Here is a 57,671-nt window from a genome sequence, read left to right as displayed (position 1 = left end):
ATTTTCAACCAGCATTTGGAAATAAAATTAATAAAAAGAATTTATTTGACTGGCGCTATGCAATTGATACTGAACGACTTAGAAAAGATCGAGTATATTCAATTTTTTCAATGTTTACTGATGTTCAAGAAAAGCAAGTTACAATTAAACGTAGAAAATATTTAGACTTCTTACTTCCTAAGAATTTAGCTAAAGAAAATCCAAATAAATTCTTATATAGAAGATCTCTTCTTAGAAATCCAGAATATTTAAACTTGCTTGTACGAATGACAGTTTTTGCGGTTTTGGTTTCTTGGCTTGTGCAAGATTGGAAGTGGGCATTAGGTTTATCTGCTTTGGTTGTCTTTTTGACAGTTTATCAATTACTTCCAATGGCAACAGAATTTGATTCAAATATTATGTATCGCGTTTATCCAATTAGTCGAGATAATCGAGGTCGTGATTTAGTACAAGTTTTAAGTTTAGCTTTGCTCTTGCAATGGCTGGTGATTAGTGTATTCTGGTTAGTTGTACTAAATATTAACTTGAATGTTTTTGAGGCAATTGCGGCATTATTTGTCTTTGTTTGGATTTTAAATGTTGGCTATTTGCCTTACAAAGTCAAGAATAAGAAGTAAAGGAATAGAAAAATGAGACTAAGAAATAAACCATGGGCTGTTAAGCTTGTAAATGATCATCCAGAAAGTGTTTTACAAAATCCAGACCCACAAGAAAAAATTGACTGGAAAAATCGTTTCAAAAATCCAGATGCTCCTCTTCAAATCGAAGTTGGTTCTGGTAAGGGAGCTTTTATTACAACTTTAGCTAAGCAAAACCCTGATAAGAATTTTGTAGCTTTAGAACTGCAAACTACAGCAGCAGGAATTATCTTAAGAACTAAGCTTGAAGAAAATTTAGATAATTTACAAATTTTGCGTGGCGATGCAGCTGATATTGATCTTTTCTTTGAAGAAAATAGTGCTGAAATTATCTACTTAAACTTTAGTGATCCGTGGCCTAAGACTCGTCATGAAAAACGCCGTTTAACTTATAAAAGTTTTTTGGCAAAATATAAAAAGGTATTAATGCCTGAAGGTCATATTGAATTTAAGACAGATAATTCTGGGCTTTTTGCTTATTCTGTTCAAAGTCTTAATAATTACGGGATGCACTTTGATTTTGTATCAGTTGACTTGCATCATGAAAAACCAGAAATCGTTGAAAAGAATGTAGAAACCGAATATGAGCATAAGTTTGCTGCAAAGGGTAATCCGATTTATGCTCTTCATGCAAATTTTAAAACAAAATAGTTGGCAAAGTTACCATTCTTGATTATAATACTTGTAAAAAGTAAGCTAACAGAAACGAGGTAACTCAAATGGAGGAAATTAAAGAATTAACCGAAGATAAGCTTAAGGAAATTACAAAAGATGGCAGAGTTGTGCTTGAATTTTCAGCAGCTTGGTGCCCAGACTGCCGCTTTTTAGATCCATTTATGCCACAGATTGAAAAAGACTTTCCAAATGCAAAGTTTTATAAAATTGACCGTGATGGATCAATTGATTTAGCTAAAAAATTAAATATTATGGGAATTCCTTCGTTTGTTGTCTACCAAGATGGTCAAGAAATTGGTAGACTAGTTAATAAGGACCGTAAGACAAAAGATGAAGTTGAAAACTTCTTGCGGTCACTTGACTAAAAGAGGAGATTTTAATAAATGATCACTAGTATTAATAAAGAAGCATATCCAAATACTTTGATCGTTATCTTAGGTGAAGACAACGGCAGAAGTGAATTTGAAGAAAAAAGCGATGTAACCCGCGTTACTGACAAAGATGGTAATTTGATTGGTTACAACTTCTTTAACGTAAATGAAGTATTGGACTATGATAAGTTGCCAAATGGTGAAGTTCGTTTAAATGATGATGAACTTAAAGCTCTTAATAAGAAGCTTGAAGAAGTTGGCTTTGAAGGTAACCTTGAATATGGTAAGCCAACTTTAGTTTATGGTTATGTTAAGACTTGTGAACCACATCCAGATAGTGACCACTTGCACGTAACTACTGTTGATGTAGGTGGAGAAGAACATCAAATTGTCTGTGGTGCGCCAAACATTGCTCAAGGACAAAAGGTAGTTGTTGCCCTTCCTGGTACTTTGATGCCAAATGGTCAACAAATTTGGCCAGGTAGTTTGCGCGGTGTTGATTCATACGGCATGATTTGTTCTGCAAGAGAACTTGGCTTATCACATGCACCACAAAAGCGTGGAATCATGGTTGTTCCAGATAACTTTGAAGTTGGAGCAGAATTTGAACCAACTAAGTGCGATGAATTAATTGCTAGTGGTGAAATCACTTTGTAATTTATATTGAAAAAGAGGCCCAGTACGCCTCTTTTTTATTTTGTTTAAAATTTTTACTAAAAAAATGGTAAAATTAAAAGCGAATAAATTGCAATTAAATGTTTGGAGACAATAATATGTTAGATAAGACAAAAGAAATTTGGTTTATTGGTATTAAAGGTACTGGTATGGCAGCCTTAGCACTTGTTTTACATGATTTAGGCTATAAAGTTGCTGGTAGTGATATTGAAAAATATACTTTTACCCAAGTTCCTTTAGAAAAGGCAGGGATTGAAGTAAAAAACTTTGATCCTAAAAATATTAAATCTGAAGGTCAAATTATCGTTAAGGGAAATGCTTTTAAAGAAGATAATCCAGAAGTTAAGTCTTGCCTTGACCAAGGTGTAGAATGGCAAAGCTATCCTGATACAGTTGAAGAAATTGTACAAATGCATACTTCAATTGGTGTATCTGGTACTCATGGTAAGACTTCAACTACTAGTCTTTTAGCGCATGTTTTAGGTGAAGTTGAACCAACTTCTTATCTTATTGGTGATGGTCGAGGAAAAGGTGTTAAAGATTCACGTTTCTTTGTTTATGAAGCAGATGAATATCGTAGACACTTTTTGGCATATCATCCAGATTACCAAATCATGACTAACATCGACTTTGACCACCCTGACTACTTCAAAGATCAAGCTGATTATACTTCAGCTTTTCAAACTGCTGCAGATCAAACTAAAAAGGCACTTTTTGTTTGGGGTGATGATAAGCGTCTTCAAAGCCTTAAAACAGAAATTCCTAAGTATACTTATGGTTTTAATGATAGTGATGATTTCCAAGCTGTTAATATTGAAAAGACAACCAAAGGCTCTAAGTTTAATGTAGTAGCTCATGGTGAAGATTTAGGACGTTTTGAAATTCCACTTTTTGGCGACCACAGTATTTTAAATGCTACAGCTGTAATTGCGGTTGCTTATACTGAAAAAGTACCAATGGAAGATATTCGTGAAGGAATGCTAACTTTTAAGGGTGCTAAGCGTCGCTTTAGTGAAAAAGACTTTGGCGATATTAGTGTAATTGATGATTATGCTCATCACCCAACAGAAATGCGTGCAACTATTCAAGCTGCTCGTCAAAAGTTCCCAGATAAGGAATTAGTGGTAGTCTTTCAACCACATACTTATTCCAGAACTAAAAAGTATCAAAAAGACTTCGAAGAAATTTTGCGTGGCGTAGATAAAGCATACGTAACTCCAATTTATGCTTCAGCTCGTGAAAATAGTGGTGATATTACTAGCGAAGACTTAACTAAGAATATTCCAGGTTCAGAAGTAATTGACTTAGATAATATTGCAGATCTCACTAAGCATAAAAACACTGTTGTAGTATTTATGGGTGCAGGCGATATTCCTAAGTATGAAGATGCTTATGAAGAGTTGTTAACTAAATAAAATGATATAGAAAACAGCATTGCTAATTTGAGGCAATGCTGTTTATTTTAAGGTGTGAAAAATAATGAAATCAAAAATTGCATTAAAAAAGGCACTTATTAAGTTATTAACGAAGCATAGTTTAATGCAAATTTCAGTTAAAAAACTTTGTCAAGAAGCTGGAATTGGTAGAAGTACTTTTTATAGTCATTATAGTAATATTGATGAATTGTTAAAAGAAATTGAAGATGATTTAGTTAAGGAATTGAGCTCACGAGATAGTGAATTGGCTGATAGAAAAAAAGTAAAACCAACAGATTTTTCTTATTTTTTGGATGTTGTTGAATTTATTAGAGAGCATAAAACTGAAATTTTAGTTTTAACTAAATTTCGTCCTGATGCAAGATTTATTGAAAAATGGAAAAATGCAATTAAAGAGAATCTTCGTAAGCGAGGATTGCCTAAGGATGATCTGGTTTATGAAATGGTAGCTTCAGAGGCAATTGCAGCTTTTGATTACTATTTAATTAATCCAGATAAATATAGTGAATTACAAATTCAAGGAATCGTAGTTCGTGCTTTAAAAATTTTTGAAAATTAGACACTTTATGTTTTTGTGTTCTGGTATATGAATATTGGACTATTTAAAATATACTTACAAAATTTAAGAAAGTAGGTATAAAAAATGTTTCAATATAAAGTTCACGTCTTACATACAGGAAAAGTTAGAATTGCACCAGAATTAGCTTTTGGAGGTGATCACTGTTCACTATGGAAAGCAGCTGGTATTTTGGATAGTGCTAAAAAAGAAATTTGGCTACCTGTTTCTGTTTTTTTAGTTGAAACTCCTAAAGGTTTAATACTTTTAGATACAGGTTGGGATCGTTCTATGAGCCCAAATGGTATCTACGATAAAAAAGCTCAAATCAATTCTCTAGGTTCTTATATTCTATATCGAGTTAATAAAGGTGTGGTCGCTAAAGGTATGACAGCTAGTGAACAACTTGCCCAAATGGGAATAAAACCGAGTGATATCGACTATGTAATTATTTCACATCTTGATTGTGATCATGCAAATGGTTTGCAGCAATTTAAAGATGCTAAACATATTATGGTATCTAAATCAGAATATGAATATGCTAAAAAGCATTCAACTTTCCGTTTCAAGAAAAAATGGTGGGATGGTCTTGATTTAGATTTATATGATTGGAATGATGATCTTGGTCCATTTAATCGTTCATATGATTTATTTGGTGATAAAACTGTAGAATTAATTAATATTCCAGGTCATACTGATGGTTTAATTGCAACTAAAATTACTGATCCTGCTACAGGAAAGTTTTTCCTTTATTATGGAGATGGAGGATATGGAGAAAAATCTTGGAAAGAGATGATTACTTCTGGAATTTCTACAGATAAAAAAGCGCAAAAGAAATCTTTAGAGTGGATTAGAAAAGAAAGTTTAGATAAAAATTGTGTTGAATCACTTGCTTGTCATGGAAAAGAAGTTCAGCCACATATAATTAAATTCTAGAGCTAAGTATTTCACTTCTTAAAGCTTTTCGCTTATAATTTTCCCTGAATAAAAGTAGAGAAGGGATTATTATGAACAAAAAAGCAGGCATAATTAGTGCATTAGCGATTATTATTGTAGGGCTTGCAGCTTGTTTAGGCTTGGTTTTAAACAAAACTTCTAAAAATTCTATGATTTCACAAGCAAAAGTTAGTCAAAAAAATAAGACTATCAAAAAGATAAAAATAGGTTTACCAACGATTTTTATTCATGGATATGGATCTAGTTATCATGCAGAAGAGCATATGGTAAATGCGGCAGTTGCAGCTGGAGTAACTAATTTTAAAAACGTAATTAGAGCTGATGTTGCCTCTAGTGGACAAGTTAAGTTGATTGGAGATTTTTCTAAAGATGTAGAAAATCCAATCGTTGAAGTAAATCTAGAACAAGGTTATGGAGATGCGCAAGATGTAAGAAATGTGCTGGAAGCTTTGCAAAATAAGTATAATTTTAAAGAGGTTAATCTTGTAGGACATTCATATGGTAATTTGATGGTTGCAAATTATATTAATGATAATTATCAAATTAAAACATTGCCCACAATTAACAAAGTGGTTTCGATTGCAGGACATTATAATGGCTGGCTTGGTGAAGAAGCTGCTTCTACTAGCTCAATTAAGAATAAAAAAACTGGAGAACCGGAAAAGTTTTCTTCAAGTTTTAAACAATTGTTGAGGCTAAGGCAGCATTATCCAAAGCAAATTCGAGTGCTTAATATGTATGGTGATTTAGAAGATGGCTCAAAGTCTGATGGTTCAGTTGCCGTAAGTTCTGCTCAAAGTTACAAATATTTAATTAATGGTCGAGCTAAAAGCTATCAAGAAATTGAATTTACTGGTAAGTCTGCTCAACATAGTCGTTTGCATCGAAATAGTCAAGTTGATAAGGCTTTGATTGAGTTTTTGTGGAATAAATAAATTAAATTGTTAAAAATATCCTCTTATTGAGGATGTTTTTTTAGTTATTTGCTATAAAAATTAGTTATCGTTATATATTAATTATAAATATTTAACATAGATATAATTTCATAATAAAATTATTATAAAGAATCTTGAAAGGAAGATTAGTATGACAATTTTTGATGAAACTTATACTTTAAATAGTGGCGTAAAAATTCCTCGTATGGCACTTGGTGTCTGGGAAATACCTGATAGTGAAACACCCAAGGCTGTTGAAGAAGCTATAAAAATTGGCTATCGCCACATTGACACAGCCCAAGCTTATGGCAATGAGCGTGGAGTTGGTGAAGGTGTACGAAATTCTGGAATTAGTCGAGATAAATTATTTATTAATTCTAAAGTTGCAGCTGAAATTAAGAATTACAAAGAAGCTAAAAAATCTATTGATGACACTTTAAATAAAATGGATATTGATTATCTCGATATGATGATTATTCATAATCCGCAACCTTGGAAAGAAGTAAATCAATCTAATGATCGTCATTTTGAAGGAAATCTTGAAACTTGGCGTGCCTTAGAAGATGCAGTTAAAGAAGGAAAGTTGCGCACAATTGGTGTATCAAGTTTTAATAAAGAAGACTTAGATAATATTATTAAAAATAGTTCTACTACTCCAGCAGTTAACCAAATTTTGTGTCATATTGCAGCGACTCCAATGGATTTAATTAATTATTCTAAAGAAAAGGGTATCGTTGTTGAAAGCTTTTCTCCAATTGCTCACGGCGCAGCTATGAAAGATAAAGATATTATTGAAATGGCTAAAAAATACAATGTATCTGTCCCACAGTTATGTATTCGTTATGATTGGCAGCTTGGTACTGTAGTATTACCAAAATCTGCAAATCCAATTCACATGAAGAGTAATAGTGAAATTGATTTTGAAATTTCTGATGAAGATATGGAAATTTTGAAGAGTGTTAAAGCCTTAGACTATGGAGATGCAGAAGTATTTCCAGTGTTTGGTGGCAAATTATAAATTTAGCAATAATAAAAAACAGGTAATTCTCGTTACATATAAGTAAGAATTACCTGTTTTTAGTTAAAAATTCAATTATTCTTGAATTTCATCAATGTTCAAAACAACTACATATGCGTTAGGAGTATCTGTACCTTCAACAACACTCTTTGCGTAGTCATCATTTTCGTGAATTTCTGGAGTTGCGATAATCTTCATTGCCTTGTGACTTGGAATGTCAGCAACCACAATAGCAGCCTTTGAACCATTCTTTAAGTTTTCGTAAGCATGTGACTTAGTCTTTTCAAGGTATTGAAGTTGACCATCGTTAAGAACCTTCATTGAAGCCTTAGGACCAACTGCTGGAACACCATTTTCATCAACAGTTGCCATGTAAGCTAAGTGGTCTGGGTTATCAAAGAATTCAATTTGTTCTTTGGTTAATTTATTTGAGTCTAATTTTTTCATGAAATCATAAGTCCTTTCTGTTTCACTAAGTTATATCTATTATACGTCATAGTTAATATTAATAAAATTGATATGCACCATTTTTTGACAAAAAGTATTATTGACTGTAACCTTGCAGTATAGTTCATAATGATTGTGGAAATGAGAAGGGTAGGGAGAAACATGAAAGAAGAATTGCCAACGCAAATTGAAGTGCGTGGAGGACGAGTACATAATTTGAAAAATGTGAATGTTGATATTCCACTTCATAAGTTTGTAGCTATTTCTGGTGTATCAGGTTCTGGAAAAAGTTCTTTAGCGATGGGAATTTTATATGAAGAAGGGTCAAGAAGATATTTAGATTCTTTGTCTACTTTTTATCGAAGAAAAATTAAACAAGGAAGACAAGCTGATGTAACTTCAATTAAACATATTCCATCTGCTATTGCTCTTAGACAGCGTCCAAGTATACCATCTGAGCGAGCAACAGTGGGAACAATGAGTGAAGTATTTAATGTTTTAAGGTTGATTTTTTCACGGTTAGGTTCTCCAGTTTGTCCTAATGGACATCAAGTTGCACCAAGTTTAGAAATTGCAGAAGCCATGAGTAAATCTGGAGAAGAAATGGGAAAAATAAGTTGCCCTACTTGTGGAGTTGAGTTTTTTGTACCAAGTGCAGAAGAATTTGCCTTTAATTCTACTGGAGCTTGCACTAATTGTGGGGGAACAGGGAAAGTTCGTCAACTTGATGAAAATAAATTGATTGCTGATGAGAATTTAAGTATTGCTGATGGTGCAATTGCTTCTTGGAGACTTCCTGGGCGTAATTTTATGCCAAATGTTGCTGAATTTGCTGGAGTAAGAATTAATATTCCATTTAAAGATTTGACTCAAAAAGAAAAAGACTTTGTATTAAATGGTCCTGAGAAAAAATATAAGATGGATTTTCTTTCAGGAACTGGACGAGTTTTTCATGATTTTGAAGCTTTATATGAAAATGCTCATCAAGCAGTTTTGCGTTCTGCTAAAACTAGCAAAAGTGAACGTGCACAAAAGAGAATTAGCGAATTTTTTACTTATGATACTTGTCCTGTGTGTCATGGAAGTCGACTAAAGCCAATTTTACTTAAGCAGCTTGCAGGTGGTTTAAACATTGCGCAAGTTACAGAACTTTCACTTGAAAAATTAAAAGATTGGCAGGAAAAAGTAGAAAAAAGTTTACCACAAGAAATGCACCAGATGGCTCATAGATTATTTACAGAATTTGATGGAAATTTGCAGCCATTATTAGATTTAGGACTAGACTATTTAACTCTATCACGCAATGGTAATACTTTATCAACTGGTGAATTACAGCGAATTCAATTAGCACGTACTCTTCGTACAGAGACTACAGGTGTGCTTTATGTATTAGATGAGCCTTCAATCGGCCTTCATCCTGCTAATGTGGATGGTCTTATTAAAATTTTGCGTAAAATTGTTGCTCAAGGAAATTCCTTGGTAGTAGTTGATCATAATGTTGATATTATTGCGGCTGCTGATTATATAATTGAAATTGGACCAAATTCTGGTGAACGGGGCGGAGAAATTATTGATCAAGGAACTATTTCTGATATTAAGAAGAGCAAAAATTCCTTGATTGCACCATATTTAAATGGGAGTGCTAAAATTTTAGCTAGAAGTTTAAATACTAAGGCAGAAGATGAGATTCAAATCGAAGTTAAAAACTACTTCAATTTAAAAGATGTTAAAGCAAAAATTCCAACAAAGAAATTAACAGCTGTAACGGGTTTTTCTGGTGCAGGAAAAACCAGCTTAATTCTTGATAGTTTAGTACCTGCAATTACTGCTACCAAAAAACATGAAAAATTGCCTAAACAAGTAGTAAAACTTGATTCTGACCTTAAGAATGTGGTTAGTGTTGATGCAACTCCAGTTGGTAAAAATACTCGTTCTACTGTAGCTACGTATACTTCAATTATGGATAATTTACGAAAGCTTTTTGCAAGTACTGAAGAAGCTAAAGCACATCACTATACAGCTAGTTACTTTTCATATAATAATAAACAAGGTGCTTGTCCTACTTGTGGCGGAGTTGGGAGTGTAACCTTAGATATTCAATATTTACCAGATATGGAGCAAGTTTGTCCAACATGCAATGGTGAACGATATAATCAAAAAATAAAACAAATTAAATGGCATGGATTAAATATTGTTGATATTTTAAATTTAGACGTTAGAAAAGCTTTATCAATTTTTGCATCAGTTCCAAAGATAAAGCGAGAATTAGAATTATTACAAGAAGTAGGATTAGATTATCTTCATTTAGGAGAAAGTACTCCAGGTCTTTCTGGAGGAGAAGCTCAGCGATTAAAATTGGTAACTCATTTAACTAAAAGTCAAAAGAATACTTTGTTTGTTTTTGATGAACCAACAATTGGTTTGCATCCTCTAGATGTTAAAGTCTTAGTAACTGTTTTACAAAAACTTCTAGATAAGGGTGCAACGATTATTACAATTACTCATGATCTTAATTTAATTGCTAATTGCGATTATATATTAAATATGGGACCTAGAGGAGGAAGTAACGGAGGTCAAATTGTTACAGAAGGTCAATTAGATGATGTATTAAAGAATGATAATACTTTAACTTTAAAATATTTAAAAAATTATCTAAATCAATTGAAGAATAACTAAACTAAAAACTACTAATTTGTATTGAAAAATATGAATTAGTAGTTTTTTGTTACTTTTTATCAACACTTTTTAGAAAGTGTTGTCTAACTTACATAGTGAAGAAAACTGTTCTTCTAATTTGAATAGTAAAAATAGTAAGATGGTATCAAATACAAATATAGTTTAATTAAAAAGGATACGTTGAGTTATGGATAACATTACAAAATTAGCAGAAAAAATAAATGATGCCGATGCAATTGTTATCGGTGCAGGAAGCGGGATGTCTAATGCAGCTGGGATGGATTTTTGGTATGAAAATAGTCCAGTCATTTTAGAAGATCCAGATTTACGATATTTATATGAAAAATACCATTTTCAAGGTTTGTTTAATGCCTTTTATACTCCATTTGAGAGTCAAGAAGAACGTTGGACATTTTTGACTAAACTTTATAAATTACTTACTACTATCCAATCTAAGAATCCAACATATGAATATTTGCAAAAGATACTTACTAATAAAACATTTCATATAGTTACTACTAATCAAGATATGCTTTTTTTAAGATATTTTGATCAAAAACAAGTCAGTGAAATTCAAGGATCATGGGCATATTTTCAGGCGAAAGATACAAATATAGATAAAAATTTATATCCAACTAAACCAATTATGGAAGATTTATTAACTAAAATCGACAATCATTTAATTCCAAGTGAATTTATACCAACTGGTGGTGATGGTCAAGAGTTAATTGGATGGGTAAGAGGGCCAGAATTTTTAGAAGACAAGAAATATTTTGAAGAACATGAAAAGCTAAATAAATTTATTGGTAAATATAAAGACTCTAAATTATTATTTATCGAAATGGGTGTTGGTAGAATGACACCAATGTTTATTCAAGAACCATTTTGGGAAATGACACAATATCTAAAAAATGCAAGTTATGTCAATATCAATCCTAAAGATGCTTTATGTAATCCAGCAATCAAAGACAAGGCATTATTAATCAATGATGATATTAATGAAGTACTTAAAGAGACTAGCGAAAAGATTGAGGAGGCCAAAAATGTCTAATAAAGATGTACAATTAGCTCATAAATGGGTAGAAGAAGCTGATGAGATTCTAGTTACTGCAAGTAATGGATTTGCAATTTCAGAAGGCTTGAATTTATTTGCAAATGATGAAAAGCTACGTGAAGTTTTAGGTGATTTAGTAGATAAATATCATCTGACAAGTATATTGATGGCATTTTCGTATAAATATCCTAACCGTTTAGATTATTGGAGAATGGCAGCACGCGTAGCTGAATATTACAGCTATAATTATCAACCAAGTAAGTATATGAAGCAATTACAAAAAATAATTGCAGATCGACCATATTTTATTTGGACATCAAATACAGATCATCATTTTGTTCAAGCTGGATTTAAAAATGTTTTTGAAATAGAAAGTAACTGGTATAAAGGATGGAATAAGCTTGATAGTAATGCAAATGTTAATTTGAAAGAAACATTGCACCAAATATTTTTAAAGGATCAAGCAGGAACATTATCAGAAAAAGACTTGCCAGATAAAAATATTGAACTTAATTTTAATCAATTTGATAAAAAACAAATTGCTGATTTTAGAGAATTTTTGGCAAATAGTGAAAATAAAAAATTATTAGTATTAGAATTAGGAATTGGACCAAATAATCAACTTATTAAAGCTCCAACTATGGAACTTATTGCTTCTGATCCTCAAAGTAAATATATTACTATTAATAAAGGTGAATTAAATATTTCACCAGAGATTGCAAATCGTTCAATTGGCTTTTCTGGTTCAATTGAAGATGCATTTGAGGAAATTATCTCTGGAAAAAGCTTAGGTACAAAAGTAATTGGTCCTAAAAAAGTAAAAAAGCTTTCTCCTTCTGAATTAAAAGAACAAGAAAAGATGTTACAGAAGTTTTTCCCAGATTATATGATTAATGCTTCATTTCATGGTACTACACCGATGTATGTTACTATTGATGATGAACATCCGTCTTTATTGCATGGTGTAGAATTTGGGCAGTCTTGGATGTATAGTATTGGGGATGCAGCAAGAGTTCATTGTTTCACTCCTGATGGAAAGTATTATCATGTAGATTTAGGCTTAGATAAGAGCAAAGATCAGCTACATGGTTTTTATGTTAACCCGGGAACTCTAGTAGGTATTGAACATTTGCCAGGTCCAACTGGATTCTCTCAATTAAGTGTTAACTTACCAATGCAAAATAATGGCAGAATTATGATGCCTAGATTAACTGAACTAAAATTACTTTTCCCTGCTCAAAAAGAAATTATAGAAAAATTGAGTGATGATTATGAAAGTGAGAAAAACTGATCGTAGAACTGTATATACTATTAATGTTATTAAAGAAGCATTTATTAAATTAATTAATAAAGAGCCATATTCTAAAATAACTGTGGCACAATTATGCAGAGAAGCGGAAATTAACCGATCAACTTTTTACTTACATTTTGATAGCATTGATGATGTCTTAGATGCAGTCTTAGATGATGCCTTATTATTGACAAAGACTTCTCCCACAGTTGATTTTGAAAATCAAAGCTTTACTTTTCATGATTTAAATGAAAATGAATCATTAGTACCAGCTTGTCAGCGAATTGGAGATGCAGATAAATACCAAAAATTGCTATTAGATCCAGATTTGAGTGAGTATATTATTGGTAGAATAATGCTTCATGAAAAAGATAAAGTTGTTCCCAATATTATAAAAAGAACGGGATTATCAGAAGAAGATGCAATGACATTATTTTCTTATGTAATTCACGGTTCTTTTGCAGTTAATCGAGCTCATGGATTCAAAAAAGATTCTAAATGGTCACATGATGTGCAATTGTTAAATCGTTTTATTCAAGCAGGTTATGAAAGTTTGCGTAAATAATTTAATAAATAGGGTCTAATGATTAAACGAAATATACCAAAAACTGTTAAAATGTATAAAGAACATTTTGACAGTTTTTTTATTTAAGGAGAAAATTATGGCACAAAAGAAATTACTTTTAATTGACGGTAACTCGGTGGCCTTTCGTGCCTTTTACGCTTTATATCGTCAGCTAGATAAGTTCACTAGTCCTGATGGTTTGCATACTAATGCAATCTATACTTTTAAGAATATGCTTGATGCAATTATGAAAAAAGTCAACCCTACTAACGTTTTGGTCGCCTTTGATGCAGGAAAAGTTACATTTAGAACCCAAATGTATAAAGACTACAAAGGTGGTCGTGATAAAACGCCTAGTGAGCTTTCAGAACAATTACCAGTAATTCGTGAAATGTTAAGTGATTTAGGAATTAAAAGCTATGAACTTAAAAATTACGAAGCAGATGACATTATTGGGACATTAGCTAATATGGCAGAAGAAGCTGGCTATCAGGTTGTAATTGTCACAGGGGATCGTGACTTAACGCAGCTTACTTCAGATAAAGTTACAGTAATGATTACTAAAAATGGTGTTGGTGATACTGAAGATTATACTCCAGAACACATGAAAGAAGTAAATGGGGTAACTCCAACTGAATTTATTGATATGAAAGCATTAATGGGAGATACTTCAGATAATTATCCAGGTGTTACAAAAATTGGTCCTAAAACAGCTTCTAAGCTTATCCAAAAATATGGTTCTATTGAAAATCTTTATGCAAATATTGATGATATGAAAAAATCTAAAATGAAGGAAAATTTAATTGCAGATAAGGATAAAGCTGTTTTGGCTAAGAAGCTTGCTACAATTGATAGAACTTCTCCAGTAGAATTAACACTTGATGATACAAAATTACAAGAAGTTGATTATGAAAAACTTCGCACTTTATATGAACGTCTTGGTTTTAGAAAGTTTTTAAGTCAGCTTGATCAAAGTGGAGATGCCCAAAGTGCGAACACGGGTGAAGAAGATTACAAGTATATTGAGTTAACGCAAGAAAATATTTCTGAGTTAGAAGATCTTAAGCAAAAAGAAGTTACTTTTTATTTAGGGATGTTAGGTGAAAACTATCACACTGCTCCTTACGTTGGTTTTGCAATTAAAGTTGGAAATAAAAATTATGTTTCAAAGGATGCTGCTCTTCTTCAAGAAATGCCTTTGAGAGGACTTTTAGAAAATCAAACAATCAAAAAGAATGTTTTTGATATTAAACGTACTTATGTAGGGCTGAATCGTCTGGAAATTAAAGCTGGGGGCTTAGATTATGACATGCTTCTTGCTAGTTATTTAGTAAATAATGAAAATAATTCCAATGATTTAGGTGAAGTGGCCCATCTTTATGATGAATATTCAATTAAGACAGATTTAGAAGTTTATGGTAAAGGTAAAAAGCAAGCAGTTCCTGATGATGATATCTTCTTCAAGCATTTAGCAGCAAAAACTTGCATAATTGAAAAATTAAAACCTGAATTATTGAAACGTCTTAAAGATCATGAACAAGATAGTTTGTATGATGAAATCGAAATTCCAGTTGCTTTTGTTTTAGCTAAAATGGAAATTGCTGGGATGAAGGTCATGCCAAGTACACTTTTAGAACTTCAAAATGAATTTGCAGTCCGTCTAAAAGATCTTGAAGAAAAAATTTATAAACAAGCTGGCGAAGAATTTAATTTGAATTCTCCTAAGCAACTAGGTCATATTTTATTTGAAAAATTAGGTTTACCAGTTATTAAGAAAACAAAAACAGGTTATTCAACTTCTGTAGATGTTTTAAATCAATTGCGCAAAGACAGTCCAATTGTTAGTGAAATTCTTGATTATCGGCAGCTCGCAAAAATTCAATCTACTTATGTAAATGGATTGCTAGATGTAATTCAACCAGATGGTCGAGTACACACTCGTTATTTACAAACTTTAACTGCAACGGGTCGTCTTTCTTCAGTTGATCCTAACTTGCAAAATATTCCAACTAGAACTGAGGAAGGAAAACAAATTAGAAAAGCTTTTGTACCAACTACGGAAGATGGGTATATTTTTTCATGTGACTATTCTCAAGTTGAACTGCGAGTATTAGCACATGTTGCAGGAGACAGTGCAATGCAAGAAGCCTTTAAAACAGGCTATGACATTCATGCCCATACTGCTATGAAAATTTTTCATTTAAATTCACCAGATGAAGTAACTCCGCTTCAACGTCGTCATGCTAAAGCTGTTAACTTTGGGATTGTTTATGGAATTTCTGATTATGGCTTATCTAAAAACTTAGATATCTCTAGAAAGCAAGCCAAAGAATTTATTGAAAACTATTTTGAACAATATCCTCAAGTTAAGGAATATATGGATAAAGCAGTTAAATTTGCACGTGAAAACGGATATGCTGAAACCATTATGCATAGAAGACGTTATTTACCAGATATTCATTCTAAGAACTTCAATGTTCGTAGTTTTGCAGAAAGAACTGCAATCAATTCTCCAATTCAAGGTTCAGCTGCAGATATTATCAAAATTGCAATGATCAATATGGAAAATAAACTTGAAGAACTCCACTTAAAAACTAAGATGGTTCTCCAAGTTCACGATGAATTAATTTTTGATGTACCAAAAGAAGAATTAGAGACTATTAAAAAAGTTGTTCCAGAAGTTATGCAATCAGCTGTTCAACTAGATGTTCCATTGGTTGCAGATTGCGGTTGGGGTCATAGTTGGTATGATGCTAAATAATTTAAGGAGATAATTATGCCAGAAATGCCAGAAGTAGAAACTGTAAGGAGAAGCTTGTTGCCTTTAGTAAAAGGTAAAACTATTAAAAAAGTAACCTTATGGTATCCCAAAATTGTTGCTAGTAATCATGATAAGTTTGTTAAAGAACTTCCTGGTAAAAAAATCCTTGATATTGATCGTTATGCAAAATACTTGCTTTTTAGACTAAGTGATAATTTAACTATTGTTTCTCATCTTCGAATGGAAGGTAAGTACCACTTAGTAGACAGTTCTTTAACTAAAGATAAACATGATCATGTTGAGATAGAGTTTACTGATAAAACTGCATTAAGATATAATGATGTGCGCAAATTTGGAAGAATGGAACTAGTTGTAACTGGAACTGAACGTGAAACTACAGGTATTGGAAAATTAGGACTGGAACCTAATAGTCCAGAATTTACTGTTTCATATTTAGTTAATAAGCTACATACTAAGCAAAAGAACATTAAAAATGCTTTACTCGATCAGACCATTGTTGCTGGATTAGGTAATATCTATGTAGATGAAGTTTTATGGCAAAGTGGTATTCATCCTTTATCTAAGTCTTGTAAAATTCCATCAAAGCAAGTGAAAATTTTACATCAAAACATTAACAGTGAAATTTCTCAAGCAATTGCATTGCGTGGAACTACTGTTCATACTTATTTAGATGCTAATGGGGATGAAGGTGGCTTTCAAAATTATTTGAAAGTCTATGGTCATAGCGGTGAAAGTTGTGCTAAATGTGGTACAAAATTAGAAAAAATCAAAGTAAATGGACGAGGGACCACCTTTTGTCCAAAATGTCAGGTGATATATAAATGACACAAGTATTAGGGTTAACTGGCGGAATCGCAACTGGAAAAAGTACAGCCGATGAATTTTTTAAAAAGCAAAATATTCCAATAATTGATAGTGATAAAATTGCCTATAAAATTATGGATATTGGTAAGCCTGCTTATCAAAAAGTTAAGCTTATATTTGGTGATGAGTTCTTGAATGAAGATAAATCAATAAATCGTAAAAAATTGGGTCATTTAGTCTTTTCAGATTCAAAAGAATTAAAAAAGCTAAATGATATTACTCATCCCTTGATTTATCAAGAAATCCAAGAGAAAATACAAGTAGAGAAAAATAAAAAGACGCCACTTGTAATAGTGGATGCACCAGTGCTTTTTGAAAGTGGCGGTCAAAAATATTGTGATGCTACTTTAGTAATTACTTTGTCATTAGATGTGCAGCTTAAGAGATTAATGGTGCGCAATAATTTAACTAAAAATGAAGCAATGAATCGAATTAATTCACAGATGCCTCTTGCTCAAAAAGAAAAATTAGCTACTTATGTAGTTGACAATACTGGTACAATAAAAGAATTAGAAAATAATTTAGCAAAAATTTTGAAAAAGATGTGCGAGGTTTAATTATGGAATGTCCAAATTGTCACCAAAATTCCTCTCGCGTTATTGATTCGCGTCCTAGCGATGAAAATCGTGCAATCAGACGGCGCAGAGAATGTGAAAATTGCGGTTATAGATTTACTACTTTTGAAAGAATTGAAACTGCCCCTCTTCTTGTGATTAAGAATGACGGAACTCGTGAACCTTTCAGTCGTAAAAAGATTCTTCATGGAGTTATGGCGGCTGGGCAAAAGCGCCCAATTACAAGTACTCAATTTGAACAATTAGTAGATCGAGTTGAAAATAAGGTTAGAAAACAGGGTGTTAGCGAAATTTCATCAAAGAAAATTGGTCAGTTTGTAATGGATGACTTAGCTGATATTGATGATGTTGCTTATATTCGTTTTGCTTCGATTTATCGTGAATTTAAAGATATGTCAAGTTTTATGAAAACCATGGAAGATATGATGGCTAAGCGTGAGAAAGGAAATTAAAAATGTTTGAGACATCTAATCCCAGACAGCCTTTTCTTGTACTTAATCAGATAAAGCTTTTTCCAGAAGATATTGAAATATTAATTAAGCTCTATCAACCCTTAATAGGTGCAACAGCTATATCACTGTATCAAACCTTAATTGAAAATTTTGATTCATATGATACTATTTCAAGTGCTAAGGCTATTGGTTTGCTTCAACAACAAATAGATTGTGGATTGAGGGACTTATTTTTGGCTCTTCATAAGTTAGAAGCTGTAGGATTAGTTAAAACTTACCTTAAAAAGACAATGGTAGGTCAAACAATTTTATTTCGTTTGTTGAAAGTTCCACAGTCAAAAGAATTTTTTTCAACGCCATTATTATCTAGCTTATTACGTGAGAAAATTGGCTCTACTAATTTTCAAAGTCTTAGTCATTATTTTGCTCAGCAAAATAAATCTCGGGAAAAAGAAATTAAGGATGCACAAGAAGTTTCTGCGTCCTTTTTTGACGTTTTTCGTCTTTCTCAAAAAGAAGCAATTAGCCCTTCTCAAGAAGTACAAGAAGCTGCTATGGAAAACCAAGTTCAAGACATTCCAAAAGCAGAAATTAATGATACTGATACCACAGATTGGAAGTTTATTGAAGATCAATTTGAAACTTATCAAATTCCTGTAGAAGAAATTAAATTAAAAAAAGCAGCGATTAGGTCATTAATTCAGACTTATGGTTTAACTGAGCAAGAATTTGTGGAAGAGTCTCTGCCAACTTTACGTGGAAGTTATAAACTTGATATGAAGGCAATTGAAGAAATGATTGCTGATAATTATCGTTTAAATCACACTCGTCAAAATATAGCAAAGCAAATTAAAAAGAATAAAGAGAATGTAGCTGTTTCTAAAAATAGTAAAAATCAAAAGTTAATCGATGCAGCAACTCAACTATCTCCAGCTCAATTTTTATATAAAATGAAAGAAGCAAAGGGTGGCTTTACAACTGCTTCTGAAAATACGATATTAAGTAATTTGCATATGAAAGGATTGCCGATAGATGTAATCAATATGATTACTTATACTTGTCTGGAATATTACGACAATGCAAATGTTAATTATAAGTTAGCTAATAACTTGGCAAATGATTGGCTGCAACATCAAATAGCTACTGCTTCACAGGCTCTTGATTATATTCAACAAAGAGGAATTGATAAAACAAATAATAAAAAGACTTATACGCGTAAAAAACATGTTGAAAAGGGGACAGATTGGAGTAAGAAGAAGGCAAAGAAACCTGACAAGAATTTTAATCCGGAAGAATTAAAGAAGTTTTTTGAAGATTTTGAAGATAAAAATGGTATGAATTAGGTGATAAAAATGAAGCCAATTGGCGACATGATTAATAATGTTGTTAAAAAACGTAATTTAGGCAATTTTAGTTTGTTACAAAAAGAAGTACTACAAGATAAAGATGTACAAACTTTTTTAAAAGAAAATGCTAGTCATTTAAATAAAGCTATTGTTGCAAATAGTATGGCTAATTTGTACGAGTTTTATACTCAAAAAAAGAATGCCAACCATGTAATGGATGGATATCAACCGGAATTATTTTTAAATGGACGTGTAATTGATGTTCGCTATAAACCAACTGCTGAAAAAATTAGTCATGATCGTGAAAAGTTGACCAAGGAGCATTTAGAGTTAATAGATTTACCTAAAAAACTTCATAATGTTCGTTTAAGTCAACTGGATTTAACTGCTGAAAGATCTGAGGCTTTTGGTTTGATTCAGAAGTTTTTGCTAGATTATAAAAAAGATATTCATCAAAGAGGTTTATTTTTAACTGGTGATTTTGGCGTAGGAAAGACTTATCTTTTGGCAGGTCTTGCTAATTATGTTGCAGCAATGAGTAAGAATGTTGTCTTTTTGCATGTTCCAACTTTTATTTCAGGACTTAGTAGACATTTTGAAGATAATAGCTTGCAAAAAGAAATTAATAAAGTTGCTGAAAGTGATCTCTTAATTTTAGATGATATTGGTGCTGAAACTTTAAGTCAATGGTCGCGAGATGATGTGTTAGGGGTAATTTTACAAGCAAGAATGGACAATGTGCTTCCAACGTTTTTTTCATCAAATCTCAGCATGGATGATTTAGAGGAGCATTTTAAAGAGACTAAGAATTCAATTGATGCCGTTAAAGCTGGACGTCTTATGCAAAGGGTTCGCTTTTTAGCAAAAGAAGTTGTAGTTGATGGAGAAAATCGGAGAATTCAGGAATAAATTTTAGAAAAGGGCTTGCAAGTAAAAAATGAGTGCGTATAATAGAATTTAAGTAAATGAACATGATGCTACTTGTCTCAGAGAGAAAGATCTAGTTCTGGAAGTCTTTCATTAAAGTAGCACCCCACTCGTTTATTACCCAACGTTCATATTTGGTTAGATTCCTATATCAATCTATTAAGAGAGGCTAGACTCACTCTAGCCTGAATTTTGGGTGGAACCACGTAATTAAGCGTCCCAGTGCAGTTAGCACTGGGACTTTTTTATTTTTCTTTTTTGGAGGTAAATATGAGTTTTTCAATTACTTTGCCAGATGGTTCAAAGAAGGATTTTGACAAAGAATTAACTATCGCAGAATTAGCACATGGAATTGCTACATCATTAGGTAAAGCAGCTGTTGCAGGTAAAGTTGATGGTCAAATTAAGCCACTTGACTTTGTCTTAAATGGCGATCATGAAGTTGCAATTATTACTGATAAGGATGAAGAAGGTTTAGATGTTTTGCGTGCAACTGCTGCATTTATGTTTGAAGCTGTTGCTAAAAAGGAATACCCTGAACTTCACTTTGGTGAACATGTAGCTGATGACGGTGGCTTTTATGTTGATACTGATAAAAAAGATCAAATTAAAGTTAGCGAATTGCCTAAGTTAGAAAAGGCAATGCAAAAGATGGCTAAAAATGGTGAAAAGATTGAACATGTTCAAATGGCTAAAAGCGAACTTGAAGAAATGTTCAAGGATGATCCATATAAGAGTGATCTTTTGAAGAAGATTGATGCAGATACTGTTGACGCATATAAGCTTGGTGATTTTGTAGACTTTGGTTTTGATGCTTTGATGCCAAATACTGGTAAAATTAAACACTTTAAGCTTTTATCAGTAGCTGGTGCTTACTGGATGGGTAAGAGTTCAAATCCTATGCTTCAAAGAATCTTTGGTACTGCATTCTTTAAAGCAGCTGCTTTAGATGAAGATTTAAAGCGTCGTGCAGAAATTAAGGAACGCGATCACCGTACTATTGGTCGTGACCTTGACCTCTTCTTCGTAGATCCTAAAGTTGGTGCAGGTCTTCCTTACTGGATGCCAAAGGGTGCCACTATTCGTCGTGTTGTAGAACGCTACATTATTGACCGTGAAGTAGCTGATGGTTACAAGCACGTTTACACTCCAGTTCTTATGAACTTAGATGCTTATAAGACTTCTGGTCACTGGGCACACTATCGTGACGATATGTTCCCACCAATGGACATGGGAGATGGCGAAATGCTTGAACTTCGTCCAATGAACTGCCCAAGTCATATTCAAATCTACAAGCACCACATTCGTTCATACCGTGATCTTCCACTTCGTGTTGCTGAACTTGGTATGATGCACAGATATGAAAAATCAGGTGCCTTGTCAGGTCTTCAACGTGTTCGTGAAATGACTTTAAACGATGGTCATACTTTTGTAGAACTTGACCAAATCCAAGAAGAATTTGCTAAAGTTTTACGTTTAATTATGGACGTTTATAAAGACTTCGACATTACTGATTACTACTTCAGACTTTCATACCGTGATCCAAAGAATACTGATAAGTACTTTGCAAATGACGAAATGTGGGAAAGAAGTCAAAAGATGCTTAAAGGTGCTATGGATGACCTTGGTCTTGACTACGTTGAAGCAGAAGGTGAAGCAGCATTTTACGGTCCAAAGCTTGACATTCAAACTAAGACTGCTTTAGGTAATGATGAAACTATGTCAACTATTCAACTTGACTTCATGCTTCCTGAACGTTTTGGCTTAACTTATGTAGGTAAAGATGGTGAAGAACACCGTCCAGTTATGATTCACCGTGGTATTGTTGGTACTATGGAAAGATTCATTGCTTACCTTACTGAAATCTACAAGGGTGCATTCCCAACTTGGCTTGCTCCAGTTCAAGTAGAAATTATTCCAGTTAACTTAGATGCTCATGGTGAATATGCTGAAAAGGTAAGACAAGAACTTGCTAAGCGTGGATTTAGAGCAGAAATTGATGACAGAAATGAAAAGATGGGTTACAAGATTCGTGAATCTCAAACCCAAAAAGTACCTTACACTTTAGTTCTTGGTGATGAAGAAATGAAGAGTAACGGAGTTAATGTTCGTCGTTACGGTACTGAAGAAGAAATTTCTAAGAGTCTTGATGACTTCATTAACGAAATTGACGCTGATGTTAAGTCATACTCACGCGAAAACTAAATTAATTATTGACGATTACTTTAGTAAAGAGTATAATCGTACTAGTTGAGAACAAGAAGAAGCTCCCGCTTCTCGCCTAAGTTAAGTTAACCTCTAGGCTAATCGATAATTTCTGTTGATTAAGAGCGGGCGTTAAACTTATAAGCCTGCTCTTTTCTTGTCCTCAAATTAACACGGAGGTGAAGAGTCATACCAAGGAATTTGATTTTAAACGATAGAATTCGCGCACGTGAAGTTCGTTTAATTGATGAGAATGGCGAGCAAGTTGGTGTCATGACAAAGCAAGATGCACTTCAAAGAGCAAATGATGCAGATCTTGATTTAGTTTTGATTTCACCAAATGCTAAGCCACCAGTTGCCCGTATCATGGACTACGGTAAGTATCGCTTCGAACAACAAAAGAAGCTTAAAGAATCCCGTAAGAAATCTAAGACAGTTAGTGTCAAAGAAATTCGCTTAAGTCCAACTATTGAAGGTAACGACTTTGAAACTAAATTGAAGCATGTACAAAAGTTCCTTACTAAAGAAGGCGCTAAGGTTAGAGTTTCTATTCGTTTCAGAGGTCGTGCAATCACTCACAAGGAATTAGGCCAACAAGTACTTGAGAAGATGGCAGAAGCAACTTCCGACATTGCTAATGTAATTAGCAGACCTAAGATGGAAGGTCGCTCAATGTTCTTAATGCTTGCTCCTAAGAGTGAAAAGGACAAAAAGAAAAAGTAGTTAATTGGAGGAATTTATAATGCCTAAAATGAAAACACACCGCGCTTCAGCTAAGCGTTTCAAGAGAACTGCTAATGGTGGTTTGAAGCGTCACCACGCATTTACTGGTCACCGTTTCCACGGTAAGACTAAGAAGCAACGTCGTCACTTAAGAAAAGCTGCTATGGTTTCAGCAAGCGACATGAAACGCATTAAACAAATGGTTTCACAAATGCGTTAATTAAAGTACGAACGATAGTAGGAGGATTTTCTAATGCCAAGAGTTAAAGGTGGAACAGTAACACGTAGACGTCGTAAGAAGGTTATGAAGCTTGCCAAGGGTTACCGTGGCGCAAAGCACATGCAATTTAAAGCTGCAAGCACTCAATTGTTTGTATCTTACAGATATGCATTCCGCGACCGTCGTCGTCGCAAGAGCGAATTCAGAAAGTTATGGATTGCTCGTATCAATGCTGCAGCTCGTCAAAACGACATTTCTTACTCTAAGTTAATGCACGGCCTTAAGGTTGCTGGCGTTGACATGAACCGTAAGATGTTAGCTGACATTGCTTACAACGACTCAGAAACTTTTGCACAATTAGCAGAAACTGCTAAGAAGGCTTTGAACTAGTCTAAAAAAATTGACGCGCCCAAGTGACGCGTCTTTTTTTGTGCTAATTTTACTGATTTTTTGTTATTATATATTTACGGACTTTTGAATTGAAAGGGAAAAATTACTGAATGTTATTTCGACCAAAATATACAATTGATTCAATTTATCATTTAAAAATTGATGAATTGCAAAAATTAGGAATTAAAGCAGTTTTTTCTGACTTAGATAATACTTTGCTTGCTTGGAATAAATTTGAAACCGCTGAAGAGATGAATAAATTGAATCAGCGTCTTGCAAAGGCTAATATTAAATTAGTGGTTATTTCTAATAATAATGCTGAACGTGTTGGAAAAGTTTTAAATCCATATGGAATTGCTTTTGTAGCAAAATCACGTAAGCCTTTACCATTTGCAATTAATAAAGAGCGAGAAAAATTAAATTTAAAAAAGAATCAGATAATGATGGTCGGTGACCAGTTAATTACTGATATTCAAGCGGGAAATTTGGCCGGAGTTGAATCAGTTTTAGTTCAACCATTAGTTGAAACAGATAAGTGGAATACCCGTATTAATCGCTTTTTTGAGAAAATTATATTTTTCTTTTTGAACTTATCCCATCGTGTAACTTTTAAGGAGACATTAAAAAATGGCTGAAGATATAATTTGTATTGGATGTGGCTCAATTTTGCAGTCAACTGATCCAAAAAAGGCAGGTTATTTACCTGCTAGTGCATTAAAAAAAGCAGAAGAAGGTGAAGTTGAAGAAGTATATTGTCAACGTTGCTTCCGTTTGCGTCATTATAATGAAATTATGCCAGTAGATTTAAACAATGATGACTTTTTAGCACTGCTTAATTCATTAGCAACTAAAAAGGCATTAATTGTTAACGTTGTTGACTTGTTTGATTTTTCAAACTCTCTATTATCTTCTTTGAAAAGATTTGTAGGAGATAATGATTTTATTTTAGTTGGTAATAAGTTTGACCTGTTTCCAAAGAATACTCGTCAAAGTAAAATTAAAGATTGGATGAGACAAGAAGCTAATCGAATGGGACTTCATCCTAAAGAAATCTTTTTAATTAGTGCTGCTCGTCAAAAATATCTTGATGATTTGATTGAATATTTATATAAAGAGTCTCAAGATAAAGATATTTACTTTGTTGGAATGACTAATGTTGGAAAATCAACTTTGATTAATGCAATTATTGACAAGATGGGAGATGTTAAGAATTTAATCACAACTTCACGTTTTCCAGGTACAACTTTAGATAAAATTGAAATTCCACTTGATAATGGTCATTTCTTAATTGATACACCCGGAATTATGACAGCTAATCAATTAGCCACTCATATAAGTCCTAAAGATTTGGAAATTATTTCCCCTAAAAAACCACTTAAACCAGCAACTTATCAAATTAAGCCCGGCAATACTTTATTTTTAGGTGGACTTGGCAGAATTGACTTTTTAAAAGGTGAGCCAACAAGTTTTACAGTTTATACAGCACGTGGAATGTATGTGCACCGTACTAAGACTGAGAATGCAGATGCATTTTATGAAAAGCATTTAGGCGAAATGCTCACTCCTCCTACAGAAGGAGAAACAATTGCTCCACTTAAGGGACAAGAATTTAAAACTGAATATGATAGTGACTTGCTTTTTGGAGGAATAGGTTTTGTAAGAGTACCAAAAGGAAATTTGGTAAAGACTTATACTCCTGATAAAATTGGTTTAGGAATTCGTCATGCATTAATTTAGAGGTGTATTATGGCTAGTCCAAAATGTATTGAAAAAGCTGAAACTAAGTTACAAAAAAGTGAAATAAAGGGTCGTCAGATAGGTATAATGGGTGGGACTTTTAATCCTGTTCATATGGCACATTTGGTTGCTGCTGAACAAGCTTTAACAAAATTGCGCCTTGATGAAGTCTGGTTTATTCCTGATAATATTCCTCCTCATAAAGATGCACCTCTTACTTCCGCAAAAGATCGTGCATCAATGCTTGATTTAGCTACTAGAGATAATCCTCGTTTTCGAGTAAAACTTTTGGAACTATTTCGTGGTGGCGTTTCTTATACTGTTGATACTTTGAGATACTTGCGTGAAAAAGCACCTCAGAATGATTATTATTTGATTATGGGTAGTGACCAAGTGAATAGTTTTCACACATGGAAAGATGCCGGAGAAGTAGCCAAGATGGCAACTTTGGTTGGAATTAGACGTCCAGGTTATCCTCAAGATCCGCAATATCCGATGATTTGGGTAGATGCACCAGATATTCAATTAAGTTCTACCTATATTCGTCGTTCTGTTGCTACTGGAACTTCAATTAGATATCTTGTTCCTGAAAGTGTTCGTAAGTATATCATTGAAAAGGGGCTTTATCGTGACTGAGTTGTTTTTTAAAGAAACATATTCACCTTTATCAAGTAGTGAAATTATTGCTAAAGAAAAAGCAAATATGGACGAGAAGCGTTTTAAGCATTGTGTTCAAGTTAGTGAAACAGCTAGAAAATTAGCAAAGTTAAATAACTATGATGAAAATAAGGCTGCTCTTGCTGGTTTCATTCATGATTATGCTAAGCAGATTCCAATTGAAGAATATCGCAAAGTTATTCAAGAACAGGACTTTGATAAAGATTTGCTTAATTGGAATCGTGCAATTTGGCATGGTATTGTTGGAACTTATTTTATTAAGCGAGATTTAAAAATTACTGATCCAGAAATTTTGCAAGCAGTCTGGCGTCATACAACAGCTGATGTAGAAATGACTACTTTAGATAAAATTGTTTTTGTAGCAGATTTTATTGAGCCAGGACGTGATTTTCCAGGTGTAGAAAAAGCTCGTGAGATTAGTTATCGTAATTTAGATGATGGTGTGGGCTATGAATTAGCTCATACGTTAGAGTTTTTAATTGAAAATAGAAACAAAGTTTATCCATTAACATTATCTGCGTATAATGTATGGAGTGTTAAATAAAAGGAGAATTTGATGACAAGTAAAGAAGTTTTAGATTTTACAGCAAAGGCAATCAGTGACCGTCATGGTGAAAATACTGAAGCTTATGATATGCAAGGAATTAGTATTTTAGCTGATTATTATGTAGTTACAAGTGCAGGTTCTAATCGTCAACTTCATGCGATTGCTAATGCGATTATTGATGAAGCACATGAAAATGACTATACTGATTATCGTATTGAAGGTACTCGTGATTCTAATTGGCTTTTGATTGACCTTGGAGATGTTGTTGTAAATATTTTTACTGCTGATGCGCGTGATTTTTATAATTTAGAAAAATTATGGGCAAATGGTAAACGTGTTGAATTAAAGGAAGATTAATTCTATGGGTGCAGTTGGGATTATAGCAGAATACAATCCCTTTCACAGTGGACATGAGTTTTTAATGAATCAAGCGCGCCTTATAGCAGGAAATGATCCAATCATTGTCTTGATGTCTGGAAACTATGTCCAACGTGGAGAAATGGCGATTATGGATAAATGGAAGCGTGCTAAAGCAGCACTTAATTCTGGAGCGGACCTTGTGTTTGAAATGCCGTTTTCTACAGCTGTAGAACCTGCTGATTTGTTTTCACTTGGAAGCGTTGAACAACTAAAAAAATTAGGTGTGGAAAATCTAGTATTTGGTGTTGAAGACGCAAATTTAAATTTTGCATACTTAGGTAGTAAAATTGCCGAAATTCCACAAAATCATATGGATTTTAAAGATTATAGTCAAACTTATTCTACTCAATATAATCAAATGGTTGCTAGAGAAGTTGGGTATGAAGTTAATCAGCCAAATGCAATTTTAGGTTTAGCATATGCAGTAGCAAATTATAATTTAGGCTCACCTTTGACTTTGCATCCTGTTAATCGAATTGGAGCAGGACACGATGATTTGCTTAATAGAACTAAAGCAGTTCAAAGTGCAAGTGCAATTCGTAATCTTTTATTGCATGGTGAGGATAAAGAGCAGCTTAAAACATGGCTTCCTAAAATTGAAGCTGATGAATTAGCAAAGCAAGAAATTTATCCAAATTGGAATTTACTTTTTCCATTTTTAAAATATCGTCTTGAATCTTCTTCGGTTGAAGAATTGCGTAATATTTATCAAATGAGTGAAGGTCTTGAATATAAAATGAAGCAAGAAATTCATTTGGCGGAGAGTTTTACAGAATTTTTGCGTCATGTAAAATCTAAACGCTATACTTATTCAAGAATTAGAAGATTAAGCTTATATACTCTTTTGAATGTTACTCAAGATGATATGCTTGATAGTTTTAATGATCAATCATTGATGTTATTGGGATTCAGTAAGATTGGTCGAAAATATTTAAAAAACAATCGTAAAAATTTTGAAACGAAAATTGTTTCTAAAGTTGATAAACGCAGTGCAAAAAGCGGCTCACTTCATTTGCAAGTGAGAGTTGATCGATTTTTTGAACAATTTATGCATGTTGACCAGAACTTTGGTCGACGACCATTGGAGGTGTAAAAAATGCTTACATTAAGTTTTTCAAGTATTAAAAATAGTAAGGCTCCATTAACTCATATTGAACGTGATTTAGAAATGCGTCCTGAGTTTTTTGATAGGAGCACAGATTTACTTATTAAAGCTGAAAATGTTCATCTTGAAGGAGATCTCTTTTATGATGAACCCTATGTAATTGGTAATTTTCATGTGACAGCTGATTTAGTAGTTCCTTCTAGTCGAAGTTTAGCTCCAGTTAAATATCATGAAGATTTTCGTTTTACTGAAAATTATTCAGAAACAACACCAACTAAGCAAGAATTGGATGATAATTCAGATCCAATCGTTAAGGTTGAAGATGATAAAATTGACTTGCAAACAGCTGTTGAAGATAATATCTTGCTTCATATTCCTGTGACAATTTTGACTCCAGAAGAAGAGGAAAATGATATTTATCCAGAAGGTCAAGATTGGGAAGTTATTTCTGAGTCTGACTTTGAAGAAGGTAAGAAAAATCAAATAAATCCAGCTTTTGCTAAGCTTAAGGATATGTTTAAAGATCAAGATAAAAATAATGATAAATAGCCTTAAAGCAGTCAAAAAGAAATTTCCTTTTGATTGCTTTTTTAGCTTGTCTTAGAAGGCATTTTAAAGTATCCTTTAATTATAAAAACATTTTTTAATCTAATTTTTATAGGGTTAGATACAAATTTATTGACAAGGAACTAGATAAACATGGCAAAAATTCTGATTATTGAAGATGAAAAGAACTTAGCACGTTTTGTGGAACTTGAACTTCAACATGAAAGCTACGAAACAGTAGTTGAAAATAATGGTCGTAAAGGGTTAGAAGATGCATTAAAGGAAGACTTTGATGCAATTTTACTTGATTTAATGCTTCCTGACTTGAATGGTTTGGAAATTGCTCGTCGAGTTCGTCAAGTTAAGACTACTCCGATTATTATGATGACTGCACGAGATTCAGTTATTGACCGAGTTTCTGGACTTGATCATGGTGCAGATGACTATATTGTTAAGCCATTTGCAATTGAAGAACTTTTAGCACGATTGCGCGCTGTTCTTCGTCGAGTAAAAATTGAAAAAGATGCTTCTCGTGTGACTGTTGCTAAACAAAAAATCGTTAAGTTTAAGGATTTAACTATTGAAACTGCTAACAGAATCGTTCATCGCGGAGATGGTAAGGCAATTGACTTAACTAAGCGAGAATATAACTTGCTCATGACTTTAATTGAAAATAAAAATAATGTGGTTAGTCGTGATCAGCTTCTTAATAAAATTTGGGGTCCGGAATCAAACATTGAAACCAATGTTGTGGAAGTTTATGTTCGTTATTTGCGCAATAAAATTGACATTCCAGGCCGTCCATCATACATTAAAACCGTTCGTGGAACTGGTTATATGGTGAGAGATGAAGACGATGACCAAATCTAAGGGCAAAAAACATAAAGAGACCAAACATTCATCACTTATTGTAAGATGGGTCAGTGTCGTTACGTTGACGATTTTGGTCTCTTTTGTTGTATTTTCAGTGGTAGTTTATTCAATTGTAAGTCAGCAATCATTGAATCAGCAAGAAGAAGTTTCTAATAATGTAGTAGCAGCATTTGAAAGACGACTTGAAACAATTCCAGATGAATTACAGATTTCTAATGTAATTCCTTCATTAACACCTTCAACTAAGCGGATTCTACAAGGAAAACCTGCAATTAGTAGAGGTGATAACGTTAATAGTGCATTTAATGATGATTTATTATCTTCAGTAACTAATCCTGATATTAACGTTGCAGTTTATAATAAACATGATGAAGTAGTTTTTTCAAATGGAAATGCAGTACCAGAATTTCATAAATTTTCGGGAAGCTCGAAGGTTGTCAAAAAGCAAAATGGAAACAATATTAGGTTGATTACATATCATCGAGTAAAATCAACAACTAGTGGTAAAGTAATTGGCTATATTGTAGTTGCTAATCAAATGAATTACTATAATCGTCAGATGAAGAATTTGCTTCATTGGATGTTAATTATTTCTATAATTGCAGTAATTATTTTTTCAGCTATTGCTTACTTAGTGGTAAGGGATGTTGTTAAGCCAATCAAGGAAATGTCTGAAGTTGCCCGTGAAGTCAATGATGATCCTAATAGTTCTATGCGAATCAAAGAATTACATCGAAATGATGAGCTAGAAGAACTTGCAATTACTTTTAATGAAATGCTTGATAGAATGCAACGGTACATTGATCAGCAAAAAGAATTTGTGGGAGACGTTTCTCATGAATTAAGAACACCTGTTGCAGTAATTGAAGGGCATTTAAATATGTTAGAGCGTTGGGGAAAAGATGACCCGCAGATTTTGGATGAATCTATTAAAGCTTCTTTACAAGAAGCAGATAGAATGAAGCACCTTATTCAAGAGATGCTGGATTTGACACGAGCTGAACAGATTAATGTGCAGTATCCAAATGCAGTTACAAACGTTTATGAAGTCCTTAAGCGTGTAGTAAGTGATTTGGACTTAGTTCACCCTGATTTTAAAATTCGACTTGATATGGATGATTTACCAGCAAATACGGAAATTCAAATTTATCATGGACATTTAGAACAACTATTGGTAATTTTGATTGATAATGGTATTAAATATTCAACTGATCTTAAGCAAATTAATGTCTCTGCTGGAGTTAGTGATGATGAAGTTCATATCATTGTTCAAGATTTCGGTGAGGGAATTTCTAAAGAAGATCAAAAGAAAATCTTCAATCGTTTTTATCGAGTGGATAAAGCTCGTACCCGTGAAAAAGGTGGAAATGGTTTAGGATTATCAATTGCCCAGAAACTAGTTACTAGTTATCATGGATCAATTAGTGTTGAATCAGTTCAAGGACAAGGTAGTCAATTTAAGTTGAGCTTCCCAGTTCTTAGTGCAAAAGAAGCAGCTAGATTAAAAAAGCTCGATCAAAAAAGACAAGAAAAAAGGTAAATAAATAGGTTTTGAAAGTATTTTGGCTTTTGAAGCCTATTTTTTATTAGCTGTATTTTTTGAATGATAAATACAATTAATAAAGAAAAGCTTAAGAAAGGTAAATACTACTTCCATAAAGTGACATTATGTCATAATATATATTTATCGAATGACACAATGTCATAAATGAATGGATTTTTAATAGAATGAGGTAAAAAATATGGTTTCAAAGAATAATCGTTTAGAAAGAATTCGTAAAATAGAAGAAAAAACTGAGCGTCATGCAATTCGCAAACTCGCTGTAGGGGCCGCTTCAGTGCTGATAGGACTAGCCTTTTCTCATAATGGGGGGGGTAAGGCCCACCTAGTGGCTGCTTCTGAAATCAACGTAAGTGAGCATGTAACCGAGCAAAATACTTCATCTTCAAATGTTGAATTTTCTGAACCTAATGAAGCACAAACTGAAAATACTAATGAGCATGCTGATGCTCCTCCAGCTGTTGATGAGAGTTCAACTTTAAAACAAGAAAATACAGTTGCTCAAGAAAATCAAGTGACTCAAGAAAGTCAATCAGATAAAACAGAACAAGTTACTGAAGAAGTAGTTGATAATCCTGCAAGTAGTGCAAATACTATAGAAACCGAAAAAGCATCTGTTTCTGTAAGTGACCAAGTTGTGCAATCATCTTCACAAGCTCCAGCAATAGAAAATACTGAAAGTGTGAGTCAAACAGAGCAAGTTCTTCCTGTTCAAGTTGAAAGTAATACTTCAGTTGAAAACACAAGTCAAACTATAATTGCTGAAGAAAATTCACTCTCGCAAGAAGATTCTCAAACAAGTACAAAACAGGATCAAAAAGCACCTATTACAGAAGTTCCAGCAGTTTCTACTGAGAATTCGACTAAAATGTCTTATGATGAAGCTAAAGAGGAAGTTGACAAGGTTAACCAAGAAGTTAACAGTGAACTTAATAATATTTTAGATGAAGCTTCTAAAGTTGAAGGCGTTGTAATTGAAGTTAATAAAATTGACCCTGAAAAAGTTTTTAATACAACTGTAGCTGACATTAAAATTAATACAGAAAAGCTTAAAGAATATACAGAAGACCAAATTAGAGAAATTAGTAAAACTCTAAAAGAGTACCAAGATAAGCTAGCTCTTGCCGAAAATAAATATAACGAAGATATGGCTAAATATAATGAGGCAAAAGAAGCTTATATTGCAGAGCTTAAAAAGTTAGGCCTTTGGGATGATTCTCATACTGACCCAGGTGATTTATCTCAATCTTTGGTAATTGGTAAGGAAGAAAATGCTACAGTTTCGGCTGTAAGTAAGCACCCATCTGTAGTAGAGGGTTCTGGTAGTATATTAAATGGACTTTTAAATAATTTCTGGGAAGTAACAGTTCCAAATATTAATGGTGAATTTCTTGAAGTAACTTATAGTAATTTACAAAATTCAAGTTATGCGGATCAAAAAATTGGAAGTATAGTTATTACCTTCAGTGATTGGTCAAGTGATTATACAGGTAAACCTGCAGATAAAGGCGGAATTTATTTTGGTAATTGTCCAACAAATGGTTTCTTCTACAAAAATAGTAGTGGTGTAACCATGGATATGAAGCTATATAATTCTGCAGGTAAATTAATTAATTTAGCAGATAATTCAGCATTCATTACTATAGGCTCTTTAAATAGTATGGGTGAAGGTAATGATTATGTTGAAAAAGCTGAAATTATTAATGGAACTAATCATGGCGGTAGTGGTGTTGCCTTACCAGAATCTTCTGTAACTATTCACAAAGGTCCAAATGGGGATGTTTTATACTCAGATAAAAATAATGAAATTTTAAGTACTACAACTGCGCTTAAAAAGGAAGAAGCTATCAAAATCTGGGGTGAAGACATCGTCAACAAATATGGTTTGTGGGATGACTCAACTGATAGGAGTAAAGAAATCTTTGGTGCAGGGGTATTTAAAGTTCATGGTAATGGCATCAAAATTAGATTCAGCAATAAGTTAGGTTCTGCATGGGCAACTTATTCAACATCGATTCCGAAGTTAACTTTTGATATGGAAAAGCCTGTCTATGAAGCTCCAGATCCTATTGCAATTATTTACACTCCTGGGAAATTACAGTTAAATGCAAATGGAACTGTTCATATCCACTATGTTGATGTGCATGATAAGGCTCAAAGTGGTCAAACTAGTTTCGTTCCAGAAGATGGAATTCACTTAGATGATTACTTACAAAAGATTGAACATTTAGCAGTTGGTGATAATTATGAAAATGAATTATGGGACTACTTAAGTGCAAATTATATTTTAGCTACTGAGTCAGTTCATCCAGAAGCCACTAATGGTACAATTGCGGAAGGTGAGAAGCATGTGTATGTTTATTTGAAGCGTAAGACTGAAAGTACTAGTCGTGACAAAGTAGTTAACCAAACTATTAATTATATTTACGAAAACGGTACAACAGCTGCTCCAACTGTAAATAAGACCATTACATTTACTCAAACTGGTATCGTAGACTTAGTAACTGGCGAAATTACTTGGGATGGTGAATGGACTCCAACTCAAACTTTTGTAACTGTAGTCAGCCCAGACATTAAGGGCTACCATACTGATACTCCAGAGGTAGGGCCATATGACATCACAGTTACAAATGGCAATTATGATGATAGCTTAGACAAAGTAGATACTGTAGTCTACAAAACTAACGCTACTGAAACAATCAACCGTGATAAGGTAGTTAACCAAACAATCTACTACGTTTATGATGATGGTACAAAGGCTGCTGAAACTTACACAGTTCAAATCAAGTTTACTCAAACTGGTACTAAGGATTTAGTAACAGGTGAAGAGACTTGGGATGGTGAATGGACTCCAGAACAAAACTTTGTAATAGTGACAAGTCCGAAGATTGATGGTTATACTGCTAACAAAGCCGAAGTAGGTCCGTACAACATCAAAGTTACAAATGATAACTACAAGGATAATTTAGATAAAATTGATATTGTAGTTTACACTAAAAATGCGCCACAAACTGAAACTATTAGTCGCGATAAGTACGTAACTCAAACTATTCATTACATCTATGAAGATGGTACTGAAGCTGCGCCAACTGTAGTTAAAACGATTAAATTTACTCAAAGTGGTACTAAAAACTTAGCTACTGGCGAAGAAAATTGGAATGGTGAATGGACAGCAACTCAAACATTTGTAGTAGTGGTGAGTCCAAAGATTGATGGTTATACGGCGAATAGGTTAGAAGTAGGTCCATATGACATCACAGTTACAAACGATAATTACAATGATGATTTGAATAAAGATGACATTGTAATTTATAAGAAAGATGCAACTACTGAACCGGAAAAACCTACTGATCCAGAACCAACTCCAACACCAGATCCAGAACCAACACCAGAAACTCCAGCTGAGCCAGAAGAACCTGATACTTCAACAGTTCCAGAAGAACCAAAAGAAGATGATTCAGTAGATATTCCTCCAAAGGATGAAAGTTTAATTCCAGATGATTCAAATTCTTCAAACTCTTCAGATAAATCTGAAACTGAATACTTAGAATCAGAAGATGAAACAGCGCCTACAATTGAAAATCCAAAGAAATCAACTGTTAATGCTTCATCTCAATACTCCTCAGCTTATGTTAAAGAAGCTAAAAAGACATCAGAGTTAACTTCTGTATCAACTAAGAGTAGTATTGTTGAAAATAATTCTCATGATGTAGCTACAAATGAAGATACATTACCACAAACTGGTGCTGAAGAAACTAATAAAACAGGTTTAATGGGATTGCTTATTGCCTCCTTAGCATCTACACTTGGTCTTGCAATTGGTAAAAAACGTAAAAGAAATTAATTAAGATAAACGAAAAATCGTTAGAACTAAGTTCTAGCGATTTTTTAAATGCTATTTTTTGTTTTTATTTTGTTTACCTTGGTTACGTTTACGCAAGTCTTGATGTAATTCATGTGTTTTTTCATCATTGCCAGTAGTTGAACTGTGGCTACTAAATAAATCATCAATTTGCTTTTGTGTGACTACTTCAACTACAGGATTATCCTTTAATTCATTATTAATACGTTCCTTTTCACGAGGTTGAATAATGAAAGTTACAATTAATTGTTGGATAATCATTACAAAGTTACCTGCAGCCCAGTAAAGAGCTAAAGCTCCTGAGAATGATAAACTGAAGAATAAAGTCATGATTGGGTTCATAAACATCATTGACTGCATTGTCTTCTTTTGTTCTTGAGGAATACCGATTAATGAAATATAACCTTGAATTACAGCAAAAATAGTTGCGACAATTGCTAAGATAACTGACTTATCACTTAATGAAATTCCAAAGAATGTTGCATGTTTAAGAACTGCAGAGTATGCTACAGCTTGATAAATACCAATCATAATTGGCATTTGGATAACCAAAGGTAAACATCCAATTCCACCAGTTAAAGAAACATTATTCTTAGAATAAAGCTCACGTTGCCAAGTTGAAAGCTGCATTTGTTGTTCAGGAGTAATATTTTTATGTTTCATTGCTCCTTGAATGAGTTTCATTTGTGGTTGCAAGCGTGACATCTTTTCTTGTTGAGTAACACTCTTTTTTTGTTGGCTAAGCATTAAAGGCAAAAGAATAGTTCTTACGACGAGCGTAATAATTACAATTGCCCAACCAGCTCCATCAGCCCCACCAATTGCATGAGCTACTTGTAACATGATATTTTGAATTGGAAGACTGATATATTGGAAAATCCAACCATAAGGTCCACCATGAGGTGGAGTATTAGTATTAGGATTTCCACCTGAACAACCTGATAAAATAATCGTAATTACACTTAAAAGCGCAATTAGACTAGCATATTTACGAAATTTTTTCATTTTGAAATAAATCACCACTTATTTTCTATCTTAACTTAAAAAAATATTACTTCTTAATATATTACATGGAAGTCATGCATTTTTTCAACATTTTCCAGTCTTTTTAAGTCAATATTTGTAATTTTTGCAAAAGGAGATAGATTATTAGGTAAATCTTTCAAAAATTCGTCTACTTTTCCTTTATTTGCTTGTAAAATAATAGTTACAGTCATGTCTGGATTATTTTTTACTGTACCTTTGATTCCCATACCTTGGGCTAAAGTTTGTACACTCCATCTGAATCCAACTCCTTGAACAGTACCAGAAACAAGAGCTTTCCAAGTTTCAGCGACTTCACCAGTAGGTTTATGAGTTTCTTTTTTTATAAATTTATCAAATAAATTCATTGTTATTTCTCTTTTCTATTACAAATTTAAATTGTCTATGTTAATTTTATCTAATCTTCTATAAAATAGTTTAAGAAGAAGGAGATTCCTATGCAACAAATAAGTTCAGTTAATAATAAAACAATCAAAGATTTAGCAAAGTTAAATAAAAAGAAATATAGAGAAGATAGTGGGCTTTATATTATTGAAGGGTTTCATTTGATTGAAGAGGCTTTAAAGTCTGGTAAGAAGTTTCAATATCTTTTAGGTACAGATGAGGCTCTTTCTAAAGCTGAAAAGATGGGTGTAGATATAACTAGTAAAACAGTTATTTTAATTAATAAGGCAATTGCTAGACATTTAAGTGATACTAAAAATTCTCAAGAGATTTTTATGGTACTTAAAATAAATCAGCCAAAAAACTTTTCATTTAATTATGGTAAGTGGGTCTTGCTAGATAATTTAGCTGATCCTGGTAATGTAGGGACTATTATTAGAACTGCTGATGCAGCAGGATTTGATGGGGTAATTTTATCTCCTGAAAGTGTGGATTTGTACAATCCTAAGACTCAACGTTCAATGCAAGGTAGTCAATTTCACATTGATTTAATTAAGAGAGATTTGAGTCAAGTTATTGCTGATTTTCAAGAAAATGGTATACCGGTTTATGCAAGTATGCTAGATAAAACAGCTAAAGAATTGTCTGACTTTGAAAAAGTGTCCCAGCTTGCTTTAGTAATTGGCAATGAAGCTCATGGTGTTAGTGATTTGATTAGTGAAATGAGTGATGAAAAGTTGTATATTCCAATTAAGGGTCAGGCTGAATCATTAAATGCGGCAGTGGCTGCAGGCATAATGATTTATCATTTTGCCTAGCATAGCACTTGTATTAAGTAAGTAAATTACTTATAATAAGTATATAGATTTATATTCTATTTTTAGTAGCTAAAATTTGGGTTATTAGGGGGAATTTGTTATGTCTCAAACAGTAAAAGAAAAGGCTAAAGATGGCTGTAAACCTGAAAACTATGAATTATGTGGACATTTCATTAATGCCTTTCAAATCATTGGCAAGAAATGGAATGGTTTGATTATTAGTTCCTTGTGTGATGCGCAAGATATGCGTTTTAAAGATTTAGCACATTGTATTAATGCATGTTCTGATAGAGTTTTAGTTGAAAGACTGAAGGAACTTGAAGGAGAAGGAATCGTTAAGAGAAGCGTTTCTGAAACAGGAATTATTTCTTATGGTTTGACTAAAAAAGGAAATGATTTGAAGCCTGTTTTTGATCAAGTTCATAATTGGGCAGATAAGTGGGTCTAAAAAGACTTGCACATTTTAGAAAAAAGCCGTATCCTATTATTTAATTACTAAGATCAAGACTAGTAGCAGATGATTCTTATTCAGAGAGGTTTTTTAATTAGCTGAAAGGAAAACTTAAGAAGAGTCTGTGAATTTCATCTTGGGAGTAGAATCTAATCAATTCCGGTATTTCACCGTTATCGAAATCTTGAGTGTAGGTGTTTTTATGCACCTAAACAAGGGTGGTACCGCGAAGCTTCGTCCCTATTTGGGATGAAGCTTTTTTTATTTGAAAGGAAATGTTTATGGACTTATTTGATAAGTTAAAAGAACTTAAGGAAGAGGGCCTTAATGATATTAAAAAGGCTACTGATGAAAAGAAGTTAAATGAAGTTCGTGTTGAGCTTGTTGGTAAAAAAGGTGAACTAACTAAAATTTTGCACTCGATGAAAGAAGTTGCACCTGAAAATCGTCGAGAAGTTGGACAAAAAGTTAATGAATTACGTGATTTATTTAACGCTCAGTTAGATGAGGCAAAGGAAAGTATTGTTCAAGCTCTTATTAAAAAGCGCCTTGAAGAAGAAAAAATTGATGTAACTTTGCCTGGTAGAAAAGCTCACCTTGGTTCAAAACACCCAATTAATATTATTTTGGATGATTTGGAAAGTTACTTCATCGGAATGGGTTATAAAGTTGTGCAAGGCCCAGAAATTGAAACTGACCACTATGTTTTTGAAATGATGAACTTGCCAAAAGATCACCCAGCACGTGATATGCAAGCAACATTTTATATTGATAATGAAAACTTGCTCAGAACCCAAACTTCAGGTGATCAAGCTAGAGTTTTAGAAAAGCATGATTTTTCTAAAGGTCCTCTTAAGATGGTAGGTCCAGGTAAGGTATATAGAAGAGATGATGATGATGCGACTCACTCACATCAATTCATGCAAATGGAAGGTTTAGTAATTGACAAAAATGTTACTATGAGTGATCTTAAGGGAACTTTAGACATGATTGCTAAACATGTATTTGGTCAAGATCGTGAAACTCGTCTTCGTCCAAGTTACTTCCCATTTACTGAACCATCAGTTGAAATGGATGTATCTTGCTTTAATTGTGATGGTAAAGGTTGTCCTGTCTGCAAGTACACTGGTTGGATTGAAGTATTAGGAGCTGGTATGGTTCACCCTAATGTTTTAGAAAATGCTGGTGTTGATTCAAACGTTTATGGTGGATTTGCATTTGGTCTTGGACTTGATCGTTTTGCTATTTTGAAGTATGGCATTGACGATATTCGTGACTTTTACACTAATGACGTTCGTTTCTTAGAACAATTCCGCAAGGAGGGAAATTAATGTTAGTTTCTTACAATTGGTTACAAGATTTTCTTGATTTAAATGAAGATCCAAAAGATTTAGCTGAAAAAATTACCCGTACAGGTGTTGAAATTGCTGATGTAATTCATCCATCCGAAGGTCTTAAAAAACTTGTAGTAGGTCATGTTGAAGAATGTGAAGCAGTAGAAGGTACTCACTTACATAGATGTATGGTAGATATTGGTGAAGAAGAACCAATTCAAATCGTCTGCGGAGCTCCTAATGTAGCTGCTGGAGAAAATGTTATTGTTGCTCTTCATGGTGCAAGAATTGCCGGTAATGAAAAAATTAAGCGTGGTAAAATCCGCGGTATCAAGAGTAATGGTATGATTTGTGGATTACAAGAAATTGGCTTTAGCGATAGTGTTGTCCCTGAAAAATATGCTGACGGTATTTTTGTTTTCCCAGAAGATGCGGATGTTAAGCCTGGTGAAGAAGTTTATGATGCACTTGGCATGAATGACTACATTTTAGATTTTGATATTACTCCTAATCGTGCTGATACTTTATCAATGGAAGGTGCAGCTTATGAAGTTGGTGCAATTGTTGAACAAAAGCCTAAGATTGAAGAAGTTGTTTTAAAAGAAGACGGCACTCCTTGGAGTAATCAACTTGCTGCAACTGTTGATGAAAAACTTGCCCCTAAATTCTACTTACGTAAATTAACTGGGGTAAAAGTAGCAGAAAGTCCACTTTGGATGCAACGTAGACTTTGGAATGCAGGTATTCGTCCAATTAATAATGTAGTGGACGTGACTAATTATGTAATGCTTTTAACTGGTCAACCAATGCATGCTTATGATGCACGTGCTTTTGAAAATGGTAAGCTTGAAGTCAGAAAAGCAAATAAAGGTGAAAAATTAACTCTTCTAAATGATAAAGAAGTTGATTTAGATGAACGCGATATTGTTATTACTGATGGTGAAAAGCCAGTAATGATGGCTGGAGTAATGGGTGGTCTTAACTCAGAAATTACTGATGATACTACTGATGTAATTTTAGAATCAGCAATTTTTGATCCAACTTTAGTTAGAAAATCTGCCCTTCGTCATGCTAACCGTACAGAAGCTTCAAGTCGCTATGAAAAAGGCGTAAACTGGGACAATACCGAAAAGGCTATTAATATGGCTGCTCTTTTATTAAGAAATGATGCTGAAGCTACAATTGAAGAAGGTATTATTAAAGCAAGTGATCAAAAGCGTGAACCAGTAGTCATTACGACAACTCCAGATTACATTAATAAAGTTTTAGGAACTAAAATTTCAAATGATGAAATGCTTGAAATTTTTAATCGTTTGAATTTTGAAGCAAAAATTGACAATGGTAAATTAATTGTTAATGTTCCTAATAGAAGATGGGACATTTCTATTCCAGCGGACTTAGTTGAAGAAGTTGGACGAATTTATGGTTATGATAATTTGGAATCAACTCAACCTCTTCTTGCAGAAACTCACGGTGGCTATTCAGAAACTGAAGAGATGATGCGTCGAATGAAGCAAATTGTTGAAGGACAAGGTTTAATGGAAGCAATTTCTTACTCACTTACTTCACCAGAAAAAGCTCTTCGTTATACCAAGGATCAAAAACCATTAGTTGAAGTTGAGATGCCACTTAATTCAAGCAGAAGCGCAATGCGTGAAAACTTGATGACCGGTTTGATGGATGCGGCTAGTTACAATATGGCTCGTAAACAAAAAGAATTGGCTCTTTATGAGCAAGGTCGTGTTTATGATTTTGAAAATGGTACTTTCAATGAACATGAACACTTAGCTGCACTTTATTCTGGCAATACTTTTACAGATAATTGGCAACATGTAAATCAAAAAGTTGATTTCTACTTTGTTAAGGGTCAATTAACTAATTTATTTACTGCAATTGGTATTGATGAAAATAGAATAGAATATCAAGCTGCACAAATTCCGGGTATGCATCCAACTAGAACTGCAGCAATTTATATTGATAAGCAATATGTTGGAATGATTGGTATGATTGCTCATAGAATTACCATGTTTGAAAAAGCAACGCGTGGAAGTGAAATCTATGGTTATGAATTAGATTTGGATACTATTATTCCTATGCTTACTAAGGGAATGACTGCTAAAGCCGCACCAAAATTCCCAGCAATTGAACGTGACCTTTCTATCTTAGTAAACAAAGACGTTACTAACCAAGATATTGAAAATGTTATTAAATCTAATGGTGGTAAGTATCTAGTTAGCCTTAAGGTGATTGATGTTTATGCAGGTAATCATATTGAAGCTCATAAGAAGAGTTTAGCTTATAACTTGACCTTCTTGAATGAAAAGGATACATTAACAGATGAAGTTGTAAATAAGGCAATGGATGATATTATGGTAGCTCTCAAGAATGATCTTGAAGCAAAAATCCGTTAGTAGTTGACAATCTTAGTCTAAACTAATATCATCTATCAGTGCATAAAGAATTATTAATTTCAATTTCTAAGGAGAATAATTTATGGCTGAAAAATCATTTCCAATGACTGCTGAAGGTAAAGAAAAACTTGAAGCAGAATTAAAAGATCTAAAGTTAGTTAAGCGTCCTGAAGTTATTCAACGTATTAAGGTAGCTCGTTCATATGGTGATTTATCTGAAAACTCAGAATACGATGCAGCTAAGGATGAACAAAGTCACTTGGAAGACCGTATTGCCCAAGTTGAAGAAATGCTTAAGTATGCACAAGTTGTTGATGCTGATGCAGTAGCACCTGATGAAGTAGCAGTTGGTAAAACTATTACTTATACTGAAGTTGGAGAAGATGACCCAGAGACTTACACTATTGTAGGTAGTGATGAATCAGATCCATTGAATGGTAAGATTTCTAATGATTCACCAATTGCTAAAGCTCTTTTAGGTAAGAAGAAGGGTGAAACTGTGTCCATTACTACTCCAGGTGGTAAGTTTGACGTAGTTATTAATGAAGTTAAGGCTTAAAAAAATGGACAAGGGTGAACCTTGTCCATTTTTTATTATTTATGTAAGTTAGAAAGGAAACTATTATGAGAAAAGTTGGAATTATTGGAATGGGACATGTAGGTGCAACTGTTGCTTATACATTGTTTACTCATGGAATTGTCGATGATTTAGTTTTATTTGATAAAAATGAAGATAAGGTAAATGCAGAATATAATGATTTACATGATACTTTAGCTCGCAATAATTATTATGTAAATGTTATTCAACAAGATTGGGATGCATTAGAGGATGCAGATATTATTGTAACTGCATTTGGTGATATTGCAGCTAGTGTAAAAAATAATGATCGTTTTGGTGAATTTAGTTTAAACGCCAAAAACGCTCGTGAAGTCGGTGAAAAGATTAAAGACTCGGGTTTTCATGGGGTTTTAATTAATATTTCTAATCCTTGTGATGCAGTAACTTCAATTTTACAAGAAACTACTGGTCTTAAAAAGAATCGTGTATTTGGTACAGGAACTTTCCTTGACACTGCTAGAATGCAAAGAATTGTAGGGGAAGAATTGATGCAAGATCCTCGTAATGTTGAAGGATTAGTATTAGGAGAACATGGTTCTTCACAGTTTACTGCTTGGTCAACTGTAAGAGTGAATAACAAGATGGCCTTGCAATTGTTTACAGAAGATCAACAACAAAAAATTAGTGCACAATCAAATAAAAACTCTTTTATTGTAGCAAATGGTAAAGGTTATACTAGTTACGCAATTGCTACTTGTGCAGTAAAATTAGTTGAAGCTGTTTTTAGTGATGCAAGACTTTATGCACCAGTATCAGTTTATAATCCAGAATTTAAGACATACATTGGCTATCCAGCAATCATTGGTCGTGATGGAATTGAAGAATTAGTTGAACTTAAATTAACAAGTGATGAACATGAAAAACTTGAAAGTTCAGCTGATAAAATTAAGCAACACTTAGAAGATTTAAGCAGATAAATAATTTACAAAACAAAAAACATGGTGATTTTTTCACCATGTTTTTTGTTTACATTAATTAACAATTAACGGTCTTCGTGGTTAGTGAAGTAACGATAGTCTTTACTCTTATCGTACATTACGCCACGAGCATTTTCACCATTTGATACTGAGAAGATAGCATCTGGGTATTTAGCTTTAACTTCATCTTCAATTAAACCACGCATCATAGCATTATTAGCTAAAACTGAACCAGTTAATGCAATCTTCATTGGCTTAGGATCTTCATATCTGTCAAGACCAATAATAATATCACGTGCTAAAAGATGAGCTTGTTCTTCAATAATCTTGGTTGCATCAGGGTCGCCATTATCGGCAAGCTTTGCAACATGAACAGCCATTGAAGCTACTTCTGAGTTAGCCATCTTATAGAATTTAGCATTACATTCATCCATATGTTCAACACCGAAAAGCTTAGTAAACATTGGAATAAGAGCGTTATCTTCACGCTTGTCCCAGCTAAGAAGGGCAGATTGCATAGCACTTTTAGCAATTGCATAACCACTACCTTCATCACCTAAAATAGCACCATAACCACCAACAGCAATAAGGTGACCGTTTTGAAGGCCATTAAATACTGAACCAGTACCAGCAATAACTAAAGCACCGTCATCACCTTCAAGACCACTATAAAGAGCTAAAAGTGAGTCTGTAATTGCACGAGTTGGTAGATTATTGATTTTTGAAGAAATTGTTGCAGCTACTTCTGGTGCGTTACCAACAACTGAAAGTCCAGAGATACCTGCAAGAACACGCATACAATCGCCGTCAATTTTATCTAATAATTCATTTACTGCACTAGCAATATTATTAATACCCGCTTCATAATCAGTATTAATTTGACCTGGACCGCTTTCTGCGCGTCCAAGTTCCTTACCGTCTAAATCATAAGCAATAGCAGTAGAGTGAGTACCACCTGCATCGACACCAATTTGGTATTTAAGAGTCATAACTAATCTTCTTTCCATATTAAATTTATTGTGAACGTATACATTTTATTACAAAACAATGTTCTAGGTCTAGTAAAATTTGTTTTGTTAGCGTTATCAAGTACTAAACTTTTGTCTTTCTTAATATTATTAGAGTAATTAGAGATAAAAATAGTCCAACAATTAATGCAAAAGGAATATAGACAAAGATAATTTGATGGCTGCCTTTATTAATATGCACACTTAAAAAAGTATCTACAAATGATTGCAATTTTAATAGATGACCATTATCAAAAACTAGCCAATTTTTACTATAAGGAATAGTTGTAGCTAGAGTTTTTGACTTTTTTGTTTTGACAAAAGCAGATAAAACTATAGGATTGATTTGCTTGATTTTAGGTTGATATTTATTAAATTCTTGCATTGACTTATTTAATTTTTGGGTTTGTAAGTGCCATAGACTAAGCTCAGAGAGATTTAGAGTAGGATTTTTAGGATTAAATACAATATGTAAGTTTTGTCCTTTTTGATTGTTAGCCACATTAATTAGTCTAGCTTGGCTGTCACGAGTTTCCATAACTATTTCAGCGCCGTTAACAAAAAGACTGCAATCTTGTGCGCTTAAAGTGGCAGGTAATTCAAGATAATATGAGTCATTAGTTTTAAGTTTTATATTGAAGCTGATTTTACTTGCTTTAGTTTTCTGTTTCTTAGAATATTCCATCCAGTTGCCGGGAGTTTCACTTAAATTCGTCAGTTGTCCATTTGGAAGGATAATTCTGGTAAAAAGTTGTTCATCATTATTAGTTATATATCTATATAGTCGTTCTTGATTAGTTATTGGAGCATTCGTGAAAAGATGTGGTTTGTGATTTTGCGAGTTGGTTAAAAACGCTAATGGAAGTGTGTTAGCATTTTTAAGCAAAAGTAACTGAGGAAATTCATGTACTAAATGGTAGTTGTCTAAATCTAAACGGTGGTTAAGATTATTAAAGGACATTTTTTGTGATTTTTTAATATTTTCAGCAACGTAATTGGGCTCAATATAATATCTAATTCCAAGTAAATCATCAGTTAATAGAGTTCCACCAAAATTAGTATAAGAATTACTATTATGAAGATACCCTAAATTAGCTAAAAGTGTTAATACTTTTTGATTGCTAATAGAGTTAAAATTAGTAATTCCATTGTAGTTGGCGGTGAATGGATCATCGTCAGAACGATAGAAAGTTTTTTCTGTGCGATATAATTCTGAATCGTATTTATTTAAATATGATGTTAAATTAGTAGTATTTTGGGTAAAATTTTGATAATCAGTATTTTTTTGATAGGAAAGATTATTTAAAGACAAAATCATGTTAATTATAATTTCTAAAATTACACTTGTAGCAAGAAATTGTGCACTAAATTTACTATATCCATAAATAAAAGTGAGAAATAAAATTCCAGCTATTAAGAAAAGTCCAGAAATAATTAAATTTGTATGGGTTATATAAGAAGAATTTTCTTGATTAAATGTCCAATAAATTATTAGAGATAGTGCAATGAGAGTAATAAATATTTTTTGCCATAAAAGAAGAGGAGTTTTTTCTTGCAAAAATATCATACCTAAATTGAGTGCAAAAAATATCCAAATAAAACTGAAACGTCCAGGATACCATACTGGAAATTGTCCCATATGCCAAAGTAAAACTAATGGTGTCCAGAATAAAGATGCTGTTAAAAATATGAATAGTACTCCATTAGAAAGTTTATTTTTCCAAGGGATATTTTTACTTAAGAAATAAGCTATTACTAAAAGTAAAAATGGCATTGTAATAAAAATATTAGGGAGACCGGATTCCATCTCTTGAAAATTATAGGCGCCATCACTTAATTTTAAAATTTGCTCATAAGGAGCAAATTGGAATCCCCATGAAAAATCAGTGCTAGTAGTTGCTTTTCCAGTTAGCATTTCAAAAAATGTTGGCAATAATGTGAATGAAGCCAAAAATGACCCAGAGATACTATTTTTTAAATAATTTAAAAAAAGTTTGACTTTGTCATTGAAAAAATAAATTTGACTTAGAAAATATAAAAAGCCAAAAAACAATGCCATAAATCCAGTATAAAAATTAGTAAACCATAATAAAAAAGTTACTAAAATCAAATGATTTTTTTGTTTGTTTAAATTTTTATCAATTGCACGAATAAGAAAAGGCAAAAGAATTGCTGAATCTAACCACATTAAGTTAAAATGATTTGCAATAATATAGCCTGAAAGTGCATATACTGAACTTGCACCAAGTGCAGCAAATTTATTATTTTTCTTGTTCCAATAATAAAAACTACTAAACCCACAAAAGCTGATTTTTAAAGAGATAATTAATAAAACCGCACTTGGAAGATTTTTTGAATTAAAAAAGATAAATAATAAATTAAATGGGCTAAGTAAATAATAACTACTTGTAGCTAACATAGATGAACCAAGTCCATTTTGAAAGCTATAAATAAAATTTAAAGGAGAAGTAAAGCTATGCTTTAAAAAAGCAAAAAAATCAATATATTGCTGACCAAGATCAACGGTTAAAATGTTACAATTATTTAGTAAAAAATAGCCAAAAAAGGCAAAAAACGGAATGAAGAAACTACAATAATAAAAGATAGTTTTTTTGTTGAATAAATTAAAAAATAAAGTTTTAAATTTTTGTTGAATCATATTAAAATTTATCAAAGCTCCTTATAGATTATAGAATTGTTAGGTACTTTTTGTTAAAATGTTTCTGTTTAGTGAGGGAAGATAACACGTGAATTATTTTAGAAAAAACAGTGGCACTGGTTCAAATAAACAGGCCTCAACACCAATTAGAATGAGAATCATTCTTGGAATTATCTTCATACTTTTTGCAACTCTTATTGGTCAACTTGCATATTTGCAACTGGCATATGGGTCACGCTTCAAGTCTGAAGTCCAAAAGTCTGATTCGACAGTTGTTTCAAGTCAAGTTCCCCGTGGCGTCATGTATGATGCTAAGGGGCGCGTCTTAGTAGGTAATAAAGCTAATAATGCCATTACTTATACTAAAGGTGCATCGACTTCGTCTGAACAAGTATACAAGATTTCGAACGCTTTGAGTAATTATATAAAAATTACTGATGAAAAACCGACCGAGCAGCAGACAATAGATTATTATTTGGCTGATCCGGTTAATTCCAAAGAAGAACTGGCAAAACTACCAGCTGCTCAAAAAGATAGTGATAAATTAACTCAAGCTCAAATAAATCAAAACTTGGATAATCAAGTTAAAAAACAAAATATTAAATTAACTGAAAGACAAAAAACAGCTGCTATGATTTTTAATAAAATTTCTGGTGCTTACACCTTGTCAACAATTTATATCAAAAATAAAGGTTTGACAAATAAAGAGATTGCTCAAGTAGGTGAACACTTATCAGATCTTCCAGGTGTAGGTATTGGTACAGATTGGCAGCGTTCTTATCCAAATGGGTCTTCAATTCAAAGTATCATAGGTTCTGTTTCTACTGAAAAATCAGGTTTACCTAGTGACAACTTACAATATTATTTAACTCAAGGTTATTCTAGAAATGATCGTGTAGGTACTTCTTATTTAGAAGAAGAATACGAGCCTCTTTTAAAAGGTACTAAGTCAACTAGTGAAGTTCAAACTAAAGCAAATGGAGATATTCAGCAAACCAAAAGTGTTTATAAGGGTCAAGCAGGTGCAAGTTTGATGCTTACAATTGATGCTAAATATCAAAAAGAAGTTCAATCGACTTTAAAGAGTGTTTATAATTCAGCTTTAAATGCTGGTGCAGCTAAGTATTCTAACGGAGCTTATGCAATTGCAATGAATCCAAAAACTGGAGCTCTCTTGGCAATTGCTGGTTTGAATAGAAACCCTAAAACAAATAAGATAACTGATAACGCACTAGGTGCAATTAATCAATCTTTTGTTATGGGATCAGTTGTTAAAGGAGCTACTGTTTCTGGTGGTTTAATTAATAATATTATTACACCAACAAATAATACTATGCCTGATACAGCAATTTATTTACCAGGTTCCCCTGTTAAAAAATCAGTCTACCCTGTAGGTACATTTAGTTCATTAGATGCTCCAAGTGCGTTGGAAGTTTCAAGTAACATTTATATGATGCAATTGGCTTTAAGATGGGTAAAGGCTAAGTATGTTCCTAAAACCTATATTCATATGCCAAGTGATGCTTTTGAAATTTTACGTAGAAACTTTAATATGTTTGGTTTAGGACAAAAAACTGGCGTTGATTTACCAGGAGAAGTTTCAGGTATTCAAGGTAAATCCTTTAATGATAAAGGACAAATTTTATCAGGTTCTGTACTTGACTTGGCATATGGTAACTATGATGCTTACACTCCAATCCAGTTAGTTCAGTATGTTTCAACAATTGCTAATGGTGGTTACCGTATGCAACCGTATGTAGTTCAATCGGTTGGTAAGACTAGTTCAGATGGTAATAAGATTTATATTGATTATAATAAAACACCAAATGTCCAACAAAAGATTCCTTGGACGCAAGATGAACTTGATGTGGTTCGTGATGGATTCTACCGTGTAGTTCACGGAACTAACGGTTGGGGTACTGCTCATAAATTGAAGGACGTAAAACCATCAATTTCAGGTAAAACTGGTACTGCTCAAACTTTCTACTATGATCCAGATAATCCTAATAGAAAGAATCCACCAGAACTTATTAACGCTACTTTTGTAGGATATGCTCCATCTAAGAATCCAAAATTAGCAATTGCTGTGGTATTTCCAGGACTTGACCCTGATTTAGAAGGTAGTTATACTCTTCAAGTAGCAAAAGCAATGGTTGAAGATTACTTTAAGTTACATAAGTAAGAAAAAAGACTGGTAAAATGTCCAGAAAAATGCTATTCTAATACAGTCAGAATAAAAATTGTAGGTGGTGAAAGAAATGGCAGATAACATCATTTTGGAATGCACCGAATGTGGTGACAGAAGTTACTTATCTAAGAAGAATAAGCGTAAGCATCCAGAACGCTTAGCTTTGAAGAAGTATTGCCCTGTTGAAAGACACGTAACACTTCACCGTGAAACTAAGTAATAAACCCGAAGTAGCAGGTCTATGTGCCTGCTATTTTTGTTATATGCATTGGTGAAAAATGAATAAACAAGATTTACGTAAATTACAAATAGAAAAACTTAAAGCCTTTGCGGATAAAGATGAAAAAAAGTTAGAAGATCAACTTCTACTTGAAAATTTAATGAAAACAGACTTATGGAAAAATAGTCAATCAATTGGAGTAACTTCTTCTTTGCCAATTGAAGTAGATACTTCAGAATTAATTGCTAGATTATGGGAAGAAGGAAAAGATGTTTATCTTGCTCGTGCTAATGATGATCTAGAACATTCACAAGATTTTTTGCAATATACTTATCAAAGTCATCTTGGAAAATCCAAATTTGGCGTTGATGAAGTAATTGATAAAAATGCCAAGATAAATAATCAGCTTGATTTGGTCATTGTACCAGGACTTGCTTTTGATTTAGGCACTCACGCAAGGTTAGGTTTTGGTGGAGGATATTATGACCGATTTTTGGCAAAGTATCCTACAAAAACCGTTGCGCTTGTTAATTCTCAAATGGCTTTTGAAAGAGCTGCTTGGAAGATTGAGAATACTGATATTCCAATTGACGTAATTATTACTCCAAATAAAATTATTGATTAGAAGGATTTTATGAACCGAAAAATAAATTTCACTGATACTTATGTTACTTTTGGCATTTTGATTGTTCTGCTCGCTGTATTTATTGGCGAAATTTTTATGGGTGGCTCAGAAAATAGTTATACTCTAATGAAAATGGGTGCTATGCAAAACTATGCAGTGGTAGCAGGACATCAATGGTGGCGTTTGTTTACTGCTCAATTTTTACATATTGGTGTACTACATCTAGTTTCAAATGCTGTCATTATTTATTATATGGGACAATATATGGAGCCAATGTTAGGGCATTTGCGATTTTTGGTTTTATATTTGTTGTCTGGAATTGGCGGTAATTTATTAAGCTTATCACTTGGAAGTGATACCACAATAAGTGCTGGGGCTTCTACTGCTCTTTTTGGATTATTTGGTGCAATGACTGCAATTGGTGTACGTAATATGAATAATCCAATTATTAGCTATTTGGGTAGACAAGCTTTTGTTTTAGCTATTATCAATATCGTGCTTGATTTATTTGCGCCTAATATTGATATTCAAGGCCATATTGGTGGTTTCATTGCAGGATTTTTACTTGCAATTGTACTAGGTGATAGAACTATGAAGAAATACAATACTAAGTGGCGCGTCTTAGCGGCAGCTGGATTGATTTTTTATGTTGTATTGACTGTTAGAACAGGAATGGTAATTAAATTCTAATGAAGACTCTATATGATGTGCAACAGCTATTGAAAAAATATGGTATTTTAGTTCATGTTGGTAAGCGGATTTGGGATATTGAGTTAATGGCAATTGAACTTGATAATATTAATCGAGCAGGACTAATTGATAAACATGATTACATGATGGCTAAGCTTGTTTTGAATCATGAACATGAAATTGAAGCTAAAAAAGAAAAAGACCCTAAAAATCATGGAATCTAATATTTTTTAGCGGTATCATATATAATATAGATTTTTTTAAGGAGTAGATCCTCATGACATTTTTATATATTTTAGATGCCGTCTTATTAGTTATTATTCTTGCCATTGCAGGTGTTTGGGCTTGGAATAAGATTCAAGCTAAACGTATTGGTGGAGCTCTTACTAATGAAGAATTTAAAGAAGGTATGAGAAAAGCCCAAATCGTTGATTTACGTGAAAAGGCACCTTTTAAACGTAAGCATATTGATGGGGCGCGTAATTTACCATATACTATGCTTAAGTACAATTACACGGAATTACGTCCAGATTTACCAGTTTATCTTTATTCAGATTCTTTGACAGTTACGCTTCGAGCTGGAAGATTTTTGAAAAAGAAGGGCTTTACTTCTATTCATTGGTTAAAGGATGGTTTTGAAAACTGGAAGGGACGCACTAAAGCATCTAAATATTAATTAAAAAAGCACGTTGAATATTTTTCATACGTGCTTTTTGTCTAAAAAGGAAAAGGAAGTTATGCAAAAAGTATTAGCCATAGTTGGTCCAACTGCAGTTGGCAAAACTGACGTAGCTATTAAATTAGCTCAAAAATTGAATGGAGAAATCGTCTCGGGAGACTCCATGCAAGTATATAAAGAAGTAGCAATTGGAACTGCCAAAGCAACTACAGAAGAACAAAATAAGGTTAAGCATTATTTAGTAGATACAAGGTCGGTTTTTCAGCCTTATTCAGTTAAAGATTTTGTTGATGAAGCTACTAAAGCAATCGATGAAATTTCCAAAAAGAATAAATTACCAATTATCGTTGGTGGAACGGGATTTTATGTAAATGCATTATTAAATAAAATGCAGCTAGGAGAGAAAACTCCAGAAGAAACTAGCATTACTAAGAAATGGGAAGATTACTTAAATGAAAATGGTCCAGAAAAGTTATGGCAACAATTGAATACTAAAGATCCAAAAGCTGCCGAAAAAATTCCTGTTGCAAATTACCGTCGGAGTTTACGTGCATTGACAGTAATCGATCGTACTGGTAAAAAGTTCTCTGAACAGCAGAAAAAGATTGAAGCTCGATATGATTATTTAATTATTGGGTTAAATTCTAACAGAAGTCAGATTTATGATCGAATTAATAAACGTGTTGATTTAATGATGGAAAAGGGAATGCTTGATGAAGCGAAATTTATCTATGAAAATCGCAAGCAAGAATATCAAGTTTTACAGGCTATTGCATATAAGGAATTTTTCCCATATTTTGAAAAAGAGCAAACTCTAGAAGAGGCAATTGAGCAACTCAAAACTTCTTCACGTAGATATGCTAAAAGACAACTGACATATTTTCGTAATAAGCTACCAGTAGAATGGTTTGAAGCATTAAATGATACTGATTATGAGGAAAAAATTTTAGAAAGAGTGGAGAAGTGGCAAAATGATTAATATTCCAGAAAAATTACAAAAACTAGTAGATGAAGCAGATGAAGAAATTGCTCCAAAGTTTAAAGAAATTGATGAGCAGATTTTTTATAATCAGGCAAAAGTTTTAGAAGCTTTTCAAAAAGAAGAAGTAGCTGAAGCTGACTTGAATGGAACAACCGGTTATGGTGATGACGACTTAGGCAGAGATAAACTTGATAGAATCTATGCACATGTATTTAAAACAGAAGATGCAGTTGTTCGTCCTCAGTTTGTTTCAGGTACGCATACTTTATTTACTGCACTTAGCGGAAACTTGATTGCTGGAGATACATTAACTTATCTAACAGGGATGCCTTATGATACCATGCAGGAAGTGATTGGTCTTACTCCAAATAAACAAGGAACTCTAATTCAGCGTGGAATTAATTTTTCATATGTTCCGTTAACTTCTGATGGCTTAATAGATTATCAAAAAGCAGAAGAAATTTTGAAACATGATCAACCTAAAATTGTTGCTATTCAGCGTTCTCGTGGCTACTCAACTCGAAAAACATATACAGTAAGCCAAATTAAAGAAATGATAGCTTTTATTAAAAAGGTAAGTCCAAATAGTTTAGTTTTTATTGATAATTGTTATGGAGAGTTTTCTGAAAAGCATGAACCAACTGAATATGGAGCAGATTTTATGGCTGGGTCATTAATCAAGAATGCAGGTGGAGGCATTGCCAAGATGGGTGGTTATGTTGTAGGGAAGCATGATTTAGTTGAAAATACTAAAATTGCTCTAACAGCACCTGGCTGCACTGATGAAGGAGCAACATTGAATCAATTGCATGATTTTTATGAAGGTTTCTTTATTTCTCCTAATGTTACAGGAATGGCTGAAAAGGGGATGATTTTTGCGGCAAGTTTATTTGCCAAAATGGGCATGAATGTCACTCCGGCTTGGGATGAGCAACGAAGCGATGTGATTGAAACTATTATTTTTAATGATCCTGAAAAAATGCAGAAGTTTGTGCAACAAGTCCAGAAAAATTCGCCAGTTGATTCTTTTGTTCGACCAGAAGCTTATCATATGCCAGGATATGAAGATAAAGTTATCATGGCAGCAGGGACTTTCGTATCTGGTTCAACAATTGAATTTTCTGCAGATGGTCCACTTCGTGCCCCATATGCAGTTTATATGCAAGGCGGTCTAAGCTATGCCCATGTTAAATTAGCAGTAATTAATGCTGTTAAGGCAACCTTTTTTGATACTAAAAATAGTAATTAAAAATATTGTTAAACTAGTAATTTTGCTTATTTTTTAATTTTGTTTAAGAAAATGTAAAGGCTATAAAAAAACAATAGACCAATTTGACATTTTAGAATTGGTCTGCTAGTATAATTTACAAGTTCTACAAAGAGAAAGAGAAATCTAAATAGGACCAGATCAATTTAACATTTATTTGATTTTTAGGTGAAAAATTATGAGTAAAACAGTTACAGCAGATGATATTAGAAAGAGCGTTGAAGAAAACGACGTTCACTTTTTGAGATTAGCTTTTACCGATGTTAATGGTACTCTTAAGGCCGTAGAAGTGCCAAAGAGTCAACTTGACAAGGTTCTTACTAATGATATTCGTTTTGATGGTTCTTCAATTGATGGCTTTGTTCGTCTTGAAGAAAGTGACATGGTCTTGTATCCAGACTTCTCAACTTGGTCAGTTCTTCCATGGAGCGATGAACGTGGTGGTAAGATTGGACGTTTGATTTGTTCAGTGCATAAGACTAATGGTGAACCATTTGAAGGTGACCCACGTAATAACTTAAAACGTGTTTTAAAAGAAATGACAGATATGGGCTTTTCAGACTTTGAAATTGGTTTTGAAGCTGAATTCCACTTGTTTAAGTTAGCAGAAGATGGTAATTGGACTACTGAAGTTCCAGATCATGCTTCATACTTTGATATGACTTCAGATGATGAGGGAGCTAGATGTCGTCGTGATATCGTTGAAACTCTTGAAAGCATTGGCTTTGAAGTTGAAGCTGCTCACCATGAAGTAGGTGATGGTCAACAAGAAATTGACTTTAAGTTTGATGATGCTTTAACTACAGCTGATCGTGTACAAACCTTTAAGATGGTTGTTCGCGAAGTTGCTAGAAAGCATGGCTTGTTTGCTACATTTATGGCTAAGCCTCTTCAAGGTGAAGCTGGAAATGGTATGCACACTAACATGTCACTTTTCAAGGATGGTAAGAACGTATTTTATGACAAGAATGGTGAATTCCACTTATCTGACACAGCTCTTCATTTCTTGAATGGTATTTTGGAACATGCTCGTGCAATTACTGCAATTGGTAATCCAACTGTTAACTCATATAAGCGTCTTATCCCTGGCTTTGAAGCACCAGTTTATATTTCATGGGCTTCAAAGAACCGTTCACCACTTGTACGTATTCCTGATGCTAATGAAGTTGGTACTCGTCTTGAAATGCGTTCAGCTGATCCAACTGCTAACCCATACTTACTTCTTGCAGCATGTCTTACTGCAGGTCTTCAAGGAATTAAGGAAGGCAAGATGCCAATGGACCCAATTACTTCTAATGTCTTTGAAATGACTGAAGAAGAAAGAGCAAAACTTGGTATTAAGCCGCTTCCATCAACTCTTCATAATGCAATTAAGGCATTAAAAGCTGATGAATTAATTCAAAATGCTCTTGGTGAACATTTATCACAAAGTTTTATTGATTCTAAGCAACTTGAATGGTCACAATATACTCAATCAGTTTCAGATTGGGAAAGAGAACGTTACATGGGCTATTAATTAGCCAAAATAAGTCGTCTGATGACGGCTTATTTTTTTGTCTAAAATGACTGAAAAATTAGAAATGTGCATTATTTATTAAAAATGGAGACGCTTACTTAAAAAAACACTTATGAAGAAAATTTTTTTCTGTTATAGTAATCAACGTCGCAAAAAGGAGGATTTTGTTTTAAATGAATAATACACAAAATGGTGGAATGAAAGCTCGCGTGAATGTAGAGCATCCATGGCTTACAATTTTGCCATTATTATTGGGCTCATTTGTGGGAATGTTTAGTGAAACGGCCCTAAATGTTGCCTTGCCTCAGCTTATGAAGGCTTTAAATGTAGGTGAATCTTCAGTTCAGTGGTTGGTAACTGGATATATGCTGCTATTAGGAATTTTTCTTCCTTTGTCAGGCTTACTTACAAGATGGTTGACTACTCGTCAATTAGTATTTATTGGCTTAGGAGCGTTTATTTTAGGTTCACTTATTTCAGGTTTTGGAATTAATTTTGCAATGGTTTTGATTGGTAGAATGATTCAAGGGATTGGAACAGGAATTATTTTGCCATTAATGTTTACTGTTGCAATGCTTATTTTTCCAGCTAGCAAACTAGGAACAGTTAATGGAATTTTAGCTTTAGTAATTATGTTTGCTCCAGCAATTGGACCAGTGGTAACCGGATTTATATTGGCTGCTGGATCATGGCAAGCGGTATTTTTCTCATTTGTAATTTTGTTAGTAATAGCCTTAATTATTGCTATTCCTTGTGTTAAAAATGTTAATAAACTTACAAAAACTAAGATTGACTTTTTATCAATTGTTTTATCTGTTATTGCATTTTCAGGGCTAATTGCAGGAGCAAGTTCCGCAAGCCATTCTGGTTGGGGTTCAGCTCAAGTTATTGTTTTATTAATAGTTGGTATTATTGCACTAGCTTGGTACATTAAGCGTCAACTTACAATTAAGAATCCCGTATTAAATTTACGAGTATTCAAATATCAAAATTTCATGTTAGGTGCAATTTTGATTATGATTGACTTTGGTGTTAATTTATCAATTCAATATCTTTTACCACAATATTTACAAAACGGATTATTAGTTTCTGTAGCAATGACTGGAATAATTATGCTTCCAGGTGGCTTGGTTACAGCTGCTACATCAGCTGTTGCAGGAAGACTTTATGATAATTTTGGTGCAAAGTGGCCAGCGAGAATAGGCTTCTTGATTGCAGCAATTGGAGCAGGATTATTTGCTTTTGTAAGTACGAATAGTCCAATTTGGTATGTAATTTTGGCTCACATTGTAGTAATGATTGGTGCACCACTTGCGCTTTCACCATCACAAACATCTGCTTTGAATACTTTAAAAGGACTTGAATCAGCAGATGGATCCGCAATTTTGAATACTTTACAACAAATTGTCGGAGCAGTTATTACAGCAGTTGTTACTAGTTTCTTGACAATTGGTAAGAATTCAATTAATGGTTCTAGTGCTTTTAAATTTACTAATGGTGTACACTATGGGATTTACTTTACAATTATTTTGGCAATAATTGGATTTATTGTTGCTTTATTTGTTAAAGATGATGGTAAATATACAGATTAATATTATTAAAGATACATTGATTGTAAAAAATCAATGTTTTTTTGTAGGAAGTAGAAGATTAGGGTAAAATAAATTAAAAGGTTATAGAAAAGAGGAGTTTTTATGGCAGAAGATTCTATTAATGTTGAATTTCAAGCAAGTGATGCTCGTAGTGTAAAGATGCTTAATCAGCTATATAATTATCATTTAGTTTTAAATGATATTGCTGTTAGGTTAAACGAACAGATCGGTAATTCTGAAGAGATTACGGTTCCTAACGAAGAAGATGTTAAAAATTTAAATGATATTTTTAGCAAATCTGTAGGTACTTTTACTGATATTACAAGTTCGTATGAAAATGTTGATAAGTATATTGAAAACTTTTATGGTAATACTAAGGACTTTGCCCAAGCTTTGGTTGAAGAATTGGTGAGATATAACAACGGAATTGCTGATATTGCGGATGTTGGTCTTGATGAGTATGACGAAGAAAAACTCAATAAATGGGTAAATAGCATGATGGAAGCTGTTATTAATACTAATGAAACCTTTAATAAATTAATTGGTAAGAATTAGTTAACAAAGAAAAAGGCTAGTAGTTTTTTACTACTAGCCTTTTTTGAGGGAGAAAATAATATTTGATTTTATTAGTAAAAAGTGTTTAATTACTTGTCTTCATAGCCCTTTGGGTGGCTCTTATGCCACTTCCAGGCAGTCTCAATAACATCATCGACATTTTCATGCTTTGGCTTCCAACCTAAAACTTCACGTGCTTTAGTTGAATCAGCTACTAAGCTGTCAGGGTCGCCTCCGCGGCGTGGTCCCATGATATAAGGGATGTCGATGCCAGTAACTTTCTTAGCAGCTTCCAAGATTTCTAAATTAGAATACCCTTGTGCAGTCCCTAAGTTAAAGACATCAGATTTGTTAGTTTTCATAACATGCTTAAGTGCCAAAATGTGGGCATCGATCAAGTCTTCTACTTGAACATAGTCGCGGACATTGGTGCCGTCTTTAGTATCATAATCATCACCAAAGATGGTAAAGTTTCCATCTCCTGCAATAGCACTCTTTAAAATGTTAGGAATAAGGTGAGTTTCAGGACCGTGATCTTCACCGATTGTGCCATCACTTGAAGCTCCTGCTACATTAAAGTAGCGCAATGCAATTGACTTAATGCCG

55 protein-coding genes, 1 pseudogene and 2 other annotated features (1 of these 58 running past the window's edge) are annotated in these 57,671 nt (G+C 33.3%); of the genes and pseudogenes, 50 read left to right on the top strand and 6 right to left on the bottom strand.

Annotated elements, in window-relative coordinates; translation table 11 throughout:
* The 9 genes and pseudogenes from ACTHPI_RS07295 to ACTHPI_RS07255 all read left to right on the top strand — a co-directional run.
* On the top strand, positions 1-617 hold the 3' portion of the coding sequence (locus tag ACTHPI_RS07295; protein ID WP_445353510.1) for an ABC transporter permease. The gene continues 592 nt to the left of window position 1, outside the view; 617 of the gene's 1,209 nt are visible here — the last part of the coding sequence; the start codon falls outside the window, past its left edge; it ends in the stop codon at positions 615-617.
* 12 nt (positions 618-629) lie between these two features.
* Positions 630-1,289: a tRNA (guanosine(46)-N7)-methyltransferase TrmB gene (gene trmB / locus ACTHPI_RS07290; RefSeq protein WP_445353509.1), complete on the top strand. Its 660-nt coding sequence runs from the start codon at positions 630-632 to the stop codon at positions 1,287-1,289.
* A gap of 65 nt (positions 1,290-1,354) precedes the next feature.
* Positions 1,355-1,678, top strand: a pseudogene (locus ACTHPI_RS07285) (thioredoxin family protein); the annotation flags it as partial.
* Between the two features lie 18 nt (positions 1,679-1,696).
* A complete protein-coding gene (gene ytpR / locus ACTHPI_RS07280; protein WP_445353508.1) occupies positions 1,697-2,341 on the top strand; it encodes a YtpR family tRNA-binding protein in 645 nt (214 codons plus the stop codon).
* Between the two features lie 116 nt (positions 2,342-2,457).
* Positions 2,458-3,774, top strand: a complete 1,317-nt coding sequence (gene murC, locus ACTHPI_RS07275; RefSeq protein WP_445353507.1) for a UDP-N-acetylmuramate--L-alanine ligase — start codon at positions 2,458-2,460, stop codon at positions 3,772-3,774.
* Between the two features lie 64 nt (positions 3,775-3,838).
* The gene (locus ACTHPI_RS07270) at positions 3,839-4,354 is read left to right on the top strand and encodes a TetR/AcrR family transcriptional regulator (protein ID WP_445353506.1); all 516 of its coding nucleotides are present in this window, start codon (positions 3,839-3,841) and stop codon (positions 4,352-4,354) included.
* An 84-nt stretch (positions 4,355-4,438) separates the two neighbouring features.
* The gene (locus tag ACTHPI_RS07265; protein ID WP_445353505.1) at positions 4,439-5,287 is read left to right on the top strand and encodes an N-acyl homoserine lactonase family protein; all 849 of its coding nucleotides are present in this window, start codon (positions 4,439-4,441) and stop codon (positions 5,285-5,287) included.
* Positions 5,288-5,358: 71 nt separating this feature from the next.
* Complete coding sequence (locus ACTHPI_RS07260) at positions 5,359-6,243, top strand: alpha/beta hydrolase (protein ID WP_445353504.1); 885 nt, start codon at positions 5,359-5,361, stop codon at positions 6,241-6,243.
* Positions 6,244-6,394: 151 nt separating this feature from the next.
* Positions 6,395-7,261, top strand: coding sequence for an aldo/keto reductase (locus tag ACTHPI_RS07255; RefSeq protein WP_445353503.1), 867 nt, complete (start codon positions 6,395-6,397; stop codon positions 7,259-7,261).
* Between the two features lie 75 nt (positions 7,262-7,336).
* On the opposite strand, the gene ACTHPI_RS07250 is transcribed toward ACTHPI_RS07255, so the two are convergent.
* Positions 7,337-7,708, bottom strand: coding sequence for a pyridoxamine 5'-phosphate oxidase family protein (locus ACTHPI_RS07250; RefSeq protein WP_445353502.1), 372 nt, complete (start codon positions 7,706-7,708; stop codon positions 7,337-7,339).
* Positions 7,709-7,870: 162 nt separating this feature from the next.
* Between ACTHPI_RS07250 and ACTHPI_RS07245 the strand changes: the two genes are divergently transcribed.
* The 24 genes from ACTHPI_RS07245 to ACTHPI_RS07130 all read left to right on the top strand — a co-directional run bounded on the left by ACTHPI_RS07245 (position 7,871) and on the right by ACTHPI_RS07130 (position 35,089).
* Positions 7,871-10,384 carry an excinuclease ABC subunit UvrA gene (locus ACTHPI_RS07245; RefSeq protein ID WP_445353501.1) on the top strand — a complete coding sequence of 838 codons (2,514 nt, stop codon included), beginning with the start codon at positions 7,871-7,873 and terminating at the stop codon, positions 10,382-10,384.
* Positions 10,385-10,571: 187 nt separating this feature from the next.
* The gene (locus tag ACTHPI_RS07240) at positions 10,572-11,435 is read left to right on the top strand and encodes a Sir2 silent information regulator family NAD-dependent deacetylase (protein WP_445353500.1); all 864 of its coding nucleotides are present in this window, start codon (positions 10,572-10,574) and stop codon (positions 11,433-11,435) included.
* Positions 11,428-12,729, top strand: coding sequence for a Sir2 silent information regulator family NAD-dependent deacetylase (locus ACTHPI_RS07235; protein WP_445353499.1), 1,302 nt, complete (start codon positions 11,428-11,430; stop codon positions 12,727-12,729). Before ACTHPI_RS07240 ends, ACTHPI_RS07235 begins: the two co-directional genes overlap by 8 nt.
* Positions 12,710-13,294 (top strand): TetR/AcrR family transcriptional regulator, encoded by a 585-nt coding sequence (locus tag ACTHPI_RS07230; RefSeq protein WP_445353498.1) that lies wholly within the window; start codon positions 12,710-12,712, stop codon positions 13,292-13,294. Before ACTHPI_RS07235 ends, ACTHPI_RS07230 begins: the two co-directional genes overlap by 20 nt.
* A 97-nt stretch (positions 13,295-13,391) precedes the next feature.
* A complete protein-coding gene (gene polA, locus ACTHPI_RS07225) occupies positions 13,392-16,055 on the top strand; it encodes a DNA polymerase I (RefSeq protein ID WP_445353497.1) in 2,664 nt (887 codons plus the stop codon).
* A 15-nt stretch (positions 16,056-16,070) separates the two neighbouring features.
* A complete protein-coding gene (mutM, locus tag ACTHPI_RS07220) occupies positions 16,071-16,901 on the top strand; it encodes a bifunctional DNA-formamidopyrimidine glycosylase/DNA-(apurinic or apyrimidinic site) lyase (protein WP_445353496.1) in 831 nt (276 codons plus the stop codon).
* Positions 16,898-17,497 (top strand): dephospho-CoA kinase, encoded by a 600-nt coding sequence (gene coaE, locus ACTHPI_RS07215; RefSeq protein ID WP_445353495.1) that lies wholly within the window; start codon positions 16,898-16,900, stop codon positions 17,495-17,497. The genes mutM and coaE overlap by 4 nt, the downstream gene beginning before the upstream one ends.
* Positions 17,498-17,499: 2 nt before the next feature.
* Positions 17,500-17,967, top strand: coding sequence for a transcriptional regulator NrdR (gene nrdR, locus ACTHPI_RS07210; protein WP_445353494.1), 468 nt, complete (start codon positions 17,500-17,502; stop codon positions 17,965-17,967).
* Positions 17,968-17,969: 2 nt separating this feature from the next.
* Entirely contained in the window at positions 17,970-19,310 is a 1,341-nt protein-coding gene (locus ACTHPI_RS07205; RefSeq protein WP_445353493.1) for a DnaD domain protein, read from the top strand.
* Between the two features lie 9 nt (positions 19,311-19,319).
* Complete coding sequence (gene dnaI, locus ACTHPI_RS07200; RefSeq protein WP_445353492.1) at positions 19,320-20,222, top strand: primosomal protein DnaI; 903 nt, start codon at positions 19,320-19,322, stop codon at positions 20,220-20,222.
* A 288-nt stretch (positions 20,223-20,510) separates the two neighbouring features.
* On the top strand, positions 20,511-22,445 hold the full coding sequence (thrS, locus tag ACTHPI_RS07195; protein ID WP_445353491.1) for a threonine--tRNA ligase: 1,935 nt from the start codon (positions 20,511-20,513) through the stop codon (positions 22,443-22,445).
* 47 nt (positions 22,446-22,492) lie between these two features.
* Positions 22,493-22,609 (top strand) — a sequence feature (ribosomal protein L20 leader region).
* Between the two features lie 37 nt (positions 22,610-22,646).
* On the top strand, positions 22,647-23,168 hold the full coding sequence (infC, locus tag ACTHPI_RS07190; protein ID WP_445353490.1) for a translation initiation factor IF-3: 522 nt from the start codon (positions 22,647-22,649) through the stop codon (positions 23,166-23,168).
* 19 nt (positions 23,169-23,187) lie between these two features.
* The gene (gene rpmI, locus ACTHPI_RS07185) at positions 23,188-23,388 is read left to right on the top strand and encodes a 50S ribosomal protein L35 (RefSeq protein WP_144355552.1); all 201 of its coding nucleotides are present in this window, start codon (positions 23,188-23,190) and stop codon (positions 23,386-23,388) included.
* Positions 23,389-23,421: 33 nt separating this feature from the next.
* Positions 23,422-23,778 carry a 50S ribosomal protein L20 gene (gene rplT, locus ACTHPI_RS07180; protein WP_445353489.1) on the top strand — a complete coding sequence of 119 codons (357 nt, stop codon included), beginning with the start codon at positions 23,422-23,424 and terminating at the stop codon, positions 23,776-23,778.
* A 110-nt stretch (positions 23,779-23,888) separates the two neighbouring features.
* Positions 23,889-24,413, top strand: a complete 525-nt coding sequence (locus ACTHPI_RS07175) for a YqeG family HAD IIIA-type phosphatase (protein WP_445353488.1) — start codon at positions 23,889-23,891, stop codon at positions 24,411-24,413.
* Entirely contained in the window at positions 24,406-25,515 is a 1,110-nt protein-coding gene (gene yqeH / locus ACTHPI_RS07170) for a ribosome biogenesis GTPase YqeH (RefSeq protein WP_445353487.1), read from the top strand. The genes ACTHPI_RS07175 and yqeH overlap by 8 nt, the downstream gene beginning before the upstream one ends.
* Positions 25,516-25,524: 9 nt before the next feature.
* Entirely contained in the window at positions 25,525-26,151 is a 627-nt protein-coding gene (locus tag ACTHPI_RS07165; protein ID WP_445353486.1) for a nicotinate-nucleotide adenylyltransferase, read from the top strand.
* The gene (yqeK, locus tag ACTHPI_RS07160) at positions 26,144-26,737 is read left to right on the top strand and encodes a bis(5'-nucleosyl)-tetraphosphatase (symmetrical) YqeK (RefSeq protein WP_445353485.1); all 594 of its coding nucleotides are present in this window, start codon (positions 26,144-26,146) and stop codon (positions 26,735-26,737) included. The genes ACTHPI_RS07165 and yqeK overlap by 8 nt, the downstream gene beginning before the upstream one ends.
* Positions 26,738-26,749: 12 nt before the next feature.
* Complete coding sequence (gene rsfS / locus ACTHPI_RS07155) at positions 26,750-27,097, top strand: ribosome silencing factor (protein WP_445353484.1); 348 nt, start codon at positions 26,750-26,752, stop codon at positions 27,095-27,097.
* A 4-nt stretch (positions 27,098-27,101) separates the two neighbouring features.
* Positions 27,102-28,253 (top strand): nucleotidyltransferase, encoded by a 1,152-nt coding sequence (locus ACTHPI_RS07150; RefSeq protein WP_445353483.1) that lies wholly within the window; start codon positions 27,102-27,104, stop codon positions 28,251-28,253.
* 3 nt (positions 28,254-28,256) lie between these two features.
* Positions 28,257-28,814 (top strand): DUF177 domain-containing protein, encoded by a 558-nt coding sequence (locus tag ACTHPI_RS07145; protein WP_445353482.1) that lies wholly within the window; start codon positions 28,257-28,259, stop codon positions 28,812-28,814.
* Between the two features lie 150 nt (positions 28,815-28,964).
* On the top strand, positions 28,965-29,681 hold the full coding sequence (locus ACTHPI_RS07140) for a response regulator transcription factor (RefSeq protein WP_445353481.1): 717 nt from the start codon (positions 28,965-28,967) through the stop codon (positions 29,679-29,681).
* Complete coding sequence (locus tag ACTHPI_RS07135) at positions 29,659-31,224, top strand: HAMP domain-containing sensor histidine kinase (protein WP_445353480.1); 1,566 nt, start codon at positions 29,659-29,661, stop codon at positions 31,222-31,224. Before ACTHPI_RS07140 ends, ACTHPI_RS07135 begins: the two co-directional genes overlap by 23 nt.
* A 202-nt stretch (positions 31,225-31,426) precedes the next feature.
* The gene (locus tag ACTHPI_RS07130; RefSeq protein WP_445353479.1) at positions 31,427-35,089 is read left to right on the top strand and encodes a mucin-binding protein; all 3,663 of its coding nucleotides are present in this window, start codon (positions 31,427-31,429) and stop codon (positions 35,087-35,089) included.
* A gap of 51 nt (positions 35,090-35,140) precedes the next feature.
* Here the strand turns inward: ACTHPI_RS07130 and yidC are convergent, their stop codons facing one another.
* Positions 35,141-36,112, bottom strand: a complete 972-nt coding sequence (gene yidC, locus ACTHPI_RS07125) for a membrane protein insertase YidC (RefSeq protein WP_445353478.1) — start codon at positions 36,110-36,112, stop codon at positions 35,141-35,143.
* A gap of 53 nt (positions 36,113-36,165) precedes the next feature.
* The gene (locus ACTHPI_RS07120; RefSeq protein WP_445353477.1) at positions 36,166-36,498 is read right to left on the bottom strand and encodes an acylphosphatase; all 333 of its coding nucleotides are present in this window, start codon (positions 36,496-36,498) and stop codon (positions 36,166-36,168) included.
* Between the two features lie 90 nt (positions 36,499-36,588).
* Here ACTHPI_RS07120 and ACTHPI_RS07115 point away from each other — a divergent pair, with 90 nt between their 5' ends.
* From ACTHPI_RS07115 to ACTHPI_RS07090, 6 genes are all read left to right on the top strand, one after another.
* On the top strand, positions 36,589-37,353 hold the full coding sequence (locus tag ACTHPI_RS07115; RefSeq protein WP_445353476.1) for a TrmH family RNA methyltransferase: 765 nt from the start codon (positions 36,589-36,591) through the stop codon (positions 37,351-37,353).
* Between the two features lie 100 nt (positions 37,354-37,453).
* Entirely contained in the window at positions 37,454-37,801 is a 348-nt protein-coding gene (locus ACTHPI_RS07110) for a winged helix-turn-helix transcriptional regulator (protein WP_445353475.1), read from the top strand.
* A 40-nt stretch (positions 37,802-37,841) separates the two neighbouring features.
* Positions 37,842-38,049: a binding site (T-box leader), on the top strand.
* A gap of 36 nt (positions 38,050-38,085) precedes the next feature.
* Positions 38,086-39,135 (top strand): phenylalanine--tRNA ligase subunit alpha, encoded by a 1,050-nt coding sequence (gene pheS, locus ACTHPI_RS07105; RefSeq protein WP_445353474.1) that lies wholly within the window; start codon positions 38,086-38,088, stop codon positions 39,133-39,135.
* Positions 39,135-41,549 (top strand): phenylalanine--tRNA ligase subunit beta, encoded by a 2,415-nt coding sequence (gene pheT, locus ACTHPI_RS07100; RefSeq protein ID WP_445353473.1) that lies wholly within the window; start codon positions 39,135-39,137, stop codon positions 41,547-41,549. The genes pheS and pheT overlap by 1 nt, the downstream gene beginning before the upstream one ends.
* A gap of 82 nt (positions 41,550-41,631) precedes the next feature.
* Positions 41,632-42,108 carry a transcription elongation factor GreA gene (gene greA / locus ACTHPI_RS07095; protein ID WP_144355534.1) on the top strand — a complete coding sequence of 159 codons (477 nt, stop codon included), beginning with the start codon at positions 41,632-41,634 and terminating at the stop codon, positions 42,106-42,108.
* A 65-nt stretch (positions 42,109-42,173) separates the two neighbouring features.
* Positions 42,174-43,085, top strand: coding sequence for an L-lactate dehydrogenase (locus ACTHPI_RS07090; protein ID WP_445353472.1), 912 nt, complete (start codon positions 42,174-42,176; stop codon positions 43,083-43,085).
* Between the two features lie 65 nt (positions 43,086-43,150).
* On the opposite strand, the gene ACTHPI_RS07085 is transcribed toward ACTHPI_RS07090, so the two are convergent.
* Positions 43,151-44,074: an N-acetylglucosamine kinase gene (locus ACTHPI_RS07085; RefSeq protein ID WP_445353471.1), complete on the bottom strand. Its 924-nt coding sequence runs from the start codon at positions 44,072-44,074 to the stop codon at positions 43,151-43,153.
* A gap of 103 nt (positions 44,075-44,177) precedes the next feature.
* Positions 44,178-46,751: a YfhO family protein gene (locus ACTHPI_RS07080; RefSeq protein ID WP_445353540.1), complete on the bottom strand. Its 2,574-nt coding sequence runs from the start codon at positions 46,749-46,751 to the stop codon at positions 44,178-44,180.
* Positions 46,752-46,839: 88 nt separating this feature from the next.
* Here ACTHPI_RS07080 and ACTHPI_RS07075 point away from each other — a divergent pair, with 88 nt between their 5' ends.
* The 11 genes from ACTHPI_RS07075 to ACTHPI_RS07025 all read left to right on the top strand — a co-directional run bounded on the left by ACTHPI_RS07075 (position 46,840) and on the right by ACTHPI_RS07025 (position 57,065).
* Complete coding sequence (locus tag ACTHPI_RS07075) at positions 46,840-48,933, top strand: peptidoglycan D,D-transpeptidase FtsI family protein (protein WP_445353470.1); 2,094 nt, start codon at positions 46,840-46,842, stop codon at positions 48,931-48,933.
* Between the two features lie 76 nt (positions 48,934-49,009).
* On the top strand, positions 49,010-49,159 hold the full coding sequence (gene rpmG / locus ACTHPI_RS07070) for a 50S ribosomal protein L33 (protein ID WP_144355530.1): 150 nt from the start codon (positions 49,010-49,012) through the stop codon (positions 49,157-49,159).
* Between the two features lie 58 nt (positions 49,160-49,217).
* Positions 49,218-49,784, top strand: coding sequence for a 5-formyltetrahydrofolate cyclo-ligase (locus ACTHPI_RS07065; RefSeq protein WP_445353469.1), 567 nt, complete (start codon positions 49,218-49,220; stop codon positions 49,782-49,784).
* Positions 49,785-49,793: 9 nt separating this feature from the next.
* Positions 49,794-50,474 carry a rhomboid family intramembrane serine protease gene (locus tag ACTHPI_RS07060; RefSeq protein WP_445353468.1) on the top strand — a complete coding sequence of 227 codons (681 nt, stop codon included), beginning with the start codon at positions 49,794-49,796 and terminating at the stop codon, positions 50,472-50,474.
* Positions 50,474-50,698: a YqgQ family protein gene (locus tag ACTHPI_RS07055; protein ID WP_445353467.1), complete on the top strand. Its 225-nt coding sequence runs from the start codon at positions 50,474-50,476 to the stop codon at positions 50,696-50,698. Before ACTHPI_RS07060 ends, ACTHPI_RS07055 begins: the two co-directional genes overlap by 1 nt.
* Positions 50,699-50,751: 53 nt before the next feature.
* Positions 50,752-51,150 carry a rhodanese-like domain-containing protein gene (locus tag ACTHPI_RS07050; RefSeq protein ID WP_445353466.1) on the top strand — a complete coding sequence of 133 codons (399 nt, stop codon included), beginning with the start codon at positions 50,752-50,754 and terminating at the stop codon, positions 51,148-51,150.
* A gap of 61 nt (positions 51,151-51,211) precedes the next feature.
* Entirely contained in the window at positions 51,212-52,132 is a 921-nt protein-coding gene (miaA, locus tag ACTHPI_RS07045) for a tRNA (adenosine(37)-N6)-dimethylallyltransferase MiaA (RefSeq protein WP_445353465.1), read from the top strand.
* The gene (locus tag ACTHPI_RS07040; protein WP_445353464.1) at positions 52,125-53,384 is read left to right on the top strand and encodes a methionine gamma-lyase family protein; all 1,260 of its coding nucleotides are present in this window, start codon (positions 52,125-52,127) and stop codon (positions 53,382-53,384) included. The genes miaA and ACTHPI_RS07040 overlap by 8 nt, the downstream gene beginning before the upstream one ends.
* A 196-nt stretch (positions 53,385-53,580) precedes the next feature.
* Positions 53,581-54,918 (top strand): type I glutamate--ammonia ligase, encoded by a 1,338-nt coding sequence (gene glnA, locus ACTHPI_RS07035; protein ID WP_445353463.1) that lies wholly within the window; start codon positions 53,581-53,583, stop codon positions 54,916-54,918.
* A gap of 173 nt (positions 54,919-55,091) precedes the next feature.
* A complete protein-coding gene (locus ACTHPI_RS07030) occupies positions 55,092-56,510 on the top strand; it encodes a DHA2 family efflux MFS transporter permease subunit (RefSeq protein ID WP_445353462.1) in 1,419 nt (472 codons plus the stop codon).
* 102 nt (positions 56,511-56,612) lie between these two features.
* Positions 56,613-57,065, top strand: a complete 453-nt coding sequence (locus ACTHPI_RS07025) for a hypothetical protein (protein ID WP_445353461.1) — start codon at positions 56,613-56,615, stop codon at positions 57,063-57,065.
* 89 nt (positions 57,066-57,154) lie between these two features.
* Here ACTHPI_RS07025 and ACTHPI_RS07020 read toward each other — a convergent pair.
* A partial coding sequence (locus ACTHPI_RS07020) for an NAD-dependent epimerase/dehydratase family protein (protein WP_445353460.1) occupies positions 57,155-57,671 on the bottom strand: 517 nt, incomplete at its 5' end.

The organism is Lactobacillus sp. PSON, from assembly GCF_052615405.1.
This window is presented reverse-complemented; position numbering and strand designations above follow the sequence as displayed.

Coding starts and splice junctions, on each gene's coding strand:
- trmB (WP_445353509.1), top strand. CDS start 630: ATGAGACTAAGAAATAAACCATGGGCTGTTAAGCTTGTAAATGATCAT.
- ytpR (WP_445353508.1), top strand. CDS start 1,697: ATGATCACTAGTATTAATAAAGAAGCATATCCAAATACTTTGATCGTT.
- murC (WP_445353507.1), top strand. CDS start 2,458: ATGTTAGATAAGACAAAAGAAATTTGGTTTATTGGTATTAAAGGTACT.
- ACTHPI_RS07270 (WP_445353506.1), top strand. CDS start 3,839: ATGAAATCAAAAATTGCATTAAAAAAGGCACTTATTAAGTTATTAACG.
- ACTHPI_RS07265 (WP_445353505.1), top strand. CDS start 4,439: ATGTTTCAATATAAAGTTCACGTCTTACATACAGGAAAAGTTAGAATT.
- ACTHPI_RS07260 (WP_445353504.1), top strand. CDS start 5,359: ATGAACAAAAAAGCAGGCATAATTAGTGCATTAGCGATTATTATTGTA.
- ACTHPI_RS07255 (WP_445353503.1), top strand. CDS start 6,395: ATGACAATTTTTGATGAAACTTATACTTTAAATAGTGGCGTAAAAATT.
- ACTHPI_RS07250 (WP_445353502.1), bottom strand. CDS start 7,708: ATGAAAAAATTAGACTCAAATAAATTAACCAAAGAACAAATTGAATTC.
- ACTHPI_RS07245 (WP_445353501.1), top strand. CDS start 7,871: ATGAAAGAAGAATTGCCAACGCAAATTGAAGTGCGTGGAGGACGAGTA.
- ACTHPI_RS07240 (WP_445353500.1), top strand. CDS start 10,572: ATGGATAACATTACAAAATTAGCAGAAAAAATAAATGATGCCGATGCA.
- ACTHPI_RS07235 (WP_445353499.1), top strand. CDS start 11,428: ATGTCTAATAAAGATGTACAATTAGCTCATAAATGGGTAGAAGAAGCT.
- ACTHPI_RS07230 (WP_445353498.1), top strand. CDS start 12,710: ATGAAAGTGAGAAAAACTGATCGTAGAACTGTATATACTATTAATGTT.
- polA (WP_445353497.1), top strand. CDS start 13,392: ATGGCACAAAAGAAATTACTTTTAATTGACGGTAACTCGGTGGCCTTT.
- mutM (WP_445353496.1), top strand. CDS start 16,071: ATGCCAGAAATGCCAGAAGTAGAAACTGTAAGGAGAAGCTTGTTGCCT.
- coaE (WP_445353495.1), top strand. CDS start 16,898: ATGACACAAGTATTAGGGTTAACTGGCGGAATCGCAACTGGAAAAAGT.
- nrdR (WP_445353494.1), top strand. CDS start 17,500: ATGGAATGTCCAAATTGTCACCAAAATTCCTCTCGCGTTATTGATTCG.
- ACTHPI_RS07205 (WP_445353493.1), top strand. CDS start 17,970: ATGTTTGAGACATCTAATCCCAGACAGCCTTTTCTTGTACTTAATCAG.
- dnaI (WP_445353492.1), top strand. CDS start 19,320: ATGAAGCCAATTGGCGACATGATTAATAATGTTGTTAAAAAACGTAAT.
- thrS (WP_445353491.1), top strand. CDS start 20,511: ATGAGTTTTTCAATTACTTTGCCAGATGGTTCAAAGAAGGATTTTGAC.
- rpmI (WP_144355552.1), top strand. CDS start 23,188: ATGCCTAAAATGAAAACACACCGCGCTTCAGCTAAGCGTTTCAAGAGA.
- rplT (WP_445353489.1), top strand. CDS start 23,422: ATGCCAAGAGTTAAAGGTGGAACAGTAACACGTAGACGTCGTAAGAAG.
- ACTHPI_RS07175 (WP_445353488.1), top strand. CDS start 23,889: ATGTTATTTCGACCAAAATATACAATTGATTCAATTTATCATTTAAAA.
- yqeH (WP_445353487.1), top strand. CDS start 24,406: ATGGCTGAAGATATAATTTGTATTGGATGTGGCTCAATTTTGCAGTCA.
- ACTHPI_RS07165 (WP_445353486.1), top strand. CDS start 25,525: ATGGCTAGTCCAAAATGTATTGAAAAAGCTGAAACTAAGTTACAAAAA.
- rsfS (WP_445353484.1), top strand. CDS start 26,750: ATGACAAGTAAAGAAGTTTTAGATTTTACAGCAAAGGCAATCAGTGAC.
- ACTHPI_RS07150 (WP_445353483.1), top strand. CDS start 27,102: ATGGGTGCAGTTGGGATTATAGCAGAATACAATCCCTTTCACAGTGGA.
- ACTHPI_RS07145 (WP_445353482.1), top strand. CDS start 28,257: ATGCTTACATTAAGTTTTTCAAGTATTAAAAATAGTAAGGCTCCATTA.
- ACTHPI_RS07140 (WP_445353481.1), top strand. CDS start 28,965: ATGGCAAAAATTCTGATTATTGAAGATGAAAAGAACTTAGCACGTTTT.
- ACTHPI_RS07135 (WP_445353480.1), top strand. CDS start 29,659: ATGAAGACGATGACCAAATCTAAGGGCAAAAAACATAAAGAGACCAAA.
- ACTHPI_RS07130 (WP_445353479.1), top strand. CDS start 31,427: ATGGTTTCAAAGAATAATCGTTTAGAAAGAATTCGTAAAATAGAAGAA.
- yidC (WP_445353478.1), bottom strand. CDS start 36,112: ATGAAAAAATTTCGTAAATATGCTAGTCTAATTGCGCTTTTAAGTGTA.
- ACTHPI_RS07120 (WP_445353477.1), bottom strand. CDS start 36,498: ATGAATTTATTTGATAAATTTATAAAAAAAGAAACTCATAAACCTACT.
- ACTHPI_RS07115 (WP_445353476.1), top strand. CDS start 36,589: ATGCAACAAATAAGTTCAGTTAATAATAAAACAATCAAAGATTTAGCA.
- ACTHPI_RS07110 (WP_445353475.1), top strand. CDS start 37,454: ATGTCTCAAACAGTAAAAGAAAAGGCTAAAGATGGCTGTAAACCTGAA.
- pheS (WP_445353474.1), top strand. CDS start 38,086: ATGGACTTATTTGATAAGTTAAAAGAACTTAAGGAAGAGGGCCTTAAT.
- pheT (WP_445353473.1), top strand. CDS start 39,135: ATGTTAGTTTCTTACAATTGGTTACAAGATTTTCTTGATTTAAATGAA.
- greA (WP_144355534.1), top strand. CDS start 41,632: ATGGCTGAAAAATCATTTCCAATGACTGCTGAAGGTAAAGAAAAACTT.
- ACTHPI_RS07090 (WP_445353472.1), top strand. CDS start 42,174: ATGAGAAAAGTTGGAATTATTGGAATGGGACATGTAGGTGCAACTGTT.
- ACTHPI_RS07085 (WP_445353471.1), bottom strand. CDS start 44,074: ATGACTCTTAAATACCAAATTGGTGTCGATGCAGGTGGTACTCACTCT.
- ACTHPI_RS07080 (WP_445353540.1), bottom strand. CDS start 46,751: ATGATTCAACAAAAATTTAAAACTTTATTTTTTAATTTATTCAACAAA.
- rpmG (WP_144355530.1), top strand. CDS start 49,010: ATGGCAGATAACATCATTTTGGAATGCACCGAATGTGGTGACAGAAGT.
- ACTHPI_RS07065 (WP_445353469.1), top strand. CDS start 49,218: ATGAATAAACAAGATTTACGTAAATTACAAATAGAAAAACTTAAAGCC.
- ACTHPI_RS07060 (WP_445353468.1), top strand. CDS start 49,794: ATGAACCGAAAAATAAATTTCACTGATACTTATGTTACTTTTGGCATT.
- ACTHPI_RS07055 (WP_445353467.1), top strand. CDS start 50,474: ATGAAGACTCTATATGATGTGCAACAGCTATTGAAAAAATATGGTATT.
- ACTHPI_RS07050 (WP_445353466.1), top strand. CDS start 50,752: ATGACATTTTTATATATTTTAGATGCCGTCTTATTAGTTATTATTCTT.
- miaA (WP_445353465.1), top strand. CDS start 51,212: ATGCAAAAAGTATTAGCCATAGTTGGTCCAACTGCAGTTGGCAAAACT.
- ACTHPI_RS07040 (WP_445353464.1), top strand. CDS start 52,125: ATGATTAATATTCCAGAAAAATTACAAAAACTAGTAGATGAAGCAGAT.
- glnA (WP_445353463.1), top strand. CDS start 53,581: ATGAGTAAAACAGTTACAGCAGATGATATTAGAAAGAGCGTTGAAGAA.
- ACTHPI_RS07030 (WP_445353462.1), top strand. CDS start 55,092: ATGAATAATACACAAAATGGTGGAATGAAAGCTCGCGTGAATGTAGAG.
- ACTHPI_RS07025 (WP_445353461.1), top strand. CDS start 56,613: ATGGCAGAAGATTCTATTAATGTTGAATTTCAAGCAAGTGATGCTCGT.